Source organism: Streptomyces sp. GbtcB7 (genome assembly GCF_019091445.1).
Lineage (GTDB): Bacteria > Actinomycetota > Actinomycetes > Streptomycetales > Streptomycetaceae > Streptomyces > Streptomyces mirabilis.
On the sequence record NZ_JAGXJM010000023.1, the window covers coordinates 1 to 57671 of the forward strand.

Below are 57671 nucleotides of genomic sequence, written 5' to 3' on the forward strand. Positions count from 1 at the left end.
ACGAGGGCCTGTGCCCGGCGCGCCGAGAGCACGCACCTGACGCCGCAGGGCCCGCCCTCCGGGCGGACGACGGGAATGTGACGACAGGACCTAGCGGTCACGCCGGGGGCTCGGCGGCCAGGAGTTGGGTGGCGGCCAGTTCGCGGTAGAGGTCGTCGTCGTCGACCAGGGAGTGGTGGGTGCCCACGGCGCGGACGTCGCCGTGTTCCAGGACCACGATCTGGTCGGCGTCGGTGACCGTGGACAGCCGGTGGGCGATCAGCAGGACCGTGCAGCGGCCCGCGGTGCGGGCGACGAGTTCGCCCAGGGCCTGCTCGTTGCGGGCGTCGAGCTGGGCCGTCGCCTCGTCGAGGAGAAGCACCTGGGGGCGGCGCAGCAGGGCGCGGGCGATGGCGAGGCGCTGGCGTTCGCCGCCGGACAGGGTGACGCCGCGCGGGCCCACGGGCGTGTCCAGGCCCTGGGGAAGCCGGGCGAGGAGACCGTCGAGGCGGGTGACGGCCAGGGCCTCGGCCAGCTGCTCCCGGGTGGCCGAGGGCGCCGCGTACAGGAGGTTCTCGCGGAGGGTGCCCGCCATCACGGGGGAGTCCTGCTCGACGTAGGCGATCCTGCGCCGGACCTCGGCGCGCGGCAGGGCCGCGATGTCCTGGTCGCCGATCCTGATGGTGCCCGCGGTCGGCTCGTAGAAGCGCTGGAGGAGGGAGAAGAGGGTGGTCTTGCCCGCGCCCGACAGACCGACCAGCGCGGTCCGGGTGCCGCCGGGGACGGTGAAGCTCACGCCGCGCAGGGCCGGGGCACGGCCGGGGTAGGTGAACTCGACCCCGGTCAGTTCGACGGCCGGTGGCGCGGCGTGGGCGGGGGTGTGCGCGGGCTGGGTCGCGTCGATGTCGTCCTCGACCGGCAGCGCGCCCGCCTCCTGGATCCTGCCCACCGCGCCCAGCCCCTGCTGGAGTTGGGCCGCGCCGCCGACCAGCTGGGACACCGGGCTCGCCAGGAAGAAGACGTACAGGAGGAAGGCGATCAGTTCGGAGACCGACATCGAGTGGTGGGCGACGAAGGTGCCGCCCACGCCGAGCACGACCAGGAACGCGGTCTGGATGGCGGCGCCGCCGACCATGGTGACGAGGGCGCTGTAGCGGGCGCCGACCAGCCCGGCGGCGTACGCCTCGTCGACCGCGTCCTCGGCGGTGCGCGTCTCGCGGCCCTCGGCGCCGTTGGCCTTGACCGTGCGGGCCGCGCCGAGGGTGCGGTCGAGGACGGCGCCGACCGCTCCGACGGACGCCTGGGAGCGGGCCACGGCCGCCTTGATCCGGGGCAGGATGACGGTGATCACGACACCGACCATCGTCAGTACGAGCAGCGTGACGCCGAGCAGACGCGAGTCGAGCGTCGCCATCATGAACAGGGCCCCGGCGAAGGTCAGGACGCCGTTGACCGTCATGATCAGGCCCTCGGTGGCGGCGCTCTTGAGCAGGGTGCTGTCGGAGGTGACGCGGGCGATCAGGTCGCCGGGGGGCCGCCGGTCCAGCTCGGCGACCCGCAGCCGGATCAGGCGGTGCACCAGACCGCGCCGCACCTCCCGCACCACCCGCTCCGAAGTCCGTTGCTGGAGCCAGGCGTTGAGGCCGGTGAGCAGGGCGCCCGCGACCAGGAACACGGCGAGCAGCGCGACCGGCGCGACGACGCTGCCGCCGTCGTCCAGCCGGTCCAGGATCGCCTGCGCGAACTTCGGCTGCACCAGCCCCGACACGCTGGCCAGCAGAGTGAGCACGAGGGAGAGCAGCAGCACACGCCAGTGGGGCCGGGCGTAGCCGACGAGGGCGACGAGTGAGCCGGTGGGCGGGTGCGGCGCGGCCGGTTCGGGTTCTGGTGTGGTGTCGGTCGGGGTGCCGGGTCGCCGTTCCGGGGTGGGCATGTCCGTCCGCTCGGCGGAGGGCGTGTCCGCGCTCGGCGCCAGGTGGCGTGCCCGCGGGTCCGGCCACGGCGACTCGGGCGCCGTCGGGACGTGGCCCTGCGCGGGGTCGGGACGATGGCCGTCGGCCGGCGGCCGGTGCTCGGTCGTGCCGTTGTCGTTCATGCGCCGCCTCGTGCGCGCGTCCCGGCCGACCCGGCCGGCAGTGCCGCGAGGCGGGCGGCGGCGGAGGCGCTGGCGCCCGCGGCGCGGAAGGACTCCCCGACGGCCTCGGCCGCCTTCCGGTGGCCCCCGGCCGGGTCGAGGACCGTCTCGACCGCCGCGCGGATCCTGGCCGCGTCGGCGCGACCGAACCGCAGCCGTACCCCGGCGCCCGCGTCCACGACCTGCCCGGCGACGATCGGCTGGTCGTCGCGGATCGGCGCCACGACGAGCGGGACACCGTGCCACAGCGCCTCGCACACGGTGTTGTGCCCGGCGTGGCAGACGACCGCGTCGAGCCGTGGGAGGAGGGCGAGTTGGGGAACGTGCGGACGCAGGAGGACGTTGTCCGGGACCGGGCCCTCGACGAGGCCGCCGGGGTCGACGAGCACCGCGCGCACTCGGCCCGCTAGTCCGCCCAGCGCCTGCGCGGCCGCGTTCAGGAAACGGGCCCCGGCGTCGTTGTTGGCCGTGCCGAGGCTGACCAGGACGGTGGGCAGCGGGGACGCGTCCAGCCAGTCCCAGGGGAAGTCGTCGCCGCTCGCGGGGCGGGCGGCGACGGACGGGCCCACCAGCCAGACCCGGTCGGGCAGTTCGGCCGGGCCGAGCAGCGCGCGGGTGGTGTACGCCAGGACGCCGTGCGGGGAGAAGCGGGGGTCCGCCGAGCCGGCCCCGTCGCAGATCCGGTTCCGCAACCGGGCCAGCAGCCCGTCCAGCCACGCCGCGACCTTCGGCATACCGGCCAGCGGGTCGACGAGTTCGGCGGAGGTGGTGGCCGAGGTCACCCAGACGCGCCCGAGGGACTCGGCGATCAGCGCACCCGCCACCGCCTGCTGGTCGCAGACGACGACATCGGGGTCGTACGCCTCGATCGCCGCCCGTACCCCGGGCGCCATCGCGTCCGCCAGCGGGACGAGGAAGCCCTCCCAGAGGAACTGGAACGCGGCCGGTCCCTTCAGGTCGGCGGGCCGGGAGAGTCCGTCCTCGGGGAGGGCGCAGGGGAAGACGACGGCGTCGGATCCGACGAGAGCGCGGACGAGTTCCGGGTGGCCCGCCCACGCGACCTCGTGCCCGCGCCCCGCGAGTGCCGCCGCGGTGCCCACGGCCGGGTTGACGTGCCCGACCAGCGGCGGCACCACGAACAGGAACCGGCCCATCTAGCGGGCCTCCCGCAGCGCGTGCGCCTCCTGGCCGAGCAGCAGCCAGTCGCGTACGAGGGCGTACGTCTGTTGGGTGGCCTCCACCAGCACCGAGTGGCCGAGGTCGGGCAGGACGACCGTACGGCAGTGGGGGAGCGAGGCCTCCAGCATCCCGGTCTGCGCCGACAGCTTGGACGCGCCGCCGAAGATGGCGAAGACCGGGCAGCGGATCGCGGACAGGTCCTCGTCGAGGAGAGCGCTGAGCGGGATCTCCTGGGCGAGCGCGGTCTCGTCGAGCACCCGGCCCGCCGCCCGGAACGGCCGGGCGTTGCGCTCGCCCGGGTTCTCCCGCAGCCACTGGGTGACCTGCTGGACCACCAGTCCGCCCTGTTCGCCGACCAGGCCCTCGTACATGTTCCGCGCCCACGCCCGGGCCGGCGGTTCCGCCTCGATGGCGATCACGCTCGCGACCCGCTCGGGGCGGGCGGCGGCCATGGCGTACGCGACGGCGCCGCCGAAGGAGTTGCCGACGAGGTGCACCGGGCGGTCGATCACGAGCGTGTCCAGCAGTCCGTCGAGGTCGTCTACGAAGTCCTCCATCCGGTAGCCGGTCGGCGGCCGGGAGGTCTTGCCGTGCCCGCGCAGGTCGTACATGACGACGTCCAGTCCCTCCTCGGCGAGCCGCGGCGCGAGGCTGAAGTAGTAGCTGGCGAGGCTGTCGATGAGCAGGCCGTGGATGAGGACCACGACGGGGCGCGGGGAGCCGCTCTCGTGGCCCAGCCGCTGGACGTGTACGTCGATGCCGTTCACCCGCATCGTCGCCATGTCAGCCCACCTCCGCGACGGCCAGTGAGTCCACGACGTAGCCGACGAGATCACCGACGGTGAGCGCGATGATCTCCTCCAGCCCGCGGTCGGCTATGAACGCGGCGAAGTTGACCCGCTCGCCGTAGAACTCGCGCAGTTGGGCGGAGAGGGTGACGAGGTCGATGCTCTCCAGCTCCAGGTCGTCGTGGAAGGAGGTGTGGAGGGTGATCTCGGAGTCGTCGAGCCCGTACTCCTCCAGCACGGTGCGCAGGATGGCTGAGATGTCGGCGAGCGCGGTCGCCGCGTCGGGCGCCGGGGCCTGTCCCCTGTCCGACTGGCCCACGGGACGGTCGAGTTCAGTGGTCATCTTCGTTCTCCTGATCGTTGACTGCCGTCCAGGCCACGACGTACTCCTTGCCGGGCCCCGCGGACGGCCGGGGGGTGGTCAGCGCACAGTGCCGCACGCGGTACTCCTCGCCCGCGGTGCGGACGGTCAGCCGGTCGCCGTCGACCGAGGTGATCTCGAACCGCTTCGGCTCGCCGCCCAGTCCGGTGCCGCGCGCCTTCGCGACGGCCTCCTTGGCGGCCCAGAAACGGGTGAACCAGAGCCGTTCGGGGGCTCCTTGCGGCCGGTGGACGAGCGATGTGAGCAGCTCGCGTTCGGCGGTGGTGAGGGCGACGGCGAGGGCGCCCTCGGGGCGGTCGGTGACTTCCTCGATGTCGATGCCGCAGGGCCCCTCGGTCCTGGCCATCGCCACGGCCGTCTCGCCGCGGTGGGCGATGGAGACGTGCAGTTCGGGCAGGGTCCTGCCGTAGCCGCCGGTCACGAAGGGGCGGCCGGCCGGATCGTTGCCGACCCTGACCTCGGCCGGGTAGACGGGGCCCGCCCCGGCGTCCCACATCACCTTCCGTACGGCGTCCTTGGCGGCGATCCGGCCGAGCAGCCACTGCCGCCGGCCGCGCGGGGCGTGCGCCGCGTACCGTTCGCGTTCCTCGCCCGCCAGGATGTTGCGCATGATCAGCTCGCGGGTGGCCAGGTCGGGCCACTCCTCGTGGACCAGCGCCCAGCCGCCGGGCTGCATCCGGGACAGCGTGTACCGCTCGGGCTCCCGGTCCACCTTGCGGATGCGCGGATTGCTGTCGAACCGGCGGTCCTGCCAGCCGCTGAACTCCGCCCACACCCGCCCCCGATGGACGAGCTGCATGTCCGCCTCGAGGGTGGCGTCGGTGACGGAGGTGATCCGGATCAGGCACTCCAGACGTTCGCCGGGGGCGGGGTGCGGGCCGTGGAAGCGGATCTCCTTCATCCCGACCGGGAACACCGTCGTGCGCACCGGCTGCCGGGCCATGATCCAGTAGCCGAGGAGCTGCCCCACGTTGTCCAGCAGGGCGCCCGGCGCGGGCGGGGTGACGAGCACCCCGCGTACGTGCCGGTCGCCGACCGCGGTCAGTTCGGCCAGGCCCTGGAAGCGCGGGCCGTGGAACATCCAGCGGCGCGAGTACAGCTCCGCCGCGGTCAGCTCGGGCTTCTCCTCCCGCGCGGCGGGAAAGGTCCAGGGCTCCGGGGGCGTGAACCGGGTCCGATCCTGGGCGAGTTCGACCACGGCGCGGGCGTACGGGCCGAGTGAGGCGGTGACCCGGTCCGGGCCCTCGGGGACGATCCGTACGGGGATGTCGACGGCCGGAGTGGCGGTGATCCACTGGTGCAGCCGTACGTCGTGGACGGCCACCGCGCGCCGGCCGGGCGCGGCCCGCTCGGCGAACTCCATGAGGTGGGCGATCACGGTGGTGCCCGGGACCACGGGCCAGCGGTCGGCGGGATCGGCCTGGGCGGGCTGCCGGAAGAAGCAGTGGTCCAGGAGGTACGGCATGGTGTCCACGGAGACGTGGAGGGTTGCTTCGAGGGGCTGGGGCTGGGGCTGGGGCTGGAGTTCGGGGGTGGCGGGCTCGGCCGTACGAACATCGGCGCCGTTTTTCGGGGGCGTGCCGCCCGTACGGAGGCGGGGCGGGGCCCCGCGTCCGCGTCGCCCCGCCGTGACCACGTCCGAGGCGAGCGCCGTCGCGTCCCGCAGCAGTGCCGACAACTCCGCGCCCAGCGGGCCCTGTTCCGCCAGGGCGTCGGCATCCTGGGGCGCGGTGTGCCGCGGCCGGGCCAGCGCGGCGCTCAGCCGGTCGCGGGTCTCCGGGTCCAGCGAGACGTTCGCGCCGCCGAGGTCCAGCCGTACGGGACGGCTCGGACGGCGTACCGTGCGGGCCGGTGTGACGGTCGAGGCGCCACCCAGCAGCGGGACGAGGTCCGGCGCGGCCCCGTCCGCCCACAACGCGCTTGCCACGCGGTGGAGTTGGGGCAGGCCCGAGCGGTGCGGGGAGTGCGCGGGGACCATGAGGTGGTCGCGGCCGTGCAGGGTGTCGCCGATGAGCGAGCCGAGCTGTCCCGCGCCGAGCTGGACGAACGCCCGGAAGCCCGCCGCGTACATCGTCTCCACCAGGGGCCGGAAGCGGACCGGCTCCAGCAGATGGCGGATGAACAGCTCGCGGATCGCGGCCGGTTCGTCCGGGTAGGGGGCGACGGTCGTCGCGGACCACAGGGGCAGCGCGGCCGGGTGCAGGGTGTAGGCCTCGGCGGCCTTCCTGATCGGGTCGAGGTAGGGCTCCAGCATCGGGGTGTGGAAGCCGGAGCGGAACGGCAGGATCTGCGAGATCACCGCCCGGGCCCTGAACACCTCGACCAGTGCGGCGACGGCGGGCTCGGGGCCGCAGATCATCGACTGGTTGGGCGCGTTGTCGTGGGAGAGGACCACGTCCCCGCGGCCGTCCAGTTCGGTCAGTACCACCTCGGCGGAGGCGCCGATCGCGGCGAAGGCCAGCCCGGGGACGCTCAGCGCGTCGGGGTCGAAGCCTGTGAGGAAGGCGTCCACCTCCTCGGGAGGGTGGATTCCGGCGGCGGCCATCGCGGTCCACTCGCCGAGGCTGTGCCCGGCGAGCGCGTCCGGGACGACGCCGAGGCGGCGCAGCGCGGTGTCGAGGAGCCGGCCGAGCTCGAAGACGCCGGTGCCCTGCCGGCCCACGTCACCCACGGTGGCGTCGGTGACGGCGCGCGACCAGGGCAGCCCGAAGTGCCGTGCTACGTCCTCGGAGTTGGGCGCGAACTCGGCCTCGAGGCCGGGGAAGACGAACGCGAGCCTGCCGCCGCCGGGGCCCAGCAGGGGACGCGGCACGAACCACACGTCGCCCCGACCGCGCCACCCCTTCCCCTTGGCGACCGCCTTGCGGGCCAGCGCCAGCCGCTTGGCCGTCGGCCCGACGACGGCGAGCCGCACCGGATCGGTGGCGGGGGCGCGTTCGTCGAGACCGGCGGCGATGATCGCGGAGTCGGAGCGGTCGAGGAGCGCGGCCATCGCCTCGGGTGTCGGCGCGGTCAGCCGCAGTACCGGCTCCGGCTCGTACACCTCGGCCGGCCGCCGCGCGACCGCGACCTCTTCGAGCACGACGTGCGCGTTGATGCCGCCGAACCCGAAGGCGTTGACGGCGGCCCGGCGCACCGGCTGCCGGTCGTCGGTCCGCCAGGGCAGGGCGGCGCCGATGGGGGTGAACCGGGTGCGGGCGAGCGCCGGGTGCGGGTCGTCGCAGTGCAGGGTCGGCGGGAGCACCTGGTGGTGGACGGCGAGCGCGGCCTTGATCAGCCCGGCGACGCCCGCCGCGGGCATGGTGTGGCCGATCATCGACTTCACCGAGCCGATGACGGCGTCCGGCACGCCTTTGGAGGTGTCCGTCGGCGGTGGCCCGAACACCTCGGCGAGCGTGGTCAGTTCGGTGCCGTCGCCCGCGGGGGTGGCGGTGCCGTGTGCCTCCAGGAGGCCGATCGAGCCGGGGGCGGACGGGTCGAGCCCGGCGGCCTCCCAGGCCTGGCGGACCGCGCGGACCTGGCCGCCGGAGTCGGGCGCCATCAGACTGGTCGTACGTCCGTCGGAGGCGACGCCGGTGCCGGTGATCGCGGCGTAGATCCGGTCGCCGTCCCGCTCGGCGTCGGCGAGCCGCTTGAGGACGACGACGCCGGTGCCCTCACCGATCAGCACGCCGTCCGCGCCCCGGTCGAACGGCCGGATGCGCTCGCTCGGGGAGAGCGCGCCGAGTTGGCTGAACACGCTCCAGAAGGTGATGTCGTGGCAGTGGTGCACCCCGCCCGCCAGCATCACGTCACAGCGCCCGCTGCCGAGTTCGCGCACGGCGTGGTCGACGGCGATGAGCGAGGAGGCGCAGGCGGCGTCCACGGTGTAGGCGGGCCCGCGCAGGTCGAGCCGGCCCGCCAGCCGGGACGCGGCGAGGTTGGGCACGAGACCGATCGAGGACTCCGGTGCCTCGGGCCCGAGCCGGTCGGTGAACGCCTGCCGCACCGCCTCCAGTCGGTCGGCGCCGAGGTCCGGCAGCAGTTCGCCCAGGGTGCGCACGAGCTGGCTCGCGGTCCGCACCCGCTGGTCGAGCCGGACCAGGCCGGGGGTGAGATAGCCGCCCCGGCCGAGCACGACACCGACCCGGTGCCGGTCGGCGGGCAGCCGGTCCTGGCCGCCCGCGTCGGCGAGGGCCGCCGCGGCCACCCGCAGCGCGATCAGCTGGTCGGGCTCGGTGGCCGGGACCGCCGCCGGCATGATCCCGAACTCGGTGACGTCCACCTCGGCCAGCTCGTCCACGAAACCGCCGCGCCGGCAGTAGACCCGGTCGGCGCGGGCCTCGGCGCCGGGCGCGTAGTACTCCTCGGCGTCCCAGCGGCCGGACGGCACCTCGGTGATGGCGTCGACACCGGAGACCAGGTTGTGCCAGTACGTGGCGAGGTCGGGGGCGCCCGGGAAGAGCACCGACATGCCGACGATGGCGATGGGTTCGGCGCGGGGGCCGGTCACCTCGGTCACCAGCCCGACGCCGTGTAGACGACGGCGGTGTCGCCCTCGGGTCCCCAGGCCAACTCGCGCAGCAGGCTCATGGTGCCCTCGTCGGGGTCGATGAGCTGGATGCCGCGGCCCGCGTAGTGCCGCATCAGCTCGGGGGTGACCATGCCGTGGTTGCCGTCGCCGGTCGGCGCCCATGGACCCCAGTGGACGGTCAGTCCGCGGCGGCCGGTACCGGAGCCTGTCCAGCGGGCGCCGAGGGTCTCCAGGGCGTCGTTGGCGGCGGCGTAGTCTGACTGGCCGCGGTTGCCGAGGGTCGCGGCGATACTGCCGAACAGCACGGTGAACCGGGGGCCTTCCCCGTCCGGCAACTCGCCCAGCGCGGCCAGCAGTTCGCGTGCGCCGTCGACCTTCGTACGGAACACCCGGTCGTAGGACCGCGGGCTCTTCTCGGCGATCAGCTTGTCCTCGATCACGCCCGCCGCGTACACGACGCCGTCGAGTCGCCCGTGATCGGCGTGGATCTCCTTCACCGCCCGGCGCACGGCGTCGCCGTCCAGCGCGTCCACGGTGCGGTAGCGGACCTCGGAGCCGAGCGCGGCGAGTGTGCGCAGGGTGGCGCGCACCTCGCGTTCGGCCTGGATCCGGCCGATCGCCCGCTCGATCTCGGCGGGGACGCGCAGCCCGCCCGCGATGAGCGCGCTCCGCAATTCACCGGCGGTGCCCGCGGCGGCGAGGGCGGGGTCCTCCGCGCCCTCGGGCAGGGCGGTGCGGCCGAACAGTTCGATCCGGCAGCGGCTCGCGGCGGCCAGGGTCGCGGCGAACCGGGCGGTGATCCCCCGGGCGCCGCCCACCAGCAGGACGACCGAGTCGGCGTCCAGGCCGAGCGCGGCGGCCTCGGCGGCACCGTCCCCGGCCGGTCCCGCGCCCGTGCTGCCGAGCAGACCGAGCCCCTCCTCGGTCATGCGCAGTCCGCGCCGTGTGCCGGGGGAGCGCAGGACGACCGGCTCGTGGTCGGGCGCGGTGAGCTCGGCGACCAGTTCCGCGGCGATGTCCTCGGGCGCGGTGCCGGGCGCGTGCTCGACGACCCGGGCGACCGTGTCGGGGTACTCCCGCGCGAGGGAGCGGAAGAAGCCGCGCAGCCCGGCGGAGGCGCCCGCGGCCAGCACCCAGCGCGGGTTGCCCGCCAGCACCCGCTGGTAGGCGGGGAAGACGTCCGGCAGGACGGGCGGGGCGTCCGGCGCGACGAGGTGCACGATCCCGTCGAACTCTCCCTCGGCCGGGGGTTCTTCGGCGGTCACCGCGTGGGCGCCGTGCAGGGTCAGGCGGGCGGTCAGCGCCTCGGCGACCGGTCCGGAACCGAGCAGCAGGAAACTGCGGCCGATCAGCAGGTCACTGGAGGGCGCCGGATCGGCGGGGGCGAGGTCGAACTCCCGCATCACGAGACGCTTGGGCGCCACGACGACGGGTTCGGGTTCGGCCGGCCCGGCTTCCGGGCCCACGGGTTCGGCCGCCTCACCCCGGGCGCCCGCCACCAGCGCGGCGATGCTCGCGGCGGTACGTGCCTTGGTCAGCTCTTCGACGTCGGTGTCGCCGGTCGCGGTGAGGCCGAGGCGGGTGGCGAGTTCGCCGGCTATCTCGGCTCTCTTGATGGAGTCGACGCTGAGGTCGGCTTCGAGGTCGAGGTCGGGTTCGATCATGTCGACGGGGTAGCCGGTGCGCTCGCCGATCACTTCGAGGACGACGGCGAGGACGGATTCGGCGGTCGGGGCCGTCCCTGAGGCGGGGGCGGAAACGGGCGCCGGGGTGGCTCCCGAGCCGGTCACCCGCTCGACCAGCGCCGTGATGGCGGCGGCGGTACGTGCCTTGGTCAGCTCTTCGACGTCGGTGTCGCCGGTCGCGGTGAGGCCGAGGCGGGTGGCGAGTTCGCCGGCTATCTCGGCTCTCTTGATGGAGTCGACGCTGAGGTCGGCTTCGAGGTCGAGGTCGGGTTCGATCATGTCGACCGGGTAACCGGTGCGCTCGCCGATCACTTCGAGCACGACCGACAGCACCGAGCCGCCTGCCGGTACGGCCACGGCGACCGGCGCGGCGGCGGGCAGCGCGGTCACCGTGACCGGAGCGTCGGTGTACGTGATCGGGGCGGGGGCCGCGGGACGTATCCCCGGATCCGCTCCCAGGTACCCCAGCATCACATCCCGCTGCGCCGCGATCATCTCCCGGCTCGTGCGCAGGAACTCGCTGATCAGGGCCTCGGACCCGGTGGCCGCCGCCACGGGTCCGACCGGGCTGCTGTGGGTCACGAGGGCCTCCGGGACACGCTCGGCGGGGTGGAGTGCGGCGGCGGGGATCACGCCGTCCGCCGTACGGATCAGATGGCCGTCGACCGTCCACGCGGCGCGCCTGGGACGCGGGGCGCGGGCGTCGGCGGGGACCGCGTCCCGGCCCTGGAAGAGCCACGCGGTCCTGATGTCCGCACCGGCGACGGCCAGTTGGGCGAGCGCGGCGAGGAACCCGGTGAGACCGGCACGTCGGCCGTCCTCCAGGGCGACCGTGCGGTGCGGCCGGTCGCCGAGGACCGCACCCACCAACCGGGTCAGCACCGAGCCGGGTCCGGCCTCGACGAAGACCCGGGCCCCGGCCTCGTACATCGCCTCGATCTGGTCGGCGAACCGGACCGGGGAGCCGATCTGCGCGGCGAGTTCGGCCCGGATCTCCTCGGGACCTTGCGGGTATCGGGTGGCCGTACGGTTCGACCAGACAGGGAAGTCGGTGGGGGCGAGGGGGACTTCGGCGAGCACCTCGGCGAAGGTCTCGCCGGCCGCCGCGACCAGCGGGCTGTGGAACGCGCAGGCGACCGGGATGCGCTTGGCGCCGAGCCCCTGGGCGCGCAGTCGCTCGACGGCGGTGAGGATGTCCTCGGTGGGACCCGAAATGACCGTCTGACGGGGCGAGTTGCGGTTCGCCGTCACCACCGAGCCGGCCAGGCCCGCGGCGGTGAGCGCCGCCGCGACCTCCGGTTCGCCCGCGGCGACGGCGGCCATGGTGCCGGGGTCGCCCTCGCCGGTGGCGCGCAGGATGGCGGCGGCGCGTTCGCGGCTGGTGCGCAGCAGCGCGTCGGGGGTGAGGGCGCCCGCCGCGGCCAGCGCGGCCAGTTCTCCGTAGCTGTGGCCCGCGGCCATCGCCGGGCGCACTCCCGCCCTGGTCAGGAGCTGGAACGCGGCGAGCCCGGTCAGACCGAGCGCGGGCTGCGCGACGGTGGTGTCGGTGATGCGCTCCTGCTGCTCCTTGCGGCCCGCCTCGTCGAAGGCGGCCGGTGGGAAGAGGACTCGGGTCGTCGTCTCGTCGAGCCGCAGGTGGCGCTGGAGTTCGGGGAAGGCGACGAAGAGTTCGGCGAACATCCCGGGGCGCTGGCTGCCCTGCCCGGGAAAGAGCAGTGCCACGTCACCCGTCTCGTCCTCGTCGGCAGCGAACAGGCCGTCCTTCGGGGCGTGTTCACCGGCGATCGCGCGGCGCAGCAGCGCCGTCAGCTCCTCGGTCGACCCGGCGACGAGGGCGATCCAGGTCCGGGCGCCACGGGTGCTCGCGGTGCTCGCGGTGCTTGCCGTGCTCGCGGTGCTTGCCGTGCCCGTGGTGCTCCGGGTGGTGGCGGCCTCCGCGCGCCGGGACGCGGCGAGCGCGAAGTCCCGCAGCCGCCACGGCTCGTACGGTCCGGGATCCGCCTCCACGAGGGCGAGCAGTTCGGAGGCGGCCCGTACCGCCGCCGCCCGGTCCGCGCCCCGGAACGTGAAGAGCTCGGCGGGCCACTGCTGGGCCGAGGTGACCGGCGGCGGCCCGTCCTCGTGGGCCCGCAGGACGACGTGGAAGTTGGTGCCGCCGAAGCCGAAGGCGCTGACCCCGGCCACCCGTTCGGCCGGGGCGGCGGACCAGGGGCGGGCCTCGGTGTGGAAGGCGAACGGGCTGCTCTGCGCGTCCCAGGCCGGGTTCGGCTCGGTGAGGTGCAGGGTCGGCGGCTTCACGCCGGTGTGCAGGGCGAGCGAGGTCTTGATCAGTCCGGCGAGTCCGGCCGCGCACTTGGTGTGCCCGATCTGCGACTTGACCGAGCCGAGCGCGCACGCGCCGGGCGGAGTCCCGGCCTCCTCGAACACCCGCGTGAGGGAGCCGAGTTCGGTGCGGTCACCGACGACGGTGCCGGTGCCGTGGGCCTCGACGAGCCCGACCTCGGCGGGCGAGATGCCCGCGTTGCGGTAGGCCCGGGTCAGCGCGTTGTACTGGCCCTCGGGCCGGGGCGCGGTCAGACCGAGCGCCCGGCCGTCGCTGGCGCTGCCGACGCCCTTGATCACCGCGTACACCCGGTCGCCGTCCCGCTCGGCGTCCGCGAGCCGCTTGAGGACGACACAGCCGACGCCCTCGCCGAGCGCGATGCCGTCGGCCGCGCTGTCGAAGGGCGCGGAGCGGCCGGAGGGCGAGAGGGCGTGCGCGGAGGCGAAGAGCAGGTAGTCGTTGATGCCGTTGTGCAGGTCGGCGCCGCCGCACAGCACCAGGTCGCTCGTCCCGCTCGCCAGTTCCTTGCACGCCACGTCGACGGCGGTGAGGGAGGAGGCGCAGGCGGCGTCCACGGTGTAGTTGGCGCCGCCGAGGTCGAGGCGGTTGGCGATCCGGCCCGCGATGACGTTGGCGAGGATGCCGGGGAAGGAGTCCTCGGTGAGCTTGGGCAGCCGTTCGTCCAGCGCGGGCGGCAGGCTGCCCAGGTAGGCGGGCAGGACGGAGCGCAGGGTCATCGCGTTGGACAGGTCGCTGCCCGCCTCCGCGCCGAACACGACCGACGCGCGGGCCCGGTCGAAGGACCGGCTGCCGTAGCCGGAGTCCTCCAGGGCGCGGCGCGCCGCCTCCAGGGCGAGCAGCTGCACCGGCTCGATCGCGGGCAGCGAGGCGGGCGGGATGCCGTATCGCAGCGGCTCGAAGGGGATCTCGGGCAGGAAGCCGCCCCAGCGCGACGGGGTCTTCTCCCCGGCGCCCCGCGGGTCGTGGTAGAGCTCGGCGTCCCAGCGGGTGGCGGGCACCTCGGTGACGGCGTCCTCGCCCGCCAGCACGTTCGCCCAGAAGGTGGCGAGGTCGGGGGCGCCGGGGAACATGCAGGCCATGCCGACGATCGCGATGTCCAGCGGTTCGGGGGAGGGTTCGGCGGCGGGTTCCCCGATGCCGAGGGCCTCCCGGCGCGCCGCCAGGAAGCCGGCCGCGCCGCTGGTGACGGAGGCGTGCAGCTCGGCGACGGTGGTGACGGCGGAGCGCAGCACGGCGACCTCGCCGGCCATGAACATGCCCTCGGCGAGCTGTCTGTCCTCGCCGACCGCGCTCAGCCCGCCGTCGACCCGCTCGATACCCTTGCTGGCCAGCCGCAGCCGCCCCACGTTGAGCCGCTCCAGCTGTTCCCAGGCCTCGCGGCCGGGTGTCCCGCGGGCGGCCAGGTCCTCCTTGACCGCGGCGAACTCGTCGGTGAACGCGCTGTGGACACAGCGGGTGGCGTGTCCGGGAGCGGTCTCCAGGAGGTCGGTGCGCTCGGCGTCGATCACCTGCCGCTGGAACAGGGGCAGCACCGCGCCCGCGCTCACTGCCTCCTCGGTGAACAGGTACGCCGTGCCCATCAGCACGCCCACGGCGGCACCCCGCGCGCTCAGCGGCGCGGCGAGTGCGGTGACCATGGCGGCGGAGCGCTCGTCGTGCACCCCGCCCGCGAAGAACAGCTGGAGTTCGGTGGCGGTGCCGTTCTTCGCGCCCGCCAGGAAGTCGTCGAGCACGCCGAGCTGCGCCTCCCACAGCGGGAAGCTGTTGCGCGGCCCGACATGGCCGCCGCACTCGGCGCCCTCGAAGACGAACTTGCGCGCGCCCGCTTCCAGGAACTGCTTCAGCAGCCCCGGCGACGGCACGTGCAGGAAGGTGGAGATGCCCACCTCCTCCAGCGCGGCGGCCTGCGCGGGACGCCCGCCCGCGATGATCGCGTGGGACGGGCGGATCTCCCGTACGACCTCCAGCTGGGCGGCCTTGATCTCCTCGGCGGCGAAGCCGAGGACGCCGACGCCCCAGGGCGCGTCGCCGAGCGCGTCCCTGGTCTGTTCCAGTACGGCGCGGGTCTGGTCGGCGCCGGACAGTGCGAGCGCGATGAAGGGCAGCCCGCCGTGGCCGCTCACCTCGGCGGCGAACGCGGCCTGGTCGCTCACCCGGGTCATCGGCCCCTGGGCGACGGGCAGTTCGCTCCCGAAGGGGCGGCCGCCCGAGCCGTCGGGGCCGAGCGAGGCACCCGCGTTCTTCGCCGGGTCGAGACCGGGGCCCGCGCTCTTCAACGCGTCGAGGACGGCGTCCCGTACGCCCCGCACCGCCGCGTGGACGGTGCCCCAGCGCTCCTGGAAACGGGCGGCGAGGAAGCCGTCCTGACCGACCTCGGGGGCGGGCGTGCCCTCCTGGGCACCCCGGCGTCGTACGACTCGGCGGCCGTCCTCCACGGTGGTCTCGGAGCCGTCGAGCCCGGCGAGCAGCGCGGAGGTCCCGGCGGGCAGTTCGGCCTCGGCCTCGGCGAGCAGGGCGAGTTGGGTGTCCAGGACGACACCGGCGCCACCGCCCGCGACGACGGCCGCCGCCGTGTGCGGGCCGGCGCCGCCGCAGGCCCAGACCGGAAGGTCCAACTCGTCGTCGTCGAGGAGCTGTTGGAGCAGTACGAAGGTGCTCAGCTCGCCCACGGGACCGCCCGCCTCATGGCCCCGGGCGATCAGCCCGTCTGCCCCGGCCGCGGCGGCCCGTAACGCCTGGGCGCGGCCGGTCACCTCGACGAGTACGCGGTGGCTGGGGAAGTCCGCGGGCGTGCAGGAGGCGTCGGCGGTCAGCAGGACGGTGTGGACACAGGCGGGGAGGTCCCGCGCGGGAAAGGCATCGTTGTCGCGGAGCCGTACGCCGAAACCGGCGGCCGACCATTCCTCGGCCGGCGCGAGTTCCGCCGCCGCCCGGCGCCCACCCGCGGTGAGGTCGAGCACCCCGAGACCGCCCGCCCGTACGGCGGCCGCCGTGACCCGTGCCGAGGGGACGGCGAACGGGTTCAGGGCGATGACGATGTCCTCTACGGCAAACAGGCCGGAAGTATCGAACTTCGACACAGGCACGCGAACGCTCCAAATCGCACGAGGGTGAGGATTGGTGGGGGAGAGCGGAGAGCGCTTGCGCTTCACAACAAGCCGACAGCTGATGTGAAGCACGCTCATGCTTATTGCGCATCCCCGTGAAAGTCAAACTCTCAAGGAGGCTGCCATTACCGGACGTAACACGGTCGACACAGCCGCCGCCGAGCCGGGTGCGAGCTGGCAACAGAGGCCTTGTTCCGGGGAGTTGAGGGGGTCGGTGACCGCTGGTCGGTCGGCTCCGCGACCCCGATTCGGCCTGCGGCAATGCCTGCTGACGCAGTGTCGAACACGGGGTCCACTTCGATCTTGCGGAAACGAACTGTTTCCCCCGCTGTAAATTGAAACTTTTATTAGTTCCCCTCTTCATAATCAAAATTCACGTTGGGTGGAAGGGTGGGATTTCGGCACTTGAGGGTGAATGGCCACGATTCGTACTCGCCGGTAAGTTGGCTCATTTCAACAGCACAGCCCGGCCGCGGGAGCGGCCGGGCTGTGGCTGGATCCGAAGGTGCCGGGGTGGGTCACTCGGCGTAGAACGTCGCGTCCGCCCTGGCGAGCGTCGTGTCGGCGGGCTGGGTGTAGAGCAGGTAGTCGTAGTGCCGGAGGTAGCGGCCGGCGGCGCTGTACGACTCGAACGAGACACCGGAGACCGTGTCGGCGAGGCCCGCCCGCCGGTAGAAGCTGGCGTCGTTCCTGAAGGCGGCCGTGCCGTCGTCCTTCTCCACCCAGACCTCGTTGTTCCTCTGGTGGAGGTAGTAGCCCGGGTAGTTGGCCGATTCGAGGGAGACGGCCCCGGTCCCGGCGAGCCCGCTCACCACCCGGAACTGCGAGTCGGCCAGGTTGGTGACGTTCGGCTCGATCTTGGCGCGGAAGTCCCAGTGGCGGATGTAGCGGTCCGGGAAGTTGTACGAGGAGAAGCGGACCGGGGTGACGCCGTCGGCGACCGGAATGCCGAAGTTGGGCGTGCCGTCGGCGTTCCAGTAGATCTTCTGCAGGCGGGTACGGCGGTTGGGGTCGTTCAGGGGGTCGCCGCTGATGTCCTTGTAGTTGCGGTCGTGGTAGACGAGGATGTCCGACTTGCCGTCCTCGGAGACCGTGAACGAGTTGTGGCCCGGCCCGTACTGCGAGGTCGCGGCGCTGCTCCGGAACACCGGCGAGGACCCCTTGCTCCAGGAGGCCGCGTCGAGCAGATCGGCGGAGGCGGACGCGGTCAGCATGCCCAGGCAGTAGTTGGCGTCGGTCGCGCTGGCGGAGTAGGTCATGAAGACCTTGCCGCCGTGCTGGATGACCGCCGGGCCCTCGTTGACCTTGTAGCCGACGGTCTCCCAGGACAGCGTGGGCTGCGAGATCTCGACCGGAGTGCCCTGGATCGTCCAGGGGTTGGCCATCCTCGCGAGGAACAGGCTGGTGTTGTTGTCCTCGGACGGATTGCGCTGCGCCCAGGCGAGATAGCGCACGCCGTTCGCGGTGAAGGTGGTGGCGTCGAGGGAGAAGGAGGAGACCGGGGTCGCGATCTGGCCCTTCTCCGTCCAGGTGCCGGTCAGCGGGTTCGCGGCGTCGCTCTCCAGGACGTACATCCGGATCGCCCACACGTCACTGGTCGACCCGGCGGCGAAGTAGACGTACCACTTGCCGTCGATGAAGTGGATCTCCGGCGCCCAGATGTGCGCGCCCATCACCCCGGCGGCGTGTTTGGTCCAGATCGTCGTCTCCGGGGCGGTGTTCAGACCCTGGAGGGTGGTGGCCCGGCGCAGCACGATCCTGTCGTACGCCGGGACGGTCGCGGTGAAGTAGTAGTAGCCGTCGGTGTGTTTGTAGATCTGCGGGTCGGCACGCTGTTCGGCGAGCGGGTTGGTGAAGGTCACGGCGGGCGAGGCGGGGGCGAGTGCGTGGGCCGGTGTGCCGATGGTCAGCAGGGCCAGCGTGGCGAGGACCGCGGTCAGCAGGCGGCAGAGAAGGCGTCTCATGATCCTGGTTTCTCCCGGGGGCGGATGTCAGACGGTGGGCTTGAGCTGCCACTGCTGGCAGGTGTTGCCGAGCCAGCTCCACTGGCGTACGTCGACGCCGTCGCCGGTACCGCAGCCCGCCACGTCGGCGACCTTGCCGCTGTTGGCGTTGGTGATCCGCACGGAGTCGCCGCCGGTGTAAACGAGCCGGAACTTCTGGCAGTTGTTGTTCAGCCACGACCACTGGCGCAGGTCCGCCCCGTCGGCGGTGGAGCAGTCGGCGGTGTCCATGACCTTGCCGGTGGCGACATCGACCAGCCGGCTGGTGTCATTGCCCTGGTCCTCGATCCGCCACTTCTGGTTGGCGCCGCCGTTGCAGGTCCACTGGAGGATGTTGGCGCCGTCCGCGGCGTTGCCGCCCTCGACGTCCAGGCACTTGCCGCTGTTGCGGTTGACGATCGTGTACGCCGTCGGGGTCGTCGCGCTCTCGCCCGAGGGGCCCGCGAGGGTGGTGCCGATCGCGACCGGAGTGCCGAAGTTCGGCGTGCCGTCCGCGTTCCAGGTGAACTTCTGCGCCCGGGTCGTACGGCCGTTGCCGCAGCCACCGCCGGATGAGCTGTTGGCGTGGTAGACGATCCAGTTCTCGGTGCCGTCGGGGGAGGTGAAGAACCCGTTGTGGCCGGGGCCGTAGACGCCGGCCGCGTCATCGCGCTGGAACACCGGGGTCTGCTTCTTCGTCCAGGAAGCGGGGCTGAGCGGGTCGCCGCCGGTCAGTTCGAGTTGGCCGAGTTTGTAGTCGGCGGTCTGACAGGAGCTGGCGGAGAAGGTGAGGAAGGTCCGGCCGTCGTGGTAGAGCGGCTCGGGGCCCTCGTTGACCGGGGCGCCGGAGGTCTCCCAGCTCAGCGTCGGGCTGGAGATGACCGTGAAGGTCGAACTGCTCAGCGTGTACGGGTTGCTCATCGGCGCGATGACCAGGCTCTGCTTGCCGCCGCCGACGAAGCCGCTGCCCACCAGGTACAGCTTGCCGTTGTACGTGAGCACGCTGGCGTCGATCAGCCAGCCACCGGGGTCGAGGTTGGAGCCGGTGAGACTGTTCTTGTACGTGTACGGGCCGAGCGGGTCGGTGCCCGCGCTCTGAAGGACGTGGGTGCGCTGGGTGTCGCAGCAGGCGGCTCCGCTGTTCGCGGCGGAGTAGTACAGGTACCAGTGGCCGTCGAAGAAGTGGATCTCCGGAGCCCAGATGTTGGCGTTGCGGCCGGCGGTGGTGTCCGACCAGATCTGGACGCTGGGGGCGGTGGCGAGCCCGGCGAGCGTCGGTGACCTGCGCATGGTCAGCTCGTTGGTGAACGTCGTGGTGACCAGGTAGTAGTCGCCGTTGTAGTACTCCAGCCAGGGGTCCGCGCCCTTCTGGGACTTGACGGGGTTGGTGTACGGCTGCCCGGCGGCCGCGGCGGCGGGCGTGGTGGGCTGGGTGAGCAGCGACGCGAACAGGGCCAGCAGTGCTGCCCCCAGGACGAACCAAGAGCGGGTGCGGAACACGGCGGGTCCCCTTTGACGGCCGAGAGTGTTCGAAATCGCGAACACTGTGCGGAGCTTCGACCAGAAGTTACGTTTCAGGCAGGGGCACGTCAATGCTTCCGGCATGTTTCGAGTCCGGTCGCCCGCAAGGGACTTGGGGCTCGCCCGGCCGCACAGAGGTGGTCATCCGGCCACAGGAAGCCCCGCCGTACGCAGGACCCTGCGCTCGGCGTCGACCGCGAACACCTCGCACCCCTCGCGCGACGCGACCCACTCGACGCCCTCCGCGCCCATCGCGAACGCCGCCGTCGCCGTCGCGTCCGCCTCGGTCAGTGACGGCGCCACGACGGTGACGCTGAGCAGCCCGGTGGCCGGGCGGCCGGTGCGCCCGTCGAGGATGTGGTCCCCGCGTTCGTAGCGCGCGGAGGTCGCCACCGCGCCGTCGGTGATCTCCAGCACCGTGCACAGCCGGTCGGCCCGCTCGGGATGGCGTACGCCCACCCGCCAGGGACCGCCCGCGGCCACCACGTCACCACCGGCGTTCAGACAGAACCGGGAAGTCCCCCGACCGCTGAGGAGGTTGGCGGCCCGCTGCACCGACCAGCCCTTCACCATCGCGCAGGGGTCCAGGCCGCGGCCGGGCAGCCGCACGTCGAACGCGCCGCCGGTCGCGACCCGGTACTCCTCGCACAGGCCGAGGACCTCGGTCAGGTCCGGGCTGAGCTCGTGGGGGGTGAGCTCACCCCGGTCGAGCCGGGACACCTCGCTGTCCGCACGGAACGGGCTGAAGCGGGCGTCGACCTCGCGCAGCCACGCGAACACGGGGTCCGCGGTCTCCTCGGACGCGTTCTCGTCGTCGATCCTCAGCGAGACCGGGAACCCCATCACCTGTTCGACGCGCCGCATCCCGCTATCCCTTCGCGTCGAGGGCGGCCTGCAGCGACGTGACGTATCCGTCGCTGGTGATCGTGGCGCCGGACACCGCGTCGATGTCGGCGCTCTGTGCCTGGAGCGTCTCCTGGATCAGCTTCGGCACGGCCGCCGTGGTCTGCGGGTGGTTCGGCTGCTGGAGCATCCGCACCGAACTGATCTTGTCGCCCTCGAAGGTCACCTCCACCTGCACGGCGCCCTTGGAGGTGTTGACGGTGGAGCCCTGGACGACTTGGGAGGCCGCGGCCGAGGACGACGCGGACGAGGAAGGTGACGAAGAAGACGAAGACGACGACGAGGAAGGCGACGAAGAAGATGAAGACGGAGTCGAGGCGGGCGCGGCGACCTCGGTGGTCGTCGTCGTACCGCTCGACGGTGCGTAGCGCCACAGCGGGATCAGACCGGCGATGGACAGGGCCACTACAGGCAGTGCTCGTTTCACGGTGTCTCTCTCATCCCGCCAGGCTGAAACGCTCGAAGTGGATCTGCGGCCTGGGTACGCCCAGGTCGCGGAGGGTGCGCAGCACCGCGCTCGTCATGGCGGGCGGCCCGCACACGAAGACGTCCCGTTCGGCGACGTCCGGAACGAGCCGCGCGAGCTCGCGCGGCGCCAGCTTGTCCGGTGTGGCCGGTCCGGTCACCACGTGCAGCTCGGCGCCCTTGGCGTACGCGAGCTCCCGCAGCTCGTCGAGGAGCACCGCGTCCCGGTCCGTGGCCACCCGGTAGATGAGCACGACATGGTCGTGCAGGTCCTCCAGCAGGGCCCGGATCGGGGTGATGCCCACGCCGCCCGCGACGAGCAGGGTCTCCGAGCGGGTGCGGTGCAGGGTGGTGAAGGCGCCGTAGGGGCCCTCGGCGAAGACCCGCGTGCCCACCTTCAGATGCCGCAGGGCCGCGGTGCCCTCGCCCGCCGTCTTCGCGGTCAGCCGCAGCCGGTTGCCGTCGGGGGCGGCCGACAGGGAGAACGGGTTCGCCTGCCACCAGCGGTCCCTGGTCAGGAACCGCCACAGGAAGAACTGCCCCGCCCGCGCGGGCAGCAGGTCGAGGTCGCGCCCGGTGACGTAGATCGAGACGACGTTGTCGGACTCGGGGACGACGGCCGAGACCCGTAGCTGGTGGCGCAGGTTCCGCCACACCGGCAGGACCACCCGGCCCAGGAACACCGAACCGAGCGCCACGCCCCACAGGCCCCACCAGTAGGCGGTGGCCGCGGACGAGGTGGTGAAGGTGGTGCCCACCGCGACCTGGTGCGTGAAGGCCAGCACCACCGCCACATACGTGTAGAGGTGGATGAAGTGCCAGGTCTCGTAGGCCAGCCGGCGCCGCGCGAAGCGGGCCGACACCCCGCCGATCACGAGGATCAGGGCCAGCGCGACGATCGCCCGCAGCACGCCCTCGGTCGTCGTGGCCAGCTCCACCAGCTCGTCCCAGAAGGACGCCGACGCCGCACCCGCGTAGCCCAGGGCGATGAACAGCGCGTGCGACAGCAGCGTCCACAGCAGGCCGAAGCCGACCCAGCGGTGCCAGGACGTCAGCCGGTCCATGCCGATCCGGTGGTCGAGCCACGGCAGGCGGGCCACCAGCAGCAGCTGGAAGGCCATCAGGAGCGCCCCGTACAGGCCCGCCAGCCGGCCGAGCATGATCAGGGTGTCCGAGCCGGGCCCGGCCTGGAGGAAGAACACGGTCACGACGGCCGCGTTCGCGGCCAGCAGGGCGTACAGCCCGGTGCGGGCCACCACCTTCGGGCGTATCGCCGTCGGGGGCGGCTGGACACGTTCGACAGTGGTCACGGAGAGCAGCTCCTCGTTCGGGTGTGGGGACACCGAGCCTGCCCGGTGGGAGCTGTCGTTTTCCTGTCGCTCAACTTTCAAGTGTTTATCGATGTGGATCAGGGACGTCGGCGGCTATGGCGTCGGCGGCCACGTCACGCACTATGAGCAGGTGGAAAAAGTGCGCCTCCTGGTCGTGGACGACGACCCTCCCATCGCCGACCTCGTCGCGACGGTCGCCCGCTACGAGGGCTGGGAGGCGATGACGGCGTACTCTGGAGAGGACGCGCTGCGCCGGGCCGCCGAGTTCCACCCCGACATCGTGGTGCTCGACCTGATGCTGCCCGGCCTCGACGGGTTCGCCGTCCTCGACCGGCTGCGGCAGTCCGGGACGATGGTGCCCGTCGTCTTCCTCACCGCCCGCGACGGCGTCGCGGACCGGGTCGCGGGCCTCACCCGAGGCGGCGACGACTACCTCGTCAAGCCGTTCGCCGTGGAAGAGCTCATGGCGCGGCTGCGGACCGTCCTGCGCCGCGCCGCGGGCCCCGGCTTCCAGCGCTCCGTGCTCCAGGTCGCCGACCTGACGATGGACGAGGACACCCGTGAGGTGCGGCGCGCCGACCGGCTGCTCACCCTCACCCCGACCGAGTACGAGGTCCTGCGCTACCTCATGCGCAAGTCGCCGACCGTCCTCACCAAGGCCCAGATCCTCGACCACGTGTGGGAGTACGGCTTCGGCGGCCGCTCCAACGTGGTGGAACTCGTCGTCAGCCGACTGCGCCGCAAGCTCGACGGCAACGGTGAGACCGACAGCGGCGAGTCGCTCATCCACACCGTGCGCGGCGTCGGGTACGTGGTGCGGCAGGTCGCCGAGTGAGCAGCCCCGGGACCGGCGGCGCGCTGCGCCGTCTGCGGGGCGCCTACCGCCGCACACGCCTGGGCACCCGGCTGGCCCTCGGCATCGGCGTGCTGTCCCTCGTCGTGTTCGCCGTCGTCGGCACGGCCCTGACGACGTACATGAAGGAGTACCTGGAGCGTCAGCTCGGCGAGCAGATGAAGCTCGTCCAGGTCACCCAGTCCAAGGACGCCCAGGCGCACGGCATCGTCCAGCGGCGGCCCTACTACGGCTGGTTCACCGCCGTGTACGACGTCCAGGGCCGTACGGCGGTCCTGCGCAAGCCCGCCGACGTCCCCGCCGACACCGCCGAGCTCACCGCCGTCGCCCAGGCGTTGCCGGACGGAGGTGACGCGCACCTGCTGCGCACCGCGCACATCGCGGGGGAGGGCACGTACAAGCTGCGTGCCTGCGAGGTCGAACCCGGCGTCGTCCTCGTCACCGCGGCGCCCATGCAGGACATGCAGGCCACCGTGCGGCAACTGATCACGGTCCAGGTCGTCACCTTCGCGCTCGCCCTGCTCGGGCTCGTCGTGATCGGCCGGACGGTACTGCGGCGCGGGCTGAAGCCCTTCAGCGACATGGCCCACACCGCCCGCGGCATCACCTCGCACAACCTCACCGGCTCGGCGGGGCTGGAGGTGCGGGCCGGGGGCGGGCGCGGTGGACCCGAGGTCGAGGAACTGCGCACCGCGTTCAACACCATGCTGGAGCACATCGACGACGCGCTCGCCGTCCGCACCGAGGCCGAGCAGCGACTGCGCCGGTTCGTCGCGGACGCCTCGCACGAGCTGCGTACGCCCCTGATGTCGGTACGCGGCTACGCGGACCTCTTCCAGTACGCCGCCGCCAACGAGCCCGAGGAACGCGAGAAGCACCTGGCCCGGCTGCGCGCCGAGGCCGCCAGGATGGGCGTACTCCTCGACGACCTGCTCCTCCTCGCCCGCCTGGACGCCGCCGAGGTGGAGACACCGCTGCGGCTGGAGGACGCGGACCTGACGGAACTGGCGCGGGAGGCCGCGGACGCCTTCCGCGCCGGGCGAGGGGAGCACGTGCTGTCCGTGACGGCCGGCCCCGACCCGGTGCGCCTGCGCCTGGACCCCCTGCGTGTCCGGCAGGTCCTCGACAACCTGCTCACCAACGCCGCCATGCACACCCCGGCGGGGACGAAGGTACGCCTGGAGGTGTCGGCCACGGGGGCGGGGCAGGCGGTGCGCGTCGGTTCGTCCGGCACGGCGGTCGTGCGGGTCTCCGACTCCGGGCCCGGGATCCCGGCCGCCGACCAGGAACGGGTCTTCGACCGGTTCTACCGCGTCGACAAGGCCCGCAGCCGCGACCGCGGCGGCAGCGGGCTGGGCCTCGCGGTCGCCCGCTCACTGGTCCGGGCACACGGCGGCACCATCGAGGTGACCAGCCGCCCCGGCTCGACGACGTTCACGATCCGGCTCCCCCTCCCGCCCGCGCTCCCGTGACGACGGGGGAGTGCATCCACACGGCCGCCGTCGGCTCGCTCGGCCGGTCGCTCAGCCGGTCGCGCGGACCGCGTCGCGGATCAGCTCGGCGACCACCTTCGGCCGGGACACCGCGACGGCGTGCGAGGCGCCCTCGACCTCCAGGATCGTCGCTCCCGCTCGCTTCGCGCCGAAGCGCTCGACCTCGGGGTTGATCGCCTGGTCCGCGGCGGCGACCAGGGCCCAGGACGGCTTGGTCTTCCACGCGGCGGCGGTGGCCGTCTCCGTGAACGCCCCGGCGGCGAGCGGACGCTGGGCGACCGCCAGGACCTTGGTGACATCGGCGGGGACGTCCGCGGCGAAGACGGCCGGGAACGCCTCGGGGACGATGGTGACCTCGACGGCCGGGTCACCGCCCTCGACCGGATACGTGGCCTGCTTCAGGCTGCTGCCCAGCGGCGAGTCGGGGAAGCGCCCCTGCAACTCGCCCAGGCTCTCGCCCTCCTCGAGGACGTACGCCGCGACGAAGACCAGGCCGACCACGTTCTGCGCGGTGCCCGCGACGGTGATGACCGCGCCGCCGTAGGAGTGGCCGACCAGCACGACGGGGCCGTCGATCTGCGCGGCCACCGAGGCGATGTACGCGGCGTCCGAGGCGAGAGAGCGCAGCGGGTTCGGCGGCGCGACGACGGGGATGCCGTGGTTCTGCAGTTCCGCGATGACGCCGGACCAGCTGGCGGCGTCGGCGAACGCGCCGTGCACGAGCAGGGCGGTGGGGGTGGTGTTCCCGGACATGACTGTTTCTCCTTGTCGGTCTTGTGGACCCGGTCAGCCCGCGTGCAGCGCGGTGTGCAGCGTGCGGGTGGCCATCGTCAGTGCGGCCTCGGCGGCGTGGGTGCCGCGCAAAGCGTTGAGCATCACGAAGTCGTGGATGATGCCCTGGAAGCGCACGGCGGTGACGGGCACTCCGGCCGTACGCAGCTTGTTGGCGTAGGCCTCGCCCTCGTCGCGCAGGACGTCGGCCTCGCCGGTGATGACCAGGGCCGGGGGCAGGCCGGTGAGCTGCTCGGTGGTGGCGCGCAGCGGGGAGGCGGTGATCTGGGCGCGGTCGGCCTCGTCGGTCGTGTACTGGTCCCAGAACCACTGCATGCCGTCGCGGCGCAGGAAGTAGCCCTCCGCGAACTGGTGGTAGGAGCCGGTGTCGAAGTTCGCGTCGGTGACCGGGTAGAACAGGACCTGCTGGAGCAGCGGGACATCGCCGCGCTCCTTGGCCATCAGGGTCAGCGCGGCGCTCATGTTGCCGCCGACGGAGTCGCCGGCCACCGCGAGGCGGCTGCCGTCCAGGCCCTTGGACGCGCCCTGCCGCACGACCCACTGGGCGACCGTGTAGTTCTGCTCGATGGCGACCGGGTAGCGGGCCTCGGGCGAGAGGTCGTACTCGGGGAAGACCACCGCGGCCTCGGCGCCGACGGCCAGTTCGCGGACCAGGCGGTCGTGGGTGTGGGCGTTGCCGAACACCCAGCCCGCGCCGTGGATGTAGAGGATCACCGGGAGGGTGCCGGTGACGCCGGCGGGCTTGACGATCCGGGCCCGGACGCTGCCCGTCGGACCGCCCGGGACGGTGACCCATTCCTCGTCGATGTTCGGCATCTCGATCTCGCCGGACTGCACCTCGTCGACGGCCTTGCGACCCTCCGCCGGGGCGAGGTCGAACAGGTACGGCGGATTGGCGGTGGCTTCCGCGAAAGCGGCGGCCGCCGGTTCCAGTACAGGCTTGACCGGCTCTACGGCGTCGGACATGGGAATCTCCTGAGGCGTTGTTCCTGGGTACGCCGGGCAGTGCTCCGGCCTCGCAGCCACGCTAGAGGCGCGGTGTGGGCGTGAATGGTCCGTCAGCGCACCGCCGTTGAACTCACAGCGCCCAACGCGTCGACCACCTCAGCGGCGCCCGGCGGGCGCGCCGCGGCCGACGGTGTCCCGCCATTCGCTGGGCGACATGCCGTACGTGGCCCGGAAGACCCGGCTGAAGTGGGTGGCGCTCATGAACCCCCAGCGGTTGGCCACCGCCGCGATGGTCCGACCGCCCCGGGCCCGGATCATCAGGTCCCGGCGGCACTCCTCGAGCCGGCGCCGCTGGATCCACCGGCCGACCGTGGTGCCCTCGTCCTGGAAGAGCCGGTGCAGATAGCGCGCGGAGATGTGATGGGCCCCGGCGATCGTCTCGGGGGAGAGGTCCTCGTCGGTCAGGTGCAGGTCGATGAACTCCAGGATCCGGGCCCTCAGCGGTGTCCGGGCGTCGGGCGTCGCGATGGCGTCCCGGCCCAGCCGCTCGGTGGCGAGGGTGGCCAGCACGTTCACGGCGTTCCAGGCGAGCAGCTCGCCGACCGGCGGCCGGGACGAGGAGGCAGTGTCGGCGAGTTCGGACAGGAACGGTGACAGCAGGCTGCCCAGCCGGGACACACGGGGTACCGGCGTCCCCGCGAGCCGGGCCACATCGGCCGCGTCGAGCCCGAGCGACTCGTACGGCACGAGGAAGACCTTCATGCGGAAGCGTTCGGGGAAGTCGAGCGTCGCCGGACCGTGCGCGTCGTAGAAGCAGATGTCTCCCGGCCCGAGGAAGACGTCCTCGGGCTGCCGCGGACCGTGCGCGCCGCTCCCGCCTCGTACGCCTGCCGCACCTCGTACGCCTGCCGCGCCCCTTATACCTACGAAGAGGTACTCGCCGCTGTCCCGGGCGACCAACCGGTGTGCCCGCCGGGCCGGGTAGGGCCGGCCCGCCCCGGGCAGCTCCGCGGGCGCCGCGCCCGAGACGACGATGTCGAGGCCCATGGGCATACGGCACCTACCGGTCTCACCCGTCTCGTCCGTCTCACCGCGGTCGGTCCGAATGGTGCTGAAACTGGACGTCATCCGCCGTTGCCTCCGAGCCCTGCCGAACTGTCGAGAGGAGCGACGACGCCTCGTGGGACGGTCGTCCACTCCGCTCGGAGAGTAGGTCGGGGCGAGTTCAAAAAAAGTGACGCGGGAGTGACAGGGACTCCGTCGCGGCGGCCTCGGCGGCCTCCGCGAGCTCGGCGGCGAACGCGCGCAGGAGGGTGTGCACGGTGTAGTGGCCCGGCGTGTCCTCGCACACGAGATGGGCGTCGGCGAGACGGTCGAGGATCGTCCGGGCCTCGCGGGGCGACAGACCGGCGAGGCCGGCTGCGGTGTCCGCCGCGATGCCGGGGCCGGGGTGCAGCGCCACGAGGCGGAAGAGCCGGGCGTCGGCGGGCGGCAGCGACCGGTGGGACGCGGCGAACGCGGCGCGGGCGTCGGCCGTCCCGCCGACGCCCGCGAAGGCGTCGAGGCTCCCGTGCGCGGCGCGGAGTTCGGCGGCGAGGGCGGCCAGCGGGAAGTCGGGGCGGCTGACGGCGCGCGCGGCCACGATGGCCAGGGCCAGCGGCAGCCGGCCGCAGCGTTCGATGATCTCCTCGGTCGCCTCGGGCTCGGCGGCCGACCGCCGGTGGCCGACGCGCAGGGCCAGTGCGGCGCGGGCGTCGGCGGCGGACGGTGGTTCCAGACGCAGCGGCCGGGCTCCGAAGGCGATCAGACCGGGCAGCCGGTCACGGCTGGTGACCACGGCCAGACAGCCCGGGGCGGTGGGCAGCAGCGGACGTACGTGCTCGGCGCGGGCAGCGTCGTCGAGCACGACGAGGACCCGGCGGTCCGCCAGCAGCTCCCGGTAGAGGTCCGTGAGCGCGGCCAGGTCGTCCGGGAGGTGCCGGGGCGGCGCTCCGAGTGCCACCACCAACCCGCGCAGCGCCTCCACGGGTTCCGGCGCGGGCCCGGCGGCCGCATCGTGGCCGCGCAGCTCGACGTAGAGCTGACCGTCCGGGAACCGATGTGCGACCTCATGGGCCCAGTGCACGACCGACGCGGTCTTCCCGACGCCCGCCATTCCACTGATCAGGATCGTCCCGGGCGAACCGGAGGACGCCGCCGCCCCGGCGAGGGCGGTCAGCTCCCCGAGTTCCTCGCTCCGACCGGCGAAGACCGTCAGGCCGGGCGGCAACTGGGCGGGCCGGGCGAGGAGTCTCACCGGTTCGGACAGCGCTGTCCGAACCGGTCGGTGCACCGGGGGCGCGGACGCGCGCACCTCCTGACGGAGGACCCGGGTGTGGGCCGCGCTCAGCTCGGCGCCCGGGGCGACCCGCAACTCCGTGGCCAGTCGACGCCGTACCTCCTCGTACGCCGTCAGCGCCTCGGCCTGCAGTCCGCAGGCCGCCAGCACCATCACGAGCCGGGCGTGCAGGGACTCGTCCAGGGGCTCGAGGTCGATGGCCCGGCGCAGGCTCGGCAGCACGAGGCCCGCCGTGCCGCACAGCAGGGCCGCGTCGGCCGCCATCCGGGTGGTGAGCACGAGTTCGTGCTCCACGGCGCGGAACAGGGCGTGCTCGCGAGCCGACGCGGGGAGCCCCATCGCCACCGGCCCGCGCCACTCGCCGAGGGCCCCGACGAACTGCCGTACCGCCACCTCGGGCCGACCGGTGGCGACCGCACGCTTGCCCCGCAGGGTGAGCTCGCGGAACCGCAGCAGATCGATCTCGTCCGGCTCCGCGTCCAGGAGGTAGGCACCGGTGCGGCGCGGCAGACGACGGCCGGGCGCCCGGGGCGGCAGCCCCGGTTCGAGCAGCCGCCGCAGCGCACCGACGTACCGGCGCACCACGTTCGGGGCGCTGGCCGGCGGACGGCTCGCCCACAGCACATCCACGATCTCGCTCACCTGCACCGGCCGCCCCGCCCGCACCATGAGCAGCCCCAGGAGGGCGCGTTGCTGCGGGAACCCCAGATCGAGTTCCCGCTCGGCCCGCCGGACCCGCAACGGTCCCAGCACCTCGAACCGCATCACCTCGTCGAACTCTGCCATTCGCTGGGGGACATGCCGTAGGCGTCCCGGAAGGTGCGGCTGAAGTGCGAGGGGCTGCTGAACCCCCAGCGCTGCGCCACGGCGGCCACGCTCGGCCTGCGGTTCGCGCTCCGGCCCAGCTCACGCCGGCACGCGTCCAGCCTGCGCCGCCGTATCCACTGGCCCACCGTGGCGCCCTCCTGCTGGAAGAGCTTGTGCAGGTAGCGGACGGAGATGTGGTGGGCGAGCGCGATCGACTCCGGTGACAGATCCGGATCCGTCAGATGCTCTTCGATGAAGGCCTGGATCCGCGACACCGTCTCGGTACCGACGTCCGACGCGTCGGGGGTTTCCTCCCCGAGGAGTTGCATGACGAGCACGGCGACGAGGTCGACGGCGGAGCGGGCGAGCCGGTGGCCCGTCCTCGACCCGCGGAAGTCCGTCTCGGCGGCGAGCGCCGAGAGGAAGTTGGACACCAGCGCGCCGACACCCTCGTCGCCCCGCACGCGGCGGCCCATGACCCGGTGCAGGTCCGAGGGCGACACCCCCAGGTGACCGCGGGGCACCCGGAAGACCGTCAGCCGACAGGGGCCGCTGAAACGCAGGTGGTCACGCTGGGCCGGATCGTGGAACACCAGGTCGCCGGGGGCCAGGAACACCTGGGTGCCGCCCCGTGTCACCGAGACCGAGCCCTGGACGTGCAGTCCCAGGTGCAGGAACGCGTCGTCGGCCGTGTCCGGCAGCCGGAAGAGACGACGGACCGGTGCGGTGTCGCGTGACGTCACCGAGTCGATCATGAGGACTCCCGAGGTGAGATGTCGGGCCCAGGGCCCTGACTGAGGAAATTCTCGACGTCCATGCCCGTCCTTGTGGATCGTGGGCGTCTGCGCGGTCCGGGCGTTCGCGCGCGTTCACGCGGATCCGAGTCGCTCGGCGCGTTCACGCAGTCGGGCGCGGACCTGTTCGGCGTCGGGGTGGCCGAGTTCGGTGAGCAGGACGAGGGCCGCTCGCCAGGAGTCGCCGGCGCTCGCGTGGTTGCCCATCGCGAGGTGGGTGTCGCCGAGGCGGGTGAGGGTCTCGGCCTCCGGATACGGCACCCCGAGCTCCCGGTAGAGGGAGAGCGCGTTGCGGTAGCCGAGCAGGGCGTGCGGATGGCGGCCCAGGTGCTGGTAGGCGTAGGCGATGCTGTCCCAGGTGCCGGCCTGGCCGTAGCGGTCCCCCAGGTCCTGAAGCATGGTCAGGGCCTCGAAACAGTGGCTCAGCGCCTGCCGGTGCTCGCCGAGCAGGGCGTGGTACCAGCCCACGGAGTTGAGGACGCTGGCCTGTGCGGCTCGCAGGCCGGCGCTCCGGAACAGCTCCAGGGCCAGCTGGTTGTGGCGCAGGGCACCGGGCAGATCGCCCCGCCGCTCGCTCTCCCAGCCCAGACTTCGGTGGGTGTCGGCCCGTCCGACCGCGTCTCCCAGCCCGGTGAAGAGCTCCAGAGCGCGTTCGAGACGCGGGCGCGAGCGGTCGTGCAGGCCCAACCTGCCCTCCGCGCGGGCCAACGCCCGCAGTCCGCGGGCCTTCATCGCCGGGTCCCCGAGCCGCTCGGCGGCATCGAGCGCGGTCTGCTCGACGACCGCCCAGTCGTGCCAGGCTCCGCGCCGGTCGAAGAAGGGCTCGAGGGACCAGGCGAGCAGACAGGCGAGCCGGTCGTGACCGGAGCCCGCGGCCGCGTCGACGACGGCGAGCAGCCCCGCGTATTCGGCCGTGAGCCAGGCCAGCGCGGCGGTGTCGTCGGCGAGCGGCTCGGGGACGCTCTCGGGAGCGGGCGGCTCCAGCGGCATCGGGTCGTCGTGCGGGGCGAGCAGCAGACCGGCCGCGCGGGCGGTGTGCAGGCAGTGCTCGAACAGCCGCCGGACGGCCGCGCCGCGGTCCTCCTCGGAGTCCTGGGTGTGAACGAGTTCGGTGGCGTGGGCGCGCAGCAGGTCGTGGAAGGCGTACCGGCCGGGAGCGTGTTCGTCGAGGAGGTGGACGCCGGTCAGTTCGCTCAGCAGCCGCCGGGTTTCGCGCACCGGACGTCCGGCGAGGGCGGCCGCGGCCGGTACGGAGAGGTCGGGGCCGGGATGCAGGGCGAGCAGCCGGAAGAGCCGGGCGGCCGGTGTGGAGACGGCGGCCAGGGACCAGGAGAAGACCGCGCCGACGTCCGCCGAGGTGTCGGGGCCGGCGAAGGCCTCCAGACTGCCGTGCGCCGCGCGCAGTTCGGCGGCGATCGCCGACAGCGTGAAGTCGGGGTGGGTGGCCGCGCGGGCGGCGACGCAGGCCAGGGCGAGCGGCAGCCCGGCGCACAGAGCGGTGATCTCGGCCACGGCCCAGGGCTCGGCGTCGACGCGCGCGGCGTCCAGCCGCTGGGCGAGGAAGGCGCGGGCCTGGTCGGCGTCGAAGGGACGCAGGGTCAGTGAGCGGGCTCCGTGCGCGGCCACCAGCCCGGACAGCTGGTTGCGGCTGGTGACGATGGTGAGACACCCGGGGGTGCCGGGGAGCAGGGGTCTCACCTGGGCGGTGTCGCGGGCGTTGTCCAGCAGGACGAGGAAGCGGCGCCCGGCCAACAGGCTGCGGTAGAGCGCGGCTTGGGCGTCCACGCCGTGCGGGACGCGCTCGGGCGGCACGCCCAGCGTGTCCAGGAACCCGCGCACGGCCTCGGCCGGGTTCATGACGGCGCCCGACGGGTCGAACCCCCGCAGATTGACGTAGAGCTGCCCGTCGGGGAATTGGTCGGCGACCTGATGGGCCCAGTGCACGGCCAGCGTGGTCTTCCCGATTCCGGCCATGCCGCCGATGGCGCTGATCACCACCGTCTGCGCGGGCGCCCTCTCACCGGTGAGCGGCCCGAGTGCCTCGTCCAGTTCGGGTTCCCGACCGGTGAACGTCGGCAGGTCGTGGGGGAGTTGGGCGGGGGCCGGCACCGGGGGTGTCCGTGGATCGATGGAACCCGGGCCCGTTTCACCGGCCGAGGAGGCGACCGCGCCCGTCTCGGCCACGTCCGTCCGGGACACGTCCGTCGCCGCCGTGCCGGGGTCGTTCAGCAGCACCGTCCGGTGGGCTTCGCGCAGCTGAGGACCCGCGTCGATGCCCAGCTCACCGGCGAGCCGGGCACAGGCCTCCCGGTAGGTGCTCAGCGCCTCGGCACGACGAGTGTCGGCGGCCAGCGCGAGAATCAGCCGTGACAGCAGGGGTTCGTCCAAGGGATGCTCGGCGGCGGCCCTCCGCAATTCGGGCAGGACCGTGCCGGGGAGACCGGCGAGCAGCGCCGCGTCGGCCGCCTCCCGTACGGCGGTGACGTACTCGCGGCTGAGCAGGCCGAACGCCGGGTGCGCCCGTACCTCTGCGCCGATCCCGGTGGCGACCGGCCCCTGCCACAGGGACAGCGCCTCGGCGAACAGCTTCGCGCTGCGTGCGGGCACCTCCTCCGCGGAGGCCCGCCGGGCCTGGTCCCGCAGTTCACGGAAGCACAGGAGGTCCAGGGAGCCGCTGTCGGTGAGCAGTCGGTAGCCGCCCGCGTCCCGTACCAGCCAGCGGCCCGTCGCCCGTGCGGGCAGTCCGGGCTCCAGCAGCCGGCGCAGCGCACCGACGAGACGGTGGACCACGTTGACGGCGCTGTGCGGCGGGCGGTGCCCCCACAGCGCGCCCACGATCTCGTCCATGCCGACGGGTTGATCGGCCCGCACCAGCAGCAGCGCCAGCAGCGCCCTCTCCTGAGGACGCCCCAGGTCCAGTTCCGTTCCCGCCCGCCAGACTCGGACCGGCCCCAGAACCGAGAACCGCACCTGCTCCAGCCCCAATTCGCCCCCTCCTCAAAGAATCCCCCAGGGATTCCACCCCAGGAATTCCACCCCAGGGATTGACCTTACGTCACGGAGTGTGTTACCGCGCGTCACAGCCCGCCCGGACCGGTGTGGACTACTGGAGCGTTCCGAGACGGTCCTCAGCATGCTCGCGCAGCAGGTCCCGTAGTTTCAGTGCCGCCGGCAGCGGGGCGGCGGGCAGTGCCAGGTGGATCGTCCGGCGCAGAGCGGGGTCGTCGAGGCGGCACAGGGCGAGTGCGGCCGGGACCGCCCAGGCGGCCAGTGAGGGGACGAGCGCCACCCCCAGCCCTGCGGCCGCGTAGCCGAACTTGCCGGTCCACTCCGCGATTCTGATGATCTTCCTCGGGCTGAAGCCGGCCCGGGCGCAGGCGTCGGCGAGCATCGTGGGACGGTCGCCGTACGCGTCCTGGAGCCATGCCTCGTCGCGCAGATCGCGCAGGTCGATCGAGCCGGCCCCGGCCAGGGGATGCTCGCGGTGGAGGGCGACGAACAACTCGTCCTCCAGCAGCGCGGCGGTCGTGATGCCGTCGGCCGACGGCAGACCGGACGGATAGTCGCTGACCACGGCGAGGTCGAGCTCCCCTTCCGCGAGGCGCTCCATCAGCGCGGCGCTCCGGCCTTCGACCGCGACGACCGAGACGTCCGGCCTGGCCCGCCCGAACTCCCGCAGGGCGGCGGGCACCAACGAGATGTTCGCGGTCGCGAAAGCTCCCACACGGAGCGTCCCGCCGTGGCCCGCGTGGATCACGGTCAGCTCCTGCTCCGCCCGCGACAGACGGTTCAGTACGTCCACGGCGTGACGTCGCAGCGCCCGACCCGCGGGATTCAGCCGTACTCCACGGGGGAGTCGGTCGAACAGCGGCCCACCTGCCTGCTGTTCCAGGGAGGCGATCCGCCGGGACACCGCGGACTGCGTGTAGTTGAGCCGGACTGCCGCGCCGGTGAACGACCCGGTGTCGGCCACGGTCACCAGCAGACGCAGCGCGTCGATCTCGAACACATCGCCTCCGGCGCATCCCGTGAACACATTCCTTCAGCGCATGGCTTCCATGCAATCCAGTCGCTGGTGGAATGTCCAGCCCCTTCGTAACGTCTGATGGCGTCGCCGAACCGAGGAGGAAGCGTGACCGCGTTGCCTGCGATGCTGGCCGATCTCGAGGAACTGGTGGTCCGCGAGTCCTTCTCCGCCGACCACGCGGCACTGGCCCGCAGTGCCGAGGTGGTCGGCGCCCTCGGAGCGAGACTGCTGGGCGCGGCTGCGGAGACGATCGTGGTCGACGGTGTGACCCACCTGCGGTGGACCTTCGGCACACCGCGCGTGCTGCTGCTGGGACACCACGACACGGTGTGGCCCGTGGGCTCGTTGGAGACCCACCCCTGGTCGGTGGCCGACGGGATCGCCAGGGGCCCCGGGGTCCTGGACATGAAGGCGGGGCTGGTGCAGATGTTCCACGCGCTGGCCTCCCTGCCGTCCCTGGAGGGCGTGTGCGTGCTGGTCAACGGGGACGAGGAGATCGGCTCCCCGACCTCCCGGGAGCTGATCGAGGAGGCAGCGCGCGGTTGCGCGGCCACCTTCGTGCTGGAGGCGTCCGCGAACGAGGAGGGCGCGCTCAAGACCGCCCGAAAGGGCACCTCACGGTATGAGGTCGTGGTGCATGGCAAGGCCGCCCACGCGGGGTTGGAACCGCACAGGGGGATCAACGCCGCGGTCGAGGCCGCTCACCAAGTGCTGGCCGTCGCCGGTCTCGGGGCCTCGGCCGGTGCCGCCGGTACCACCGGTCCGGTTCTGGGGGCAACGACCATCACGCCCACCCTGATGTCGGCAGGCAGCACGCTCAACACCGTGCCCGCGCTGGCGCGGATATCGGTGGACGTGCGTGCGCCGACGCTTGCGGCACAGGACCGGACGGACGAGCTCATGCGGGCGCTCACCGCCCGGACGCCCGGCGCCCGGCTGACGGTACGGGGCGGCAAGAAGCGGCCGCCGATGGAACCGGAGTCCTCCGCCGAGCTGTTCGCCCTGGCCTCCCGCATCGCGTCGGAGCTGGGCCAGGAACCACTGCGGGGGGTCGCCGTCGGCGGCGCCTCGGACGGCAACTTCACGGCGGCCGCGGGCTGCCCGACGCTGGACGGTCTGGGCGCCGTCGGCAGCGGTGCCCACGCGGACACCGAGCATGTGCAGGTCGCCCGGATGATCCCCCGTACCCGCCTGCTGGCCCAACTCGTCGCCCGGACCCTCGTCACTCCTGCGTGAAGCAGAGGCTCGTCATCACACGGACGCCCCGGTCCGCGCCGGAAACAGCCGGTAGCCGGATGTCCGTCTCTTCGTCGACGGCGAGCAGTTCCCAGGGGATTTGAGCGACCCGGGGCGACGGCTGGATCCGGACCAGTGGGCGCGCGCCGCCCACGGACACGTGGCGCAGCTGCTGTGTCAGACCCACGGGCCACAACGCCTCGGCCGGTCGCCGCCGGACCGCGTTCAGATCGCCCGGGAACTGAACGGTGTCCGCGTCCGACTCGTAAAGGGGAGCAGGTCCGACCAGGTAGGACGTGGCGGTGGTGCGGATGCGCGGTGAAGGGGAGAGATCCTCCGGCTGCCTGGCGGCATCGGGTGACGTGAACGTGTCCCTGGCGGTGCGGAGTCTGCGCGCGGCCGTGTTCGCCGTGCTGTGTGTGCTGCTCGCCGCCGGGGGACATGTGCTGGCCATGGGCGCGGCGCCCCCCGTGTGGGTGCAGGTCGTCGGCGCTCTGCCGGTCTTCGTGGTCGGCTGTCTGCTGGGCGGGCGGGAGCGTTCGCTGGTCGGTATCGGCGCTGGGACGCTCGCGGCCCAGGGAGGGCTGCACCTGGCGTTCGACGCCGGTCGGCCGCACGCCGTGATGGCCATGCACGGGCTGCGCATGTCCCATACGCATCCCCACTCCCATGCGCTGACACCGCACGCCACCGCCGCCCATGTCGTGGCGGCCCTGGTGCTGACCTGGTGGCTGCGGCGTGGCGAGGCCGCGCTGTGGTCGCTGCTGCGGCGGGCGGTCGTGTTCGTGCCGGGGCTGGCTGCCTGGTGGCAGGTGGCAGGTGGGTTCCGAGGCGTGTCGAGTACGCCGGAACCGGCGCGCCGGGCTGCCCAGGGGGCATGGTCACCGCGGCGGTTGAGGCTGCGGTACGCCGTACACCGGCGCGGGCCGCCGACGGGGATGTCGTACGCCGTCCGACCCTCGACATCCCTCCCTCAGTACGGAGATCCACTCGCTCATGTCCACGACACGCACCACCCTGCGCCGCGCCGGCCTCGTCACCGCTCTCGCCGCCACCGGAGTCCTGACCGCCGCGGGCGTCGCCTCCGCGCACGTCACCGTCCACCCCGAGAGCTACGCCAAGGGCGCCACCGACGGTGTCCTCACCTTCCGTGTCCCCAACGAGGAGAACACGGCCGGCACCACCAAGGTCCAGGTCTTCCTGCCCACCGACCACCCCGTCCTCGGTGTGCTCGTCACCCCGCAGGACGGCTGGACCGCCAAAGTGACGGACACGAAGCTCAAGACGCCCGTCAAGACCGACGACGGCACCATCACCGACGCCGTCTCCGAGATCACCTGGACCGGCGGCAAGATCGGGGTCGGACAGTACGAGGACTTCGACGTCGCCTTCGGCCAGCTGCCCGACGACACCGACCAGTTGACCTTCAAGACACTGCAGACGTACTCCGACGGCAAGACCGTTCGCTGGATCGAGGAGGCTTCCGGCGGCCAGGAGCCGGAGAACCCGGCGCCGGTCCTCAAGCTCACGGCCAAGAGCGCGCAGGACGGGGACAGCGGCGCCCCGTCCGCCTCGGCGGCGACCTCGAAGACCTCCGGCAGTTCCAAGCCGACCGCGTCGAGCAGCGATTCGACGGCTCGCGGGCTCGGCATCGGCGGGTTGGTCGTGGGTGTACTGGGGCTGGCCGCGGCCGTGTTCGCGGTCCTGCGCAGCCGCTCCGCGGGATCCCGGGCCGAGTAGGCCGGCTGGGACACCGTCAGTGTTGGCGTTGCCGGTCGTCGTTGGAGTCGGTGCGGGGTCGTGAGCGGAAAGTTCGGCGGTAGGTGTCCGGAGGCACGCCGACCGTCCGGTTGAAGTGTCGCCGCAGCGTTGTGGCGGTACCCATGCCGGTGGCTGTCGCGATGGCGTCGATGACATCGTCGGTGGTCTCCAGCAACTCCTGTGCGCGGCGGATCCGTTGTGTCAGCAGCCATTGCAGCGGAGTGGTGCCGGTCACCGCCCTGAAGTGGCGGCCCAGATGGCGCGAACTCATCCGGGCCCGGCGTGCGAGGTCCTCCACGGTGAGTGGACGGTCGAGGCGTTCGACCACCCAGGGGAGCAGCGCGGCGAGCGGGTGGTCGTCCCGGGTGGGCACCGGGGCGGCGACGAACTGGGCCTGGCCGCCCGCTCGGTGCGGCGGCACGACCAGGCGGCGGGCGACGGCGTTGGCGACGGACGAGCCGTGGTCGAGACGGACGAGGTGCAGGCACAGGTCCATCGCGGCGGCCTTGCCGGCGGAGGTGAGCACGCTGCCGTTGTCCACGTAGAGCACGTCCGGATCGACCTCCACCCGCGGGTAGCGGGCGGCCAGGGCCTCGGTGTGCGCCCAATGGGTGGTCGCGCGCCTCCCGTCCAGCAGGCCGGCGGCGGCCAGCACGAACGCGCCCGTGCACAGGGAGGCCACGCGCGCCCCCGCCTCGTGGGCCGCACGCACCGCGCCGACGAGATCGGCGGGCGGGTCCTCGTCGGCGTCCGCCCAGCCGGGGACGATCACGGTGTCGGCATGCCGGAGCCGGTCCAGCCCCTGGTCGGGCTCCAGCCGGAACCGGCCGAGCCGTACGGCGTGCGACCCGCAGACCTCGACGTCGTACCAGGGGACGGCCACGTCGACCGGAGCGGCGCCGAACACCTCGTACGCCATGGACAGTTCGAAGTGCAGCATCCCCTCGGTGACGGCCAGCGCGACGGTAACCATGTCCGGAATTGTACGGGGGACGTCGTTCCGGACACTCACGATGAGGTGCCCGTCCTCGCCAGGATGTTCTCGGCGGATCATTCGAGCACGGGGGAGAACCCATGGGATCGGGACAGACCGTGACGGTGTTCGGCGCGTACGGACACACCGGACGCTTTGTGGTGGCACATCTGCGGGAGCGCGGGTTCGTGCCGGTGCTCTCCGGCCGCGACGCCGGCAAGCTGCGGGCGCTGGCGGCATCCGCCCCCGGACTCGAGGTCCGGCCGGCGTCGGTCGACGACCCTGCCTCGCTCGACCGCGCCCTGGACGGCGCGGACGCCGTGATCAACTGCGCCGGGCCCTTCGCGGTGACCGCGGCTCCCGTGATCGAGGCGGCACTGCGCGCCGGGATCCCGTACGTCGATGTGGCGGCCGAGATCGAGGCCAACCTCGACACGTTCACGGACTTCGCGGACCGCGCCCGCGCGGCGGGAGCGGTGATCGTCCCCGCGATGGCCTTCTACGGCGGCCTCGGCGACCTGCTGGCCACCGCCGCGATGGGGGACTGGACGGCGGCCGACGAAGCGAACATCGCGTACGGACTGAGCAGTTGGCACCCCACCTCCGGGACACGCACCGCGGGCACGGTCTCCCAGGAGCGGCGAGGCGGCCGGCGCGTCCGCCACACGGAGGGGCGGTTGGAGTACCACGACGACAAGCCGACGCTCCTGAAGTGGCCCTTCCCCGACCCCATGGGCACCAGGGAGGTCATCGCGGAGTTCACGATGGCCGACGTGGTCACCATCCCCAGCCACCTCTCCATCCCCGAGGTACGCACCCACATGACGACCGAAGCGGCCAGGGACCTCTCCGCCGCGGACACACCGGCGCCGACCGCGGCCGACGAGGACGGGCGGTCCGACCAGACCTTCGTCGTCGACGTCGTCATACGCTCCGGTGGCACCGAACGGCGCGCTGTGGCACGCGGCCGGGACATCTACGCCGTCAGCGCGCCGCTCGCGGTGGAGGCGGTCCACCGCATCCTCACCGGCCGGACCCGCACGGTCGGTGTCGCCTCCGCCGGTGAGATCTTCGACGCGCCCGACTTCCTGCGCGCCCTGTCCCCGCACATCTCGCTCGAACTGCTCGGGTAGGGCGGAAGCCGCAGCGGCGCGACGGCGGTGAGCGGTGGCCGTGCGGGCTTCCGGATCTCCCCCCATGCTGGATGAGGGGGCGAGGCCACGGAGGAGGTGGTGAGGATGCAGACCGTTGTGGATCTCACGCGCTGCCAGGGCTATGCGCAGTGCGTGTTCCTCGCACCGGAGGTGTTCGAGCTGCACGGCGAGGAGGGGTTGCTGTACGCCACGGCCGTCCCGGACGACCAGGTCGAGCGCGTGCGCCAGGCCGCGGCGGCGTGCCCGGTCCAGGCCATCCTCCTCGGCGAAGGGGTGAGCGCCGGTGCCCGGTGATCTGAGCGACGGCCGCATCGTGATCGTCGGCGCGTCGCTGGCCGGGTTGAGGGCCGCGGAGACGCTGCGCGACGAGGGCTTCACCGGCTCACTGACCATGGTGGGGGACGAGCCCAGTGCGCCTTACGACCGGCCACCGCTGTCCAAGCAGGTGCTGCTCGGCAAGGCGCCGGCGGACACCACGGCACTGCCGATGCGCCGGGACCCGGACGCCGACTGGCGACTGGGAGTAGCCGCCACCGGCGTGGACCCTTTGGAGAAACGGGTGATGCTGGCCGACGGCGAGTCGCTGCCGTACGACCGGCTGCTGATCGCCACCGGGACCCGGGCGCGCCCCTGGCCCAACCGGGACGAGGGATCCCTGGACGGCGTGTTCACCCTGCGCACCAGTGACGAGGCCGGGAGGCTGGCCGAGCGGCTGGCCGCCGGGCCGGAGCGGGTGCTGGTGATCGGTGCCGGTTTCACCGGTTCGGAGATCGCCTCCGCCTGCCGGGAGCGGGGTATCGAGGTCACGGTCGCAGAACGCGGCCCCGCACCCCTGGTGGGCGCGCTCGGCGGCACCCTGGCTCAACTCGCGGCGGCCATGCACCGCAATCACGGCGTGGACCTGCGCACCGGGGTGACGGTCACCGCCCTGCGCGGGGACGGGAACGGCCGGTTCACCGGCGCGGACCTGTCCGACGGCAGTCGTGTCGAGGCGGATGTGTGCGTGGTGGCGTTGGGGGCGGTCCGCAACGTCGAGTGGCTGGCGGAGTCCGGGCTGGCGGCGGGTCCGCGTGGGATCGCCTGCGACGCCGGGTGCCGGGCCTTCAACATGTACGGGATAGTCACCGACGACGTCTTCGTGGCCGGTGACGTCTCCCGGTTCCCGCACCCGCTGTTCGGGTACCAGATGCTCTCCCTGGAGCACTGGGGCAACGCGGTCGAACAGGCCGAGGTGGCGGCCCACAACATGGTCAGTCCGGGGCCCCTGCGGCGCCCGCACCTCGCCGTCCCGACGTTCTGGTCGACCCAGTTCGGGCTCAACATCAAGTCGGTGGGCGTGCCCACCTACTCCGACCACGTGGTCATCGCCCAGGGCTCTCTGGAGGCGCGCCGTCTGGCGGTGGTCTACGGCTACCGGGGACGGGTCACCGCCGCGGTCACCGTCGACATGGCCAAGTCGCTCGACTACTACAAGCACCTGATCGAGACGGCCGCTCCGTTCCCGCCCCCGCCCGGCGCGGCGGACCGCGCGATCGCGGCCGACGTCACGATTCCGTCCGACGTGCCCGACCCGAGCGTGCTGTCGCACGGCCCCACCGTGGCGCTCACCGGTTACCTGCCCGATCGACGACTGACGGTGGTACAGCCCACGCGCTGACCCACGTCCCGCCCGACGACGAGGAGCCACCATGGCCTCCGAGACCTTGCTGGCACGGATCTCCGACTACGCGAACCGCCCCAACCCCTATCCGCTGTACGCGGAACTCCGCGAGGCCGGTCCCGTGGTGCGGCAGGCCGACGGCAGCTGTCTGATCGGCACCTACCACGAAATCGCCGCTCTGCTCCACGACCCGCGGATGAGTGCCGAACCGCGCGGCCGCACCGACTCGTCGTCGCCCGAGGAGACGAGGCGGCCGCCGTTCCTGCGGCTCGACGACCCCGAGCACCACAGACTGCGCACCCTGACCATGCGGCCGTTCGGGCCGCCGCACAGCCCCGGCCGGATCGACGCCATGCGCGGCGAGATCGCCCACATCACCGGGGAGCTGATCGAGGCGCTCCGGGACCGCGAGCAGATCGACGTCGTCGACGACTTCGCCTACCCCCTGCCCATCACCGTCATCTGCCGGCTGATGGGCGTCCCGCGTGAGGACGAGGCACTGTTCCAGGGATGGACCGACGTGATCGTCGCGTCCGCCGACATCGGGCCCGAAGAGGACACCACCGAACGGGACAAGGCGGGCCTGCAGGCCCGGCTGGAGATGGGCGGGTACCTGGTCGACCTCGCCGAACAGCGCCGCGGCCGTCCCACCGGCGACATGCTCTCCGACTTCGTCAACGAACCGGACCCCGCCCTGCGGCTCACCGACGAGGAACTGGCGGAAACCACCATCCTGTTGTTCATCGCCGGACACGAGACCACGGTCAACCTGATCACCAACGGCGTCCTCACCCTGCTGCGCCGGCCCGACGAGCTGGACCGGCTGCGCGGCGACCCCGGCCTGCTGCCGCGCGCGGTGGAGGAGATGCTGCGCTACGAACCCCCGGTCCACATGCGCGAGAGGATCCCTCTCGCCGACATCGACGTCGCCGGCACCACGATCCCCGAGGGCACGTCCGTCATACTGGCGCTGGCCTCGGGCAGCCGCGACCCCAAGCGGTTCCACGAGCCCGACCGCTTCGACCCCACCCGCCCGGACAACGAGCACTTCGGCTTCGGCAGCGGGATCCATCTCTGCTACGGCGCACCACTCGCCCGCATCGAAGCCGAGACCGCGCTCGGCGCGCTGCTTCCCCACCTCGGCACGGCCAGCCTGGTCCAGGACCCGCCCCCCTACCGGCAGAACGCCATGCTCCGCGGACCCCGCCACCTGCCCATCCAACTATGAGCCCCCCGCCGGCGCTCGACGTCGCCCGCCCGGCGTGCTCCTGACCTAGGTAGGCACAGGCGACGGCGAGGACGCGGTCCTTGTGGAGGGCGGCCCAGCCGAGGCCGGAGGCCGCGAGAGCGTACGGTCCGCCCCATGTGCCGTGGATCCAGGCCGCGTCGGTGCCGAGTTCGGCGAGGGCCGGGGCGTGTTTGCGACCCGGCCGTCGAGATCGTCAACGGCGCCTAGTACGACCGCGCCGAGCGCGTCGTACCGGCCCCGCTCGCGCTCACCGTCTTCGCCGCCGATCCGCGCGTCACCGCGGTCTCCGTCCACCCCGGCGTCTGCGACACGGCGCTGATGCCGCTGTACGCCCACGAAGGCGTCACGCCCGCCGAAGGCGCCACGCACGTGGCCCGGCTTTGCCGCCACCGAGGACCGCACGATCAAACGCCTCAACAAGCTCGCCGACCCGCTCGTCGGCCGCACCGCCTGAACGTCCCGTCCACACCACGGAGTTGATGCCCATGTCGAAGCGCACCCGCAAGAAGAAGGCCCGCCGCAAGAACAAGGCGAGCCACGGCCGCAAGGCCGGTCAGCGCTGAGCCTCAGGGGCGACCCCAGCACACACCGGGGTCGCCCCGTATCCAGTGAAAGGCAACCCCGTGATCCAGCTCCTCCCCCACCAAATCCCCGCCCTCTCCCGGTGGTTCCCCGCCGCGGCGCCCGGACCCGCCGCCCTCGCCGAGCACGCCCTGGCCACCGGGACCGGGCAATGGTGGGCCGACCGGGCGGTACACGCCCGCACCGTCGCCGTACGCTGCGCCGACCACGCGCTGCTGCGTGGTGATCCGGACGCCCTCACCGCCGGCGACCTCACGCCGCTGGCCGACTGCTGGATCGACGCGCCCGACCGCTTTCTCCCCGTCCTCACCACGACCTTCGACCGGGTCACCCCGTGGGAGCGCATGGTGCACGTACAGCGCATGCCGCCCTCCTCGACACCCCGTCTCCCCTGGGGCGTGACGGTGCGACGGCTGACTCCCGAGCACGCCCCGGCCCTCGCCGCTGCGACTGGGCGTAGGCGGCGAGCCGGGAGTAGCGGCGGGCGCGGTGGGGGTCGTTCCACTGGATGTTCGCGGTGCGGTGCAGGGACGACGAGACGTTGACGACTCGGCCGCCGGGGTCGCTGGTGAGTGCGGGTTCCAGCAGGCAGGTCAGGAGGTAGTGGGCGAGGAAGTTGACCTGGAAGGCGATCTCGTTGCCGTCCGTGGTGACGGTGTGCCGCTCGGGCGCCGCGATGCCCGCGTTGTTGACGAGCACGTCGAGGTGCGGGTACTGGGCGACGACCTGGTTCGCGAGGGACTCGACCTCGTCGAGGTGTGTGAAGTCGGCCGCGAGGGGGCGGAGTCGGGCGGCGTCGATGCCTGCCGTGGCGATCAGACGGTCGGCGGCGGCGCGCGCCTCCTCGGCGGTGCGGCCGTGCAGCAGCACGGTGGCACCGCGTTCGGCGAGCTGCCGGGCGGTCTCCAGGCCGATGCCGGTGGTGGCCCCCGTGACGAGGACGGTGCGGCCGGGAAGAGGGGAGAGGTCGTGGTCAGACATGGTCCATCCGGGGTTGCGGGCACGTCGGCGGCCCCAGCGCGGGAACGCCGGACATGTGCGGATACGAAGGACGGGGCGCCGGAACGAATCACGGCGCCCCGAGGGCCACGGACGACGCGTCGGCGTCAGCGGAGAGCGGACGCGGGCGTTTCCGGGCAGCGAGGCGCACGACGGGTCGCGCCGGGACTCGGCGGCCGGTCGAAGAGAAGCCATGCGCTGTTCACAGGTTCCATGGAAGCCGTCCCGCACGCCCCGGACAAGCGCAACTCTCCTTCCCATACGCGCCCCTGACGTGCACGGACGTTTCCCTGACGGGCGCCGTTCGGCCCGGCCGGAGCCTCCTCATCCCAGCCCGGGCACCCCGGAGATCACCAGGTCGATCAGCTTGATGCCGACGAAGGGCAGGACGAGCCCGCCGAGGCCGTACAGCATGAGGTTGCGCCGCAGCAGGTCGTGCGCCGACGACGGCGTGTAGCGCACGCCCCGCAGCGCGAGCGGAATCAGCGCGACGATGATGAGCGCGTTGAAGATGATCGCCGAGGTGATCGCGGAGGTGGGGCTGTGCAGGCCCATGATGTTGAGCGACTTCAGGCCCGGGTAGGCGCCCGCGAACATCGCCGGGATGATCGCGAAGTACTTCGCCACGTCGTTCGTGATGGAGAACGTCGTCAGCGCGCCCCGCGTGATCAGCAGTTGTTTCCCGATCTCGACGATCTCGATGAGCTTCGTCGGGTTGGAGTCCAGGTCGACCATGTTCCCGGCCTCCTTGGCGGCCGCGGTGCCGGTGTTCATGGCCACGCCGACGTCGGCCTGTGCCAGCGCCGGCGCGTCGTTCGTGCCGTCCCCGGTCATGGCGACGAGCTTGCCGCCCTCCTGCTCCCGTCTGATCAGCGCGAGCTTGTCCTCGGGGGTCGCCTCGGCCAAGTAGTCGTCCACACCCGCCTCTTCGGCGATGGCACGGGCGGTGAGAGGGTTGTCGCCGGTGATCATCACCGTGCGGATGCCCATGCGGCGCAGCTCGGCGAAGCGCTCGAGGATGCCGTCCTTGACGACGTCTTTCAAATGAATCAGGCCCAGTACCCGCGGCCCGTCCCAGTCGTGCACGGCCACCAGGAGCGGAGTACCGCCCGATCCGGCCACGGAAACCGCCAACGACCGTGCCTCGGGCGGGACGTGGCCGCCGTACATCTGGACCCACTCGATGACCTCCTGGGCGGCACCCTTGCGGATCGCGCACACCGCGCCGTTGTCCCCGCGCTCAGCTCGCCCTGGGCAGGCGCCCGTAGCCCGTACCGCTCCTTCGCCAGTGCGACGACGGAGCGGCCCTCCGGTGTCTCGTCGGCCAGGGACGACAGCTGGGCGGCGTCGGCGAGTCGGCCTTCCGTGATGCCGGGCAGCGGCACGAACGCGGCGGCCTCGCGGTTGCCGAGGGTGATGGTGCCGGTCTTGTCGAGGAGCAAGGTGCCCACGTCGCCGGCGGCCTCGACCGCGCGGCCGGACATGGCGAGGACGTTGCGCTGGACGAGGCGGTCCATGCCCGCGATGCCGATCGCGGACAACAGGGCGCCGATCGTCGACGGCGGTCCGCATGACGAGGAAGAGGGTGTCGTCGTAGCGTTCCAGCTTGGGGCGCTGGTGGGCGTCGAGGGCGTCCTCGACGGCCAGGGGGTGCAGACCGAAGGCGCGCGACGGTCTGGAGCTGGTCCTCGGTGGGTTCGTGCAGGCCGATCCAGCCGAAGCTGTCCCGAGTGGCGTGGCAGGCGGTCATCGCCCCGTGGAGGGGGAGGAGGCCCGGTCGGCGCTTGCCGTGTTCGTAGAGGGCGCGGTCGACCACGGAGTCCGGGTTCGACCGCGGCGGTGGAGGTGCCGGTGGTGTACTGCCGGCCGTCATGGCGTCTCCTCGCGACGGGCGCGGCCTGGTGCGCGTACTGCCGGTTACCAGATTTGCATGGGGACGCAAGTTACGTCGTGGGACGCAGCTGGCGCCGACCGAGCGGTCGCGGTGCTCAGCCTGGTCGAGTCCCGGCGGGAGGGCACGCGTGTCCACTACCAGGGGCTGGGGCCGTCGCCCAGGAACAGCCCGCGCGCTCCCGGCGGGCGGCGCGGACTCCCCGACCGGCCACCGAGGGCTAGTACACCCAGCCGCGTGCTCTGAGGGGCCGACGACACTGGGGCGTCACCGAAGGTTTCGGTGACGCCCCTGATGTGTCGATCGGCAGAGTTGTTTTCGCGTATCCCGCGCCTTGATCCACTGGCTGGGGGTAGGCCCGTCGCTCTTGCGTGAGGGCGGGCCCCCTTGTCCGGTTCAGGCTGTGGCCAGCGCGCACTGGCCGCGGTCGGCCTTCATCGGGCCGGCGGCGGTCGGCCGGACGTCGAAGTCGAACATGGCGGTGGGTACGTACAGCGAGCAGCAGGCGTTGGGGATGTCGACGATGCCGCTGATGCGTCCCTCAATGGGGGAGGAGCCGAGCAGCAGGTAGGCCTGCTCTCCGCTGTAGCCGAACTTCTTGAAGTACTCGACGGCGTTGAGGCAGGCCCGGCGGTAGGCCAGCGTCGCGTCCAGGTAGTAGTTCGTGTCCGTGTCGTGGTCGACGGAGATCCCGATGAAGGTGAGGAACTCCGTGTACCTCGGCTCGACGTTGCCGGGAATGAACACGGGGTTGGTGGAGATGCCGTACGTCTCCATGCCGCCCTTGATCAGGTCGACGTGGAAGTCGATGAAGCCGCCCATCTCGATGGCGCCGCAGAAGGTGATCTCTCCGTCGCCCTGGCTGAAGTGCAGGTCGCCTCCGGAGAGCTTCGCGTCCTTGACGTGTACGGGGTAGAAGACCCTCGATCCCCGGGTGAAGTTCTTGATGTCGTGGTTGCCTCCGTTCTCGCGGGCCGGCACCGTGCGCGCGCCTTCCGCGGCGATGCGCTTGGCGAGGTCTCCGGTGGCCGTGCCGGCGAGTGCGTTGCTGGCGTCCGGCGGTACGGCGAGCGGCGGGACCCGGTTCGGGTCGGTGTCGATCAGCGCCTGCTCGCGGGCGTTCCAGCGGGCGAGCATCTCGGTGGACGGGGCGGTTCCGAACAGCCCGGGATGGGTGATTCCGGTGAAGCGGATCCCGGGAAGGTGGCGGGAGACGGCCTGCTGTCCGTGGAAGTCCCATACCGCCTTGTAGGCGTCCGGGAAGTAGTCGGTCAGGAAGCCTCCGCCGTTGGCCTTGGCGAAGATGCCGGTGTAGCCCCAGCCCTGTCCTGCCGAGTCCCCGGTCTGCTGCGGCACGGGGCCGAGGTCGAGTATGTCGACGACGAGCAGGTCGCCCGGTTCGGCACCTTCCACGCCTATCGGGCCGCTGAGCATGTGAGGGATGGTCAGGTCGATGTCGCGTACGTCGTTGGCGGTGTCGTTGTTGCCGACCTGGCAGTCGGTCCAGTCACGGCACTCGATTCGGAACTCCGACCCCGGCCGCATCATGGCGACCGTGGGGACGTCAGGATGCCACCTGTTGTGTCCGGGAACGTCCTGGTCACGCATCGACTTGCTCTGGTCCACACTGAATACGACTTCGGGCATGACAGCCTCTCATTTTTGATCCGGTCAGGACGTTGAGCCTGTACTTCCGGCCGATTCCGTCGGGGCCGGCTGCCGCGATTTCTTGGTGAGCGGCCACAGCGCCGCGAACACGACGACACCGAAGGCTCCGAGGGCGATGGCGATCTCCGTGGTGTGCTTCCAGTAACCGGAAAGCAGCAGCGCCGCGGGAATGACACCCGTGACCCAGCCCTCGATCGCCGTCACCCAGCCCACATAGTCGGACAACGCCTTCTTCTTGAGACCGAGCAGCAGGAAGAACAGGAACCACAGGAAGGCCCAGTAGAGCCAGATGACTCCGAACGGGTAATCCTTGAAGAGGTGGAAATTGACGAACGAATACCCAAGGGCCACGATCGCCACGAAGAGGGAGTAATAGCCGACACAGATGTTGTCGATTCCGGCGAGCAGGACGACACCTACATAGAGGTAGGTGAATCCGAACAGATAGATTCCGGATGCCGCCAGAATCTTCAGGTGGTCATCGCCGGCCGTGAAGATGAGGTAGGTCGGCGTCAGCACCTGCAGTCCGCCCACGAAGAGGTTGAATACTGCTGCGGACTTGGCGTCGACCCTCCCCAGCAGCAACAGCCCGTTCAAGAACAGCACCGCACCGACAAAGAGCAGTCCCACGTTGCCCACGGGGACACACCTCCTAAGTCCGCGTGGGGGGCGGAATCGCGTGGCGCCCGGGCCGCCGATGAGTTGCCGAGGATACGACTCGGCTCCCGGCGCGCCTTCCGTGATTCCGAATTCAGCGCACCGCTACGGGAACGACGTCGTGTTCCGATGTCGAAACCCGCATGAGACGTTCTGCCTTGTCGACCACCGCCCTCAGAGACGCGGCAGCCGCGAGAGTGCGGGGTGCGGGTGTTGTGGCACCCTTCTGTGTGGCGGCACTTGGGAGACTACTGCCGGGGCCTCACGCGCCTGCTCCTCCCGGACATGGAGGGCGGCGACCGCGTTCGGGGTCAGCGAGAGACTGGGCGAGGAATACACACGTCTCGCAGCGCCTGCGCAAACAGGGCAACCATAAGCTTTGGGTGCCGTTCCGATTTCCAACTTCACATCGAAGGGCCCACAGCGGCTGCATAGATATTCATAGGTTGCCATCAGCAGCCTCCGGATGTCCGTGGACGCTGGCCAACCCGCGTGCGTGCGGCGTGCCCAGATAGACGTACGCCACAGCATGTTTCCTAAGTTCAAGGAGACGTCTCGTAAATCCACATGTCAAGTCCCCGACGACTGTGCCTGCCCTTTCTCGGAACGACCCGATGGCGAGTCCCGCCGTTGCCGCCAACAGACCCACCGCGAGGCTCGAAGCGCCGTACTGCAGGGAGTTTCTGACCTGTCCCTTCTCGCCCAGGTGGACCAACTCGTAACTGAATGTGGAGAACGTTGTATAGGCGCCGCAGAATCCGACGCCGGCACCGCCCCGACCGCGGCCGCGGCACCGACGGCGAGCAGGATGATCACCGGACCCACCAGCCGTACCGGCGGGCGCGGCCGTGCCGCGCGGTGAGCCGTACTCGCCGGGCCAGGGCCATCCTGCCGATGGCCAGGCCCAGAACGGTGGCGACCAGGCCGGCGAACAGACTGCCTAAGACGTTGAACGCCGCGACTGCGTAGTGGCCGTGACCCAGAAGGTGATCGGTGTCGACCATCCATGTCGAGAATGTGGTGAAGGCGCCGAGAAACCCGACGCGGCGAACGGTCGCACGTACCGGGTCGGCGGCCAGATCTCGAGCACATACACGGGCAGCGCCGGCAGGAACGCGCCGGACACGTTGACGGCGAACGTCGTCAACGGAAACGTCCCCCGAGGTGTGGGAAACGTCAGTCCCAGTACGTAACGGGCCGACCCGCCCAGAACGCCGCCGAGCGCGACCGCCGCCAGGACACCCTTGCGCAGACGCGAGCGGAACGGCTCGCGCGACGGCGAGGGGTCGCCTCCCGGCCCGGGCTCGCCTCGCGGCTCCGGCTCGGCATCGGAGATGTATGTAGGCTCTCGGGATTCCCTCTCGGGCCCGGATTCGTCCGCCCGCATCAGAAGCCTTCGCACAGAACACGGATCGGTGCGCACTGTCGCCCGAACTCCTGCCGCAGGTCTCACCGAATATCCGCATCGTTATCCACTGGCCCACCCCCATAATATCCGTGGGGATTGCAGCGCCGACGCACGCTCAACTAAAATTCAAGATCATCGGTACCCGACCGGTTCGCCGGAGCGGCGGCCCCACCGATGGAGGACGGCCATGGCAAAGATCCTTGCGGTGCTCTATCCCGACCCCGTGGGCGGTTATCCTCCCGACTACGCCCGCGACGAGATTCCGGCCATCACCGGATATCCGGGCGGTCAGACGACGCCGACCCCACAAACCATAGATTTCACCCCGGGGCAGCTCCTCGGCTGCGTCTCGGGAGAGCTCGGACTACGCCGGTTCCTGGAGGACCGGGGCAACACCTATGTCGTCACCAGCGACAAGGAAGCGCCGGACTCCACTCTGGACCGTGAGCTGCCCGACGCGGACGTGGTGATCTCGCAGCCCTTCTGGCCCGCCTATCTGACCCCCGAGCGGATCGCCGCGGCTCCCCGGCTCAAACTCGCGATCACGGCGGGGATCGGGTCGGACCACGTAGACCTGCCGAGCGCCATCGCCCACGGCATGACGGTGGCGGAGGTGACCTACAGCAACAGCATCAGCGTGTCCGAGCACGCCGTCATGCAGATCCTCACTCTGGTGCACAACTACATGCCGGCCCACGACTGGGTGACCGCCAAGAAGGGCTGGAACATCGCCGACAGCGTCTCGCGCGCCTACGACCTCGAAGGCATGGACGTCGGCGTCCTCGGCTCCGGCCGTATCGGCCAGGCGGTACTGCGCCGCCTCAAGCCGTTCGACGTCACACTGCACTACTTCGACGCGCACCGGCTGCCCAAGGAGGTCGAAGGGGAACTGGGGCTGACCTGGCATCCCGACGCTCGTTCGCTGGCCTCCTCGGTCGACGTGCTGTCGATCCACACCCCGCTGCATCCGCAGACGCAGAACCTCTTCGACGACGACCTGATCGGGGCCATGAAGCGCGGCTCGTACATCGTCAACACCGCACGTGCGCTCATCGTCAACCGGGATGCCGTGGTGCGGGCCCTCAACAGCGGCCAACTGGCCGGTTACGCCGGTGACGTCTGGTATCCGCAGCCGCCACCGCCCGACCATCCCTGGCGCACCATGCCGTACGAGGCGATGACGCCGCACGTGTCCGGTTCGACCCTCTCGGCGCAGGCCCGCTACGCCGCCGGTACCCGCGAGATCCTGGAATGCTGGTTCGACGGGCGCCCCATCCGCCCGGAGTACCTGATCGTCGACGGCGGTGGGCTCGCCGGGACGGGAGCGCGCTCCTACACGGTCGCTGGATGACGCGTATTGAGCCGGAACGGCACAGTTGCCGCCGAGCGAGGCGACACCTCTGGACGGCGCCCTACCGACAGGCAACCTGATAATTCCGGCTCAATAAGAGACGGCGGACAAGAAATCAGCAGAAGATCCATTGGACGATGCAGCCGAAGATCCTCCACATGAGTGGACAATGGACCTTCGGCTATGTCGTGCCTGTTGCGAGTCCATACCACCTGTGATCCGATTCACCCCGAATCTGCTGGCGGGGCGCGGTCGAGACCCTTAGTTTGCTAAACAGACAGATTTTTTCTATGCGGAGGCACGAGCGCCGCGCATACTGTTTCGCAAGATATTCAAGGCGAACGTCGGGAAGGTGGATCAGTGAGCAGCATGGACGCCGTGTGGGTCCGGGGCGTGAACGGCATTCAGTTGCATCACGTGACCGATCTTCAGGATGCCGGCCGGTTTTTGGGCAACGCAGCGATGGCATTGCGGGCCGCACACGTAAGGACCGGCGCCGACCGGTACTCCAGCATCGCCGCCGAGCTGAAGAGCCTGGTGCAGCGAGTGCGGGAACTGGAGGACGAGGCGCGGTCGAGCATGCACGACCTGCACTCCACCGACCCCGAGCGGTTCGCCCGCTGCCGGGACGGTCACGAGCCGTGGCCTGGTGAGATCCCGGCGGGATTCATCCCGCGCCACACCTGCAAGGACGAGTGCCTCTACCACGATCGTGACGTCCTCGAGGCCATCACGCAGTGCACCTGCGGTCGGCCGCCGTGCCGGGCATGCGAGATCGGCGGGAAGCTCTGACGAGCCCGAGTCCGAGTCCGAGTCCGAGCCCGAGCCCGAGCCCGAGCGGGTGCGGGTGCGGGTGCGGAGGGAGCTCCCAGTCCAAGGGCATGCAGCGCCGGGGAGTAGCCACGCTGGTCGGGTACCACCACGCGGTAGCCGTGCGCGATCAACGCTGAGATCTACCGGTGTCACGCCGACCTCGTCCGGGGGAGACCGTGTAGCAGCGGTACCGGGTGGCCCTCGGGCGGACCCGCCGCGCTCGTCATCCTGAGGGGTGATGTGCGATGGCAGACGGATAGTTGTTGCCTTCCCTGCCCGATTTCGGGCAGGGAATTAGAGTTTCTGTGACTCCCTGCCTAGGGTGATCGTTCGTGATCGCCGTAGACGCATTGTGGACTTTCTCGCTGATGGTGGGACTTCTCACCCTTACTCCCGGGCTGGACACCGCGCTAGTCCTGCGCACTGCCGGACTCGGGCACCGCCGTCGCGCCTGGGGCGTGGTCCTCGGCATCCAGAGCGGCACGCTGGTCTGGGGCGTGCTCACCTCGCTCGGTGTCACCGCACTGCTGACCGCGTCTCACCTCGCGTACGAGACGCTCCGCTGGGCCGGGGCGGCATACCTGCTGTGGATGGGTGGCGGGCTGCTGTGGACCTCCTGGCGTCGCTCGGTGGCCGAGTGCCCGAAGACGGACGGGACCGGGGCCGAGGTCGGGAGCGGGGCTCGAGCCGACAACACTGTGCTGGGCGGCTGGCGCCAGGGGATCACGACCAACCTCCTCAACCCGAAGATGGGCGCCTTCTACGTCGCGGTGCTGCCGCAGTTCATTCCCGCCGGCGCCTCGCACCTCGCTGCAGGCGTGCTCCTGACCGGTGTCCACATCCTTCTCGCCGTCATCTGGGCCTGCGCGCTGATCGCCTTCGCGCACGTGCTCCGTGACCGCCTGCAACGGCCTTCGGCGCGCCGCTTCCTCGACCGTGTCACCGGTACGGCCATCGCTGTCTTCGGTCTCCGGCTCGCCTTCGGGGAGTGAGACGTCGGCCGGCGCGAGCGCAGGCCGACGTGTCCGTGATCTCCGGAGCGCGAACGATCGAGTCATGAGCCTGGTGTGAGCCCCCGCCGACCGCTCCCGACAACCAGCGAGCGGGCGACCTGCTCATCCGAAGTGAAAGGACCCATGCATGAGTTCGCTCCCCACCAGCGCGGAGTCCGTGGTCTTCGACTGCGACGGCCTGCTGGTCAACACCGAGGTCTGCTGGAGCATCGCGGAAGCGGCCATCTTCGCGTCGCACGGCCACCGCTTCGGCCCCGAACAGAAGGCGCTGGTCATCGGTCGTACCGTGGAGGATGCCGGAGCGGCCATGGCCGACCACTTCGGGCGGCCCGGAGTCGGTGCCGAACTCGCCGCCGAACTCCTCGAAAGAGTCCGCAAGGAGCTGGCCCGGGGTGCTGTCGCCCTCCCAGGGGCAGCGGAGCTGGTACGCGCATGCCGGGCAGCCGTGCCCGTAGCCGTTGCCAGCAACAGTCCCCGGGAACTGCTCGACACGGCACTGGGATCGGCCGGCCTCGCCGACTGCTTCACCCACTCGTTCGCCGCCGACGAGGTGCGTTCCCCCAAGCCCGCACCCGACCTCTACCTCACGGCCTGCGAGGCGCTCGGTGCGGCCCCCAAGCGCTCCATCGCCTTCGAGGACTCGGCCACGGGCATCTCCTCGGCGCGCGCTGCCGGGCTGTACGTCGCCGTCGTACCCTCCCTTGCGGGAGCCGCCCTCGACCACGACTGGCTGGGCACCAGCCTGGCCGCGCCCGAATTGCTGGACTGGGCCAGGGAGTTGGGCTGAGACACCGCGCGCGGGGCCGCGTGGGCGGGGTGGAATCTCCACCGGCCGGAAGCAGCCAACAGGGCTGGGCATCAGCCCGAATGTAGAAGTCGGTTGCCTGGCGCTGTTCGCCGATGAAGATCCAGTCGGGGCCGGTGTGGCCGCGGGCCTGGCGGTCTTCGAGGAAGCCGACGAAGGGAGCCACGCCGGTTCCTGGCCCGACCGTGATCATGGGGGTGGCGGGGTCGGCGGGCGGGCGGAAGTGAGGTGCGCGCTGGATGAAGACCTGGACCGGGCCGTCGTCCGCGTGGTCGGCGAGGTAGATGGAGCACATGCCCGTGCGGTCGCGGCCGAGGTCGTTGGTGTAGCGAACAACGAAAACGGTGAGTCGGACCTCGCTGGGGTGGGCGAGAGGGCTGGAGGAGATGGACTACGGACGGGGCTGGAGGCGTCTGAGGACTCCGGTCCACTCCGCCGCCGCGGCGCGGACGGGGAGTTCGGCGATGACGTCGGCGGCCTGGCGACCCCAACTCCACTTCACGAGGGCGTCCTTGTTGTCCGTGCGCAGCAGGCGCTTCAGGTCGTGGCTTCCGGTGCGGTCCGCTGTGAACTTGAGCAGGTCGGTGGTGATGCGGGCGATGCCCAGGCGGGTACGCAATCCCCCTCGGCGACCGGGCGCTCGACTGGTCCGGCGCACTCAGTCGCGAGCGGCGGGGATGTCGATGCGCCGACCGGTCCGCAGACGGGCCAGGGTCAGGACCGGCGCGGCAGCAAGAAGCAGCGCGAGGGCCGCGTATCCGGCCGTAAGAGTCGATGCCGCAGCCACAGTGGCGACCAACAACGGACCGCCTGCGTCGCCGAGTTCGCGGCCGAGTTCTGCCGCGCCCATGGTCTGGCCCATCCGCTCCTCCGGGGTGGCCGCGGCCAGGGCTGTGAAGGCGACCGGGGTGATCACCCCCGTTCCGGCACCGATGCCCACAGCCGCCGGCAGCACCCCGGCGATGCCGGGCAGCATCGCCGCGGCCAGCCCCGCGGCGGTCAGGGAAAGCCCGGCAGTGATGCCGGTGGCGGCGGTGATCCGTCCGGCGTCCAGAGCGCGGCCTGCCCGGGGTTGAACGAGAGCGGCGCAGGCGGCCAGTACGGAGACGGCCGCGCCGGTGGCGACCGGACCCAGGCCCGCCGCAGTGCCGGAGACGGGCAGGAAACCGACCCCGACGGCCAGCGCGGCAGTGGCGGCGGCCAGCGCGGCGGTCGGCCGCAGGAAGCTGCCCTCGCGCAGGCGTCGGGCGAGGTCGAGCACGCTCTGCCGGGCCCGGGGCAGCGGCGGCACGGCCGGGACCATCACGAAGGCCCACGCCGCCACGGCCAGAGCCAGTACTGCCATGACGGCGAACAGCAGCCGCAGCCCGCCCAGTGCGATCACGGCGCCGCCCAGCAGCGGACCCGCCGTATAGCCCATGCTCTTGAAGAAGCCGTATGAGCCGAAAGCCCGGCCCCGCTTGCCCTGCGGATGCAGCCGGGCGACCAGCGAGGAGGCGGCCGGGGAGAACGCGGAGGCCGCCGCCCCCTGCCCGAGCCGTGCCGCCCACAGCAGGCCGGTGTTGTCGGCCAGCACAAAGCAGACGGAGGCGCCGGCGAAGCCGAGCAGCCCGCCGAGCAGCACCGGGCGGGCACCGATCCGGTCCGCCAGCGTCCCGAACACCGGTTTGAGCAGCACCTCTGCCCCGTCGTACAGGGCCAGCAGGCCGCCCAGTACCAGCAGTGAGGCGGCATGTCCCTCGGTGTACCGGCCGAGGCCGGCGGCGATCCCGTGCGCGCCGAAAGCGGTGGTGAAACCCGCCGCGTACAGCGGCCACATCCGCCACCGGGCGACGGCAGCGTCGGGGGTTGGAGAGGTCATGGCTGCGTTCTCCTCGCTCCGGGACCCGGTCAGAGCTGGTGCAGGACGCGGAAGACCTGCTCGGCGTACTCCTCGTAGGCATCGGCGCACTCCTTCAGCCGCTGCCCGGCCTGGACGGCCTCGGGCGCCCCGAACACGTCGCGGGCTTTGAGGTCACGGTGCCAGCGACGCAGCCGTTCCAGACTCTGTTCTTCCTCTTCGAGCTCGGCGAGAGTGAACTTCTGGTTGCGGATCTCCTTGGCCAGCTCGGCGTCGTACTTGTCGCAGTCGGCCAGAAATTCGGACCAGTCGTCCTGCCGGGCGGCGGTGAACATCGCCTGGAAGCGAGCGGCGTCGGCGTCGCTGCGGCCGGTGGCCTCGAGGACGACAGCTTCGCCCGCGGCCCGCTCGGCCAACTGCAGCGCGCGCTCCAGCCCTTCGGCGAACACCGGGACATCGGGCACCGCCCAGATGCCCTGGCCGAGTGACAGGGCACCGACCCGGCTCAGCTCGCGCCACACCGCCACACGGTGCCGGGAGGGGCCTGGGGGCAGCCTGAACAGCAGTACCACCCACCGCAGCCGTTCGGCCCCACTTGTCACACCGGAAAGTGTATCCGGCGTTACATTCAGATGTGTCACGGCGTGAGCGGCTGACTGGTCTGGCTGTCAGCCGGACGCCCGGGGAACGGCTCCCGTACGTCCTGCGGCGCCGCGGCGGGAACATCGCCGTCCATGCCGAGGTGCGCGGCGACGGGCGGGGGCAGCAGCAGGCTCGTGTGTACGGCGATCAGCCCGAGGGCGATCGCCAACGTAAGAGATGCGGACCCGGCCCTTCTTGAGGATGAACAGCACCTCGGACGGCTGCGCGCTGGAGTAGCGCAGTTCCAGGCGCTGTGAGTCTTCATCGGAAGTCTTCATCGGGGCTGCGGCGGCGATGGCGGCCATTTCCTGCTCGCTGAGGTCGCGGAAGATGCCGACCTCCGAGATGCACCACGTCCTGTCGGCGTCGTCACCGGCGTGGGTCATGTGGTGCATCTCCCCGCGTCGTCCCGGTGCCCACGGTGGGGGCACCGGGGGTGTGCCGCGTGCGGCAAGGCCGGCTATCGGTTCGCGTCGCCGGAGCGGGTCAGGCTCCGGCCGCCGTGACGACGGCGTCCGTGGCGAAGCCGAGGAGGAGGCCGAGCAGGATGCACCAGGTGGTGAGTGTCTTCAGTCCGGTCCTGCGGGCGACGGCCAGCAGCTCGATGACCACGTAGAGGATCGAACCGGCGGCGAGACCCAGGAAAGCGATCGACAGGGTGTCGTTGACCAGGTGCTGGCCGACGAGTGTGCCCAGGAAGGTGGGGCCGCCGCCGATCAGGCCGAGCCACAGGAGGGTGATCCAGGACGGGCGTTCACCTTCCGCTGCCAGTGGGGCGACAATGCCGAAGCCTTCGGTGGCGTTGTGCAGGCCGAAACCGATGATCAGCAGGACGGCGAGGGAGAGTTCGCCCTGAGCGGCGGAGTTGCCGATGGCCAGGCCCTCGGCGAAGTTGTGCAGGCCGATACCAGTGGCGATCATCAGCGCCAGGGAGCCCGCCTGGCTGCGGACCTTCGGGGCCAGCTCCGCGGTGGCGGCGGCGCCGGGGCCCGACGGGCGGTCGGCGGAGTTCCGGCGGCGGCTGATCCAGCTGTCGTAATGCACGAGACCGGCCAGCCCGATCGTCAGGCCCGCGGCCAGAGTGCCGCCTCCGGAAGTGACCGTTCCCCACTCGTGCTTGCTCAGTGCCTCGTCGACCGGCTCCCACGCGTGGGTCAGCACGTCCCACACGAGAAAGACGAGGATGCCGATGGCCACGGCGTTCAGACCCGCCTTGAGGCGGGGGGTGGGTGTGCGAAGTCGGCCGATCGGGAGGCCGAGGTAGATGGTGAAGCCGGCGATGGCACCGAGCAGGGTGATGTTTGCGCTGGACATGGGGACTCCGGTCTGACGTGCGGGGACGCGGAGCGAGTAAAGGTTAGATAAGCCTTGCCTAACAACCCCTGAAGCGCCATTTCACGCAAGCTTGGTGAAGTCATTACGCGGGGGCGCGGCGAGCCCCAGGGCCGCTCCCGGGCCTGGCGGCGGCCGCGTGTTCGAGGACTTCGGTTTCGAGTCGGAGCGCGCCGCGCCCACCTTGGTGCGGCTGCGCAACTGTCCCTTCCACCCCATGGCGGCCAAGACTCCGGAACTGGCCTGCAGCATCAACCAGGCTTTCCTGGCCG

General features: G+C 71.7%; 39 protein-coding genes and 6 pseudogenes. 13 read left to right on the forward strand and 32 right to left on the reverse strand.

The window, feature by feature from the left end:
- Positions 1 to 97: 97 nt before the first annotated feature.
- The 11 genes from KVT44_RS32645 to KVT44_RS32695 form a co-directional block, all read right to left on the reverse strand.
- Positions 98 to 2074, reverse strand: a complete 1977-nt coding sequence (locus tag KVT44_RS32645; protein WP_254650201.1) for an ABC transporter ATP-binding protein — start codon at positions 2072 to 2074, stop codon at positions 98 to 100.
- Positions 2071 to 3267: a glycosyltransferase gene (locus KVT44_RS32650; protein WP_217570824.1), complete on the reverse strand. Its 1197-nt coding sequence runs from the start codon at positions 3265 to 3267 to the stop codon at positions 2071 to 2073. Before KVT44_RS32650 ends, KVT44_RS32645 begins: the two co-directional genes overlap by 4 nt.
- Positions 3268 to 4074, reverse strand: coding sequence for an alpha/beta fold hydrolase (locus tag KVT44_RS32655; RefSeq protein WP_217570826.1), 807 nt, complete (start codon positions 4072 to 4074; stop codon positions 3268 to 3270).
- Between the two features lies 1 nt (position 4075).
- Complete coding sequence (locus KVT44_RS32660) at positions 4076 to 4423, reverse strand: acyl carrier protein (protein WP_254650202.1); 348 nt, start codon at positions 4421 to 4423, stop codon at positions 4076 to 4078.
- A complete protein-coding gene (locus KVT44_RS32665) occupies positions 4413 to 8954 on the reverse strand; it encodes a type I polyketide synthase (RefSeq protein WP_217571028.1) in 4542 nt (1513 codons plus the stop codon). The genes KVT44_RS32660 and KVT44_RS32665 overlap by 11 nt, the downstream gene beginning before the upstream one ends.
- 5 nt (positions 8955 to 8959) lie before the next feature.
- Positions 8960 to 16090, reverse strand: coding sequence for an SDR family NAD(P)-dependent oxidoreductase (locus tag KVT44_RS32670; RefSeq protein WP_308314178.1), 7131 nt, complete (start codon positions 16088 to 16090; stop codon positions 8960 to 8962).
- Between the two features lie 539 nt (positions 16091 to 16629).
- Complete coding sequence (locus tag KVT44_RS32675; protein WP_217570831.1) at positions 16630 to 18075, reverse strand: family 43 glycosylhydrolase; 1446 nt, start codon at positions 18073 to 18075, stop codon at positions 16630 to 16632.
- A 27-nt stretch (positions 18076 to 18102) separates the two neighbouring features.
- Positions 18103 to 19593: a family 43 glycosylhydrolase gene (locus KVT44_RS32680; RefSeq protein WP_308314179.1), complete on the reverse strand. Its 1491-nt coding sequence runs from the start codon at positions 19591 to 19593 to the stop codon at positions 18103 to 18105.
- Positions 19594 to 19755: 162 nt separating this feature from the next.
- Positions 19756 to 20478: an FAD:protein FMN transferase gene (locus KVT44_RS32685; RefSeq protein WP_217570835.1), complete on the reverse strand. Its 723-nt coding sequence runs from the start codon at positions 20476 to 20478 to the stop codon at positions 19756 to 19758.
- Between the two features lie 4 nt (positions 20479 to 20482).
- Entirely contained in the window at positions 20483 to 20944 is a 462-nt protein-coding gene (locus tag KVT44_RS32690; RefSeq protein ID WP_190171514.1) for an FMN-binding protein, read from the reverse strand.
- Between the two features lie 10 nt (positions 20945 to 20954).
- Positions 20955 to 22292: a ferric reductase-like transmembrane domain-containing protein gene (locus KVT44_RS32695; protein WP_217570837.1), complete on the reverse strand. Its 1338-nt coding sequence runs from the start codon at positions 22290 to 22292 to the stop codon at positions 20955 to 20957.
- A 91-nt stretch (positions 22293 to 22383) separates the two neighbouring features.
- Between KVT44_RS32695 and KVT44_RS32700 the strand changes: the two genes are divergently transcribed.
- On the forward strand, positions 22384 to 23148 hold the full coding sequence (locus KVT44_RS32700) for a response regulator transcription factor (protein ID WP_229889185.1): 765 nt from the start codon (positions 22384 to 22386) through the stop codon (positions 23146 to 23148).
- Positions 23145 to 24638: a HAMP domain-containing sensor histidine kinase gene (locus tag KVT44_RS32705; RefSeq protein WP_308314180.1), complete on the forward strand. Its 1494-nt coding sequence runs from the start codon at positions 23145 to 23147 to the stop codon at positions 24636 to 24638. The genes KVT44_RS32700 and KVT44_RS32705 overlap by 4 nt, the downstream gene beginning before the upstream one ends.
- 51 nt (positions 24639 to 24689) lie before the next feature.
- Here KVT44_RS32705 and KVT44_RS32710 read toward each other — a convergent pair whose 3' ends face one another.
- The 7 genes from KVT44_RS32710 to KVT44_RS32740 all read right to left on the reverse strand — a co-directional run bounded on the left by KVT44_RS32710 (position 24690) and on the right by KVT44_RS32740 (position 34347).
- A complete protein-coding gene (locus KVT44_RS32710) occupies positions 24690 to 25412 on the reverse strand; it encodes an alpha/beta fold hydrolase (RefSeq protein ID WP_217570839.1) in 723 nt (240 codons plus the stop codon).
- 33 nt (positions 25413 to 25445) lie between these two features.
- A complete protein-coding gene (locus KVT44_RS32715) occupies positions 25446 to 26417 on the reverse strand; it encodes an alpha/beta hydrolase (RefSeq protein WP_217570841.1) in 972 nt (323 codons plus the stop codon).
- Positions 26418 to 26555: 138 nt separating this feature from the next.
- Positions 26556 to 27452, reverse strand: a complete 897-nt coding sequence (locus tag KVT44_RS32720; RefSeq protein ID WP_217570843.1) for a helix-turn-helix domain-containing protein — start codon at positions 27450 to 27452, stop codon at positions 26556 to 26558.
- 172 nt (positions 27453 to 27624) lie between these two features.
- Positions 27625 to 29523 carry a BTAD domain-containing putative transcriptional regulator gene (locus KVT44_RS32725; RefSeq protein WP_254650203.1) on the reverse strand — a complete coding sequence of 633 codons (1899 nt, stop codon included), beginning with the start codon at positions 29521 to 29523 and terminating at the stop codon, positions 27625 to 27627.
- Positions 29502 to 30299 (reverse strand): helix-turn-helix domain-containing protein, encoded by a 798-nt coding sequence (locus KVT44_RS32730; RefSeq protein WP_217570845.1) that lies wholly within the window; start codon positions 30297 to 30299, stop codon positions 29502 to 29504. Before KVT44_RS32730 ends, KVT44_RS32725 begins: the two co-directional genes overlap by 22 nt.
- A gap of 114 nt (positions 30300 to 30413) precedes the next feature.
- Positions 30414 to 33323 carry a BTAD domain-containing putative transcriptional regulator gene (locus tag KVT44_RS32735; protein ID WP_217570846.1) on the reverse strand — a complete coding sequence of 970 codons (2910 nt, stop codon included), beginning with the start codon at positions 33321 to 33323 and terminating at the stop codon, positions 30414 to 30416.
- A gap of 118 nt (positions 33324 to 33441) precedes the next feature.
- A complete protein-coding gene (locus tag KVT44_RS32740) occupies positions 33442 to 34347 on the reverse strand; it encodes a LysR family transcriptional regulator (protein WP_099920029.1) in 906 nt (301 codons plus the stop codon).
- Positions 34348 to 34488: 141 nt separating this feature from the next.
- Between KVT44_RS32740 and KVT44_RS32745 the strand changes: the two genes are divergently transcribed.
- Complete coding sequence (locus tag KVT44_RS32745; protein WP_217571034.1) at positions 34489 to 35601, forward strand: M20 family metallopeptidase; 1113 nt, start codon at positions 34489 to 34491, stop codon at positions 35599 to 35601.
- Here the strand turns inward: KVT44_RS32745 and KVT44_RS32750 are convergent.
- Complete coding sequence (locus KVT44_RS32750) at positions 35588 to 36055, reverse strand: hypothetical protein (protein ID WP_217571066.1); 468 nt, start codon at positions 36053 to 36055, stop codon at positions 35588 to 35590. The two genes, KVT44_RS32745 and KVT44_RS32750, sit on opposite strands and share 14 nt — an antisense overlap.
- Positions 36056 to 36597: 542 nt before the next feature.
- On the opposite strand from KVT44_RS32750, the gene KVT44_RS32755 reads away from it, so the two are divergent.
- Entirely contained in the window at positions 36598 to 37341 is a 744-nt protein-coding gene (locus KVT44_RS32755; RefSeq protein ID WP_217570849.1) for a YcnI family protein, read from the forward strand.
- A 16-nt stretch (positions 37342 to 37357) separates the two neighbouring features.
- On the opposite strand, the gene KVT44_RS32760 is transcribed toward KVT44_RS32755, so the two are convergent.
- Positions 37358 to 38335 carry a helix-turn-helix domain-containing protein gene (locus KVT44_RS32760; protein ID WP_099920028.1) on the reverse strand — a complete coding sequence of 326 codons (978 nt, stop codon included), beginning with the start codon at positions 38333 to 38335 and terminating at the stop codon, positions 37358 to 37360.
- A gap of 101 nt (positions 38336 to 38436) precedes the next feature.
- Here KVT44_RS32760 and KVT44_RS32765 point away from each other — a divergent pair, with 101 nt between their 5' ends.
- From KVT44_RS32765 to KVT44_RS58515, 5 genes and pseudogenes are all read left to right on the forward strand, one after another.
- Positions 38437 to 39468, forward strand: a complete 1032-nt coding sequence (locus tag KVT44_RS32765) for a trans-acting enoyl reductase family protein (protein ID WP_190171504.1) — start codon at positions 38437 to 38439, stop codon at positions 39466 to 39468.
- A 105-nt stretch (positions 39469 to 39573) separates the two neighbouring features.
- Positions 39574 to 39783, forward strand: coding sequence for a ferredoxin (locus KVT44_RS32770; protein WP_168515387.1), 210 nt, complete (start codon positions 39574 to 39576; stop codon positions 39781 to 39783).
- A complete protein-coding gene (locus tag KVT44_RS32775; protein WP_217570851.1) occupies positions 39773 to 41146 on the forward strand; it encodes an FAD-dependent oxidoreductase in 1374 nt (457 codons plus the stop codon). Before KVT44_RS32770 ends, KVT44_RS32775 begins: the two co-directional genes overlap by 11 nt.
- Positions 41147 to 41177: 31 nt before the next feature.
- Positions 41178 to 42377 carry a cytochrome P450 gene (locus KVT44_RS32780; protein ID WP_217570853.1) on the forward strand — a complete coding sequence of 400 codons (1200 nt, stop codon included), beginning with the start codon at positions 41178 to 41180 and terminating at the stop codon, positions 42375 to 42377.
- A gap of 255 nt (positions 42378 to 42632) precedes the next feature.
- A pseudogene (locus tag KVT44_RS58515) lies at positions 42633 to 42852 on the forward strand (short-chain dehydrogenase); the annotation flags it as partial.
- Between the two features lie 572 nt (positions 42853 to 43424).
- Here KVT44_RS58515 and KVT44_RS32785 read toward each other — a convergent pair.
- The 7 genes and pseudogenes from KVT44_RS32785 to KVT44_RS61120 form a co-directional block, all read right to left on the reverse strand.
- Positions 43425 to 43961: pseudogene (locus KVT44_RS32785) on the reverse strand (SDR family NAD(P)-dependent oxidoreductase); the annotation flags it as partial.
- 342 nt (positions 43962 to 44303) lie between these two features.
- Positions 44304 to 45541, reverse strand: a pseudogene (gene kdpB, locus KVT44_RS32790) (potassium-transporting ATPase subunit KdpB); the annotation flags it as partial.
- A 725-nt stretch (positions 45542 to 46266) separates the two neighbouring features.
- Entirely contained in the window at positions 46267 to 47517 is a 1251-nt protein-coding gene (gene fmdA, locus KVT44_RS32795) for a formamidase (RefSeq protein ID WP_099920023.1), read from the reverse strand.
- 24 nt (positions 47518 to 47541) lie between these two features.
- The gene (locus KVT44_RS32800; RefSeq protein WP_217570857.1) at positions 47542 to 48177 is read right to left on the reverse strand and encodes an AmiS/UreI family transporter; all 636 of its coding nucleotides are present in this window, start codon (positions 48175 to 48177) and stop codon (positions 47542 to 47544) included.
- Between the two features lie 192 nt (positions 48178 to 48369).
- The gene (locus tag KVT44_RS61115; RefSeq protein WP_364561127.1) at positions 48370 to 48726 is read right to left on the reverse strand and encodes an FmdB family zinc ribbon protein; all 357 of its coding nucleotides are present in this window, start codon (positions 48724 to 48726) and stop codon (positions 48370 to 48372) included.
- Positions 48635 to 48952: pseudogene (locus KVT44_RS32810) on the reverse strand (CrcB family protein); the annotation flags it as partial. The pseudogene KVT44_RS32810 and the gene KVT44_RS61115, both read right to left, overlap by 92 nt.
- 55 nt (positions 48953 to 49007) lie before the next feature.
- Positions 49008 to 49582 (reverse strand): annotated as a pseudogene (locus tag KVT44_RS61120) (CrcB family protein).
- A 208-nt stretch (positions 49583 to 49790) separates the two neighbouring features.
- On the opposite strand from KVT44_RS61120, the gene KVT44_RS32820 reads away from it, so the two are divergent.
- The 4 genes from KVT44_RS32820 to KVT44_RS32835 all read left to right on the forward strand — a co-directional run bounded on the left by KVT44_RS32820 (position 49791) and on the right by KVT44_RS32835 (position 53567).
- The gene (locus KVT44_RS32820; RefSeq protein WP_099920019.1) at positions 49791 to 50954 is read left to right on the forward strand and encodes an NAD-dependent formate dehydrogenase; all 1164 of its coding nucleotides are present in this window, start codon (positions 49791 to 49793) and stop codon (positions 50952 to 50954) included.
- Positions 50955 to 51323: 369 nt separating this feature from the next.
- The gene (locus tag KVT44_RS32825) at positions 51324 to 51746 is read left to right on the forward strand and encodes a hypothetical protein (RefSeq protein WP_099925312.1); all 423 of its coding nucleotides are present in this window, start codon (positions 51324 to 51326) and stop codon (positions 51744 to 51746) included.
- 389 nt (positions 51747 to 52135) lie between these two features.
- Entirely contained in the window at positions 52136 to 52759 is a 624-nt protein-coding gene (locus KVT44_RS32830) for a LysE family translocator (protein WP_217571036.1), read from the forward strand.
- Between the two features lie 148 nt (positions 52760 to 52907).
- The gene (locus KVT44_RS32835) at positions 52908 to 53567 is read left to right on the forward strand and encodes an HAD family phosphatase (protein ID WP_217570859.1); all 660 of its coding nucleotides are present in this window, start codon (positions 52908 to 52910) and stop codon (positions 53565 to 53567) included.
- Positions 53568 to 53649: 82 nt separating this feature from the next.
- Here the strand turns inward: KVT44_RS32835 and KVT44_RS32840 are convergent.
- From KVT44_RS32840 to KVT44_RS32860, 5 genes and pseudogenes are all read right to left on the reverse strand, one after another.
- Positions 53650 to 54204: pseudogene (locus KVT44_RS32840) on the reverse strand (reductase); the annotation flags it as partial.
- Between the two features lie 39 nt (positions 54205 to 54243).
- Positions 54244 to 55446 carry an MFS transporter gene (locus KVT44_RS32845; RefSeq protein ID WP_254650206.1) on the reverse strand — a complete coding sequence of 401 codons (1203 nt, stop codon included), beginning with the start codon at positions 55444 to 55446 and terminating at the stop codon, positions 54244 to 54246.
- A gap of 29 nt (positions 55447 to 55475) precedes the next feature.
- On the reverse strand, positions 55476 to 56027 hold the full coding sequence (locus tag KVT44_RS32850) for a Chromate resistance protein ChrB (protein WP_099920016.1): 552 nt from the start codon (positions 56025 to 56027) through the stop codon (positions 55476 to 55478).
- Between the two features lie 35 nt (positions 56028 to 56062).
- Positions 56063 to 56236, reverse strand: coding sequence for a hypothetical protein (locus KVT44_RS32855; RefSeq protein WP_217570861.1), 174 nt, complete (start codon positions 56234 to 56236; stop codon positions 56063 to 56065).
- A 317-nt stretch (positions 56237 to 56553) separates the two neighbouring features.
- On the reverse strand, positions 56554 to 57381 hold the full coding sequence (locus KVT44_RS32860; RefSeq protein ID WP_099920014.1) for a ZIP family metal transporter: 828 nt from the start codon (positions 57379 to 57381) through the stop codon (positions 56554 to 56556).
- Between the last annotated feature and the right edge of the window lie 290 nt (positions 57382 to 57671).

Bases quoted from the DNA above. Each gene is read 5' to 3' on its own strand.
- KVT44_RS32645 (WP_254650201.1), bottom strand. From the start codon at position 2,074: ATGAACGACAACGGCACGACCGAGCACCGGCCGCCGGCCGACGGCCAT.
- KVT44_RS32650 (WP_217570824.1), bottom strand. From the start codon at position 3,267: ATGGGCCGGTTCCTGTTCGTGGTGCCGCCGCTGGTCGGGCACGTCAAC.
- KVT44_RS32655 (WP_217570826.1), bottom strand. From the start codon at position 4,074: ATGGCGACGATGCGGGTGAACGGCATCGACGTACACGTCCAGCGGCTG.
- KVT44_RS32660 (WP_254650202.1), bottom strand. From the start codon at position 4,423: ATGACCACTGAACTCGACCGTCCCGTGGGCCAGTCGGACAGGGGACAG.
- KVT44_RS32675 (WP_217570831.1), bottom strand. From the start codon at position 18,075: ATGAGACGCCTTCTCTGCCGCCTGCTGACCGCGGTCCTCGCCACGCTG.
- KVT44_RS32685 (WP_217570835.1), bottom strand. From the start codon at position 20,478: ATGCGGCGCGTCGAACAGGTGATGGGGTTCCCGGTCTCGCTGAGGATC.
- KVT44_RS32700 (WP_229889185.1), top strand. From the start codon at position 22,384: ATGTGGATCAGGGACGTCGGCGGCTATGGCGTCGGCGGCCACGTCACG.
- KVT44_RS32710 (WP_217570839.1), bottom strand. From the start codon at position 25,412: ATGTCCGGGAACACCACCCCCACCGCCCTGCTCGTGCACGGCGCGTTC.
- KVT44_RS32715 (WP_217570841.1), bottom strand. From the start codon at position 26,417: ATGTCCGACGCCGTAGAGCCGGTCAAGCCTGTACTGGAACCGGCGGCC.
- KVT44_RS32720 (WP_217570843.1), bottom strand. From the start codon at position 27,452: ATGCCCATGGGCCTCGACATCGTCGTCTCGGGCGCGGCGCCCGCGGAG.
- KVT44_RS32725 (WP_254650203.1), bottom strand. From the start codon at position 29,523: ATGGCAGAGTTCGACGAGGTGATGCGGTTCGAGGTGCTGGGACCGTTG.
- KVT44_RS32730 (WP_217570845.1), bottom strand. From the start codon at position 30,299: ATGATCGACTCGGTGACGTCACGCGACACCGCACCGGTCCGTCGTCTC.
- KVT44_RS32745 (WP_217571034.1), top strand. From the start codon at position 34,489: ATGCTGGCCGATCTCGAGGAACTGGTGGTCCGCGAGTCCTTCTCCGCC.
- KVT44_RS32750 (WP_217571066.1), bottom strand. From the start codon at position 36,055: ATGGCCAGCACATGTCCCCCGGCGGCGAGCAGCACACACAGCACGGCG.
- KVT44_RS32755 (WP_217570849.1), top strand. From the start codon at position 36,598: ATGTCCACGACACGCACCACCCTGCGCCGCGCCGGCCTCGTCACCGCT.
- KVT44_RS32760 (WP_099920028.1), bottom strand. From the start codon at position 38,335: ATGGTTACCGTCGCGCTGGCCGTCACCGAGGGGATGCTGCACTTCGAA.
- KVT44_RS32765 (WP_190171504.1), top strand. From the start codon at position 38,437: ATGGGATCGGGACAGACCGTGACGGTGTTCGGCGCGTACGGACACACC.
- KVT44_RS32770 (WP_168515387.1), top strand. From the start codon at position 39,574: ATGCAGACCGTTGTGGATCTCACGCGCTGCCAGGGCTATGCGCAGTGC.
- KVT44_RS32780 (WP_217570853.1), top strand. From the start codon at position 41,178: ATGGCCTCCGAGACCTTGCTGGCACGGATCTCCGACTACGCGAACCGC.
- fmdA (WP_099920023.1), bottom strand. From the start codon at position 47,517: ATGCCCGAAGTCGTATTCAGTGTGGACCAGAGCAAGTCGATGCGTGAC.
- KVT44_RS61115 (WP_364561127.1), bottom strand. From the start codon at position 48,726: ATGCTGTGGCGTACGTCTATCTGGGCACGCCGCACGCACGCGGGTTGG.
- KVT44_RS32820 (WP_099920019.1), top strand. From the start codon at position 49,791: ATGGCAAAGATCCTTGCGGTGCTCTATCCCGACCCCGTGGGCGGTTAT.
- KVT44_RS32825 (WP_099925312.1), top strand. From the start codon at position 51,324: ATGGACGCCGTGTGGGTCCGGGGCGTGAACGGCATTCAGTTGCATCAC.
- KVT44_RS32830 (WP_217571036.1), top strand. From the start codon at position 52,136: ATGGTGGGACTTCTCACCCTTACTCCCGGGCTGGACACCGCGCTAGTC.
- KVT44_RS32835 (WP_217570859.1), top strand. From the start codon at position 52,908: ATGAGTTCGCTCCCCACCAGCGCGGAGTCCGTGGTCTTCGACTGCGAC.
- KVT44_RS32845 (WP_254650206.1), bottom strand. From the start codon at position 55,446: ATGACCTCTCCAACCCCCGACGCTGCCGTCGCCCGGTGGCGGATGTGG.
- KVT44_RS32860 (WP_099920014.1), bottom strand. From the start codon at position 57,381: ATGTCCAGCGCAAACATCACCCTGCTCGGTGCCATCGCCGGCTTCACC.